Consider the following 57,671-nt stretch of genomic DNA (forward strand, 5'->3'; position numbering starts at 1 on the left):
CAGAGCTGACGGGTTTAGCTAAGTCACAGCTATACGTTGTACACGTATCTTGTGATGAAAGTGCAAGTAAAATCAAAACGGCTCGTGAGAAAGGATATGATGTATGGGGCGAAACATGTCCGCAATATTTAGTATTAGATCAAAGTAAGCTAGCTTTACCAGGTTTTGAAGGTGCTAAATATGTCTGGTCACCACCATTAAGAGAAAAGTGGAATCAAGATAAATTATGGAGTGCGTTGAGAAATGGTGATTTACACACGATTGGTTCCGATCAATGTTCATTTGATTTTGAAGGTCAAAAAACTCTTGGTAAAGATGATTTTTCTAAGATCCCTAATGGTGGACCAATGATAGAGGATCGTTTTAGTATTCTATTTTCAGAAGGTGTTAAAAAAGGTCGGATTACATTAAATCAATTTGTTGATATCATTGCCACCAGATCAGCTAAATTATTCGGTATGTATCCGAAAAAAGGAACAATTGCAGTCGGAGCGGATGCTGATCTGGTTTTATTTGATCCAAACCAAGAACGGACACTATCTGTAAACAGCCAACATATGGCTGTTGACTACAGTGCTTTTGAAGGGATGAAAGTTACAGGTGAACCTATCACAGTACTATCAAGAGGTAAGTTTGTTATCAAAGATAAACAATTTGTAGGAGAATTAGGATCTGGTGAATATATTAAGCGTGCGCGGTATGGTGAGAGATTAGTTAATCAAGGGGAAACGATTGCATTATAACGAAAATAGTCGGTAAGGAAGTGATCAATTGAATGCATTCAATCTTTATGTGGAAGAAAGAAAAGGAATCGATGCCCTCTTAAACAAAGGGTATATCATTATCGGACTAAAAGATAATTTAGACGGTGCGATCGTATTTTTTCGAAAAAATGACGTAGTAGAAAGTTTACAAGTGAACATCGCGGATACAAGGAAATATATCTCAAATGTTATATTTCAGCAGCATATAGATCGTAAAAATGCTTAGGATAAACCTAAGCATTTCATAATATTGGAGAGATTTATTAACAGGATACATGATGTATATGGAAAATAATGCTATCTTGAGATAAATAATGTCAAAGATCTGCAATAGATAATCTCCGTTTCATTAATTGAATCGTTGGATTTCAAGGAGGAGAGGGAAATGACTGCTGTAAATTTAACAGTTAGAGAGGTCTTGGACGAATCATGTTTTGAAAGTGCTGAGCTAATTGCTGGTGAAAGAGGATTAGATAGGGTCGTTCGATGGGTCCATATAATGGAGGTAACGAATGTTGATAATCTTTTAAATGGTTCAGAACTTATTCTATCTACAGGCGTAGGATGGCGAGATTCTAATGGATCATGTGTTGCTTATTTTAAACAGTTAATTGAAGCTGGAGTTGCTGCACTTTGTATCGAGTTAGTCAAGTATACCAATACAATACCTGCTGATATGATAAAAATGGCGAATGAACATGATATTCCATTAATTGTGTTTCATAAAGAAGTTCGGTTTGTCGATATCTCTCAAGTGATTAATAAACGATTAGTTAACAATCAGTATCGAATACTATCAGATTTAGAAGACTTCTCTAGTAAGCTTAATCAAGTAATGCTCTTACCCAACGCATTTCACCGAGTGTTAAAATTAATCCATCAGTATCTTCAAGTACAGGTAATATATATTCCACATAATTCAGAAGAAATCATATTTCTCCCACTTCAACAAAAAAAGGAACAAAAGAAATTGTTAGCATTAATTGAAGCTGACAAGGAAAAAAGAGTGATTAATCGAAACAAACAGTTTATATCTCCTGATCAATCCTATGTTGGTCAATCAATTCAAGCGATGGATGTAAAATTTGCCGAAATAATTTTCTTCCCAAAATATAAAAATATCTCAGAATATGAATTATTAGTGTTAGACCGCTGTGCAAATGCAATTTCGCAGGATTTAATTAGAGCGTTTTATATAGAGGAACAAAGAAAACAGAAAGAACAGCAATGGATATATGAATGGCTTAACGAAACTTATAAGGAAGAAGAAATTAACCAATACTTGAATTCCTTAGAAGCAACGATCAAACCAAATGGTGCTGTTGTTTGGATTTGTCGTTTACATGCCCTAATACATGATAACAATCAATCTTATCATATAGCCGTTTTTCGTAATGTCCTGCAAAAATATGGATTTTTCCTTGTTTCTTTATTCGATCAAAAGCAGTTTATTTTTATTTTAGTAAATGTTCGTAGTCAAACAGATTGGAAAAGCAGACTAAAAAAAGTAATCCAACAGCTGGGCAAAATGAATCTATATAATTTAACTGAAATTCCTTATGCTGTTTTTGGAATTGGGAAACTTACAGAAGATATCCATCTTATTAAAGAAAGTTATCATACCGCTTTAGAAGCGTTAAATATCCAGAATCAAGCAAAGATAAAAAATAGAATATTTTATGAAGATCTCCATATCTATCGACTAGTCTTCAGTCTTAATAATGTTATTTGTTTAGAAGATTATATTCATGAATATTTAGGTAAAGTCTTAGACTATGACGAGTCGCATAATAGTGACTTATTGTATACATTGCAAATTTATTTGGAATGTAATGGGTCCAAAAATGATGCTGCCAAACGCCTATATGTTGTGAGGCAAACGTTATATCATCGTTTAAGTAAATTAAAAGAATTACTTGGTGCTGATTTTATGGAACCAGAAAAACGTTCAATCATTGAATTTTTGATTCATGCTTATCGATATCAACGACCAATTAATGAAGATAACGTGACAGTGAGGAGAATGATGAAGAAAGGATAATGGAAGTGTAAAGCATGGAGTCCTTCATGATCAGTCGTTAATATGCCTGGAGAAGTTCCTAGAACCGGATCTGTTGGTCTGACAAATGTTACGTTGCCTTATGTCTTTAACACTTGTAAATAAAAGTATTGAAAAATTATTAGAACAACAACATCCGATCTTAGGAGAGGTGACTAATGAAGCAGTAGCTACTACGATGATTTTCCTGCTGTTAAACAGTCAGATTCATTAGTAGAAGTAGGTATATCGAAATAATAGCGACTCGATTTCATAGAGTCGCTATTATTATGCAAAAAAATACAGATAACAGCGTTACCTTTTACTTTTAAAGAGTGAAATGAATCCTTTTTATGTTTGACGGAGTGTCTAATGCTTAAAGGATTAGTGGTCTTTTATAATAAGGTCAATTCATTAAAAAGGATGATGAAATGACATGCCGAAGATTGGAATAACAAGTACAACTATTAAAAACTTTATTGATGGAGAATGGATAGAATCAAATACAACAAATTATCTAAAGGTTCTTAATCCTGCTACTGATGAGTATATCGCAAGTGTCCCCTTATCAACAGAACAAGATGTAGAGAAAGCTGTACAATCATCACGAAACGCTTTTGATACTTGGAAAAAAATGCCCGTATCGAAACGTGCACGCATCCTGTTTCGTTATCATCAGCTTTTGATCGAAAATCATGAAATATTAGCGGAAATGATCACCAAGGAAAATGGGAAAAGTTTCAAGGAAGCTTATGGAGAGGTGCTAAGAGGGATAGAGTGTGTTGAATTTGCTACTGGTGCACCTACTCTGATGATGGGTGAGAATTTGTCTACTATTGCAACAGATATTGAATCGCAATGTTTTCGTTATCCCATTGGTATAATAGCAGGCATTACTCCATTTAACTTTCCGATGATGGTGCCGTGTTGGATGTTTCCACTTGCTATTGCCTGTGGCAATACCTTTATCTTAAAGCCGTCTGAGAAAACACCCTTGCTTGCAAATAAATTAGCAGATTTAATACATGAAGCAGGTTTGCCCAAGGGTGTATTGAATATCGTTCACGGAGCCCATGATGTTGTAAACAGTGTTATAGAGCATAAAGACATAGCAGCTATCTCCTTTGTTGGTTCAGAACCTGTAGCAAAATATGTTTATCAAAAGGCTGCATCAGAAGGAAAACGAGTACAGGCACTAGCAGGTGCTAAAAACCATCATATTGTGATGCCAGATTGTAATCAACATAAAGCAATTGATAACATTATTAATTCTGCATTTGGTAGTGCCGGCCAACGCTGTATGGCATGTAGTACAGTTATAACAGTTGGGAATCAGTCAGAACGATTTATTGGTTTATTAAAAGAAGAGGTTGATCGAGTAAAAATAGGAAACGGTATGGATAAAGAAGTAATTGTAACACCTGTTATTAGTCAAGAAAGTAGAAAAAATACTATTGAGTATATAGAAAAAGGAATTGCGGAAGGTGCGATGCTGATCCGTGATGGTAGAAAGGATATCGATTCATTTACACATGGAAACTTTATAGGACCGACAATTTTTGATTTGGTTACATCTGAAATGTCGCTAGCGCAAGAAGAATTGTTTGCGCCAATCTTAAGTGTGATGAGGGCAAGCGATTTAAACGAAGCAATTGACATTATCAATCGATCAACATTTGGTAATTCTGCAACGCTTTATACGAATAACGCATCTGCAATTCGTACATTTAGAGAAGACGCGGAACCAGGAATGCTAGGAGTCAATATTGGTGTACCAGCACCCATGGCGTTTTTTCCTTTTTCAGGCTGGAAGCATTCCTTTTATGGAGATTTACATGTGAACGGGAAAGATGGAGTTGAATTTTATACAAGAAAGAAGATGATTACCTCAAGGTTTTATTAGAAGGGAGAGAACAAATTGCTTAAAAATAAAATGGAAAACCCTTTGGAGAAGGATCAGCACTATATTTGGCATTCGATGAAGAAATATGATCCTGATTCAACAATGATTGCAGAAAAGGCAAATGGTTCTTGGATTACGGATATAGATGGAAATCAATACTTGGATGCAATGAGTGGATTATGGTGTGTCAATGTTGGCTATGGTCGTGATGAGCTAGCGGAAGCTGCTTATCAACAAATGAAAGAGTTAGCTTATTATCCGCTCACCCAAAGTCACATGCCAGCAATACGACTAGCAGAAAGATTAAATGAATGGTTAGATGATGAGTATGTTTTTTTCTTTTCAAATAGCGGGTCAGAAGCAAATGAAGTAGCATTCAAAATTGTTCGGCAATACCATCGCCAAAATAATCAACCGGACAGATGGAAATTTATTTCTCGTTACCGTGCATACCATGGTAACTCGATGGGAGCATTAGCAGCAACTGGGCAGGCTCAACGAAAATATTTATATGAACCACTTGCACCAGGATTTCTACATGTTGCTCCACCTGATTGTTATCGTAGTTCTCATCCGGTTGATGGCACTTGTTGCAGTGAAAGTGCCAAAGATATCGAACGTATCATGGTGTGGGAGCAAGAGCAGACGATTGCTGGCGTAATCATGGAGCCGATTATAACAGGTGGAGGGGTATTGATTCCACATCAGCACTATTTAAAAGAAGTAAGTGAAATATGTAAAAAACGTGGGGCTTTACTCATTGTGGATGAAGTTATTAATGGTTTTGGTCGTACAGGAAAACCATTTGGATTTATGCATTATCATGTCAAACCAGACATCATTACCATGGCGAAAGGATTAACAAGTGCCTATCTGCCTTTATCGGCTACCGCTGTTCGCCGTGATATTTATCAATCCTTTCAAGGTTCGGACGCATATGATCATTTGCGACACATTAATACATTTGGAGGAAATCCAGCAGCATGTGCTGTTGCATTAAAAAATTTAGATATCATCGAAAAGGAACAATTAGTTGAACGTTCTCATCAGCTTGGAAAACGATTGTCTAGGGAAATGAAAGAAATAGCTGATCATCCTAATGTAGGTGATATACGTATCAAAGGGTTATTGATGGGAATCGAATTAGTGGAAGATAAGCATTCAAAAGAACCAATTAACCAGGAAAAAATTCAACGTGTTATTACTTACTGTAAAGAAAGAGGTGTCATTATCGGTAAGAATGGTGACACAGTTGCAGGCTATAATAATATTATGACGGTAAGCCCACCATTGAGTATGACAGATGATGAGTTTGGTTTGATGACTCGTGTCTTAAAAGAATCTATTGCATTCATTTAACTCCTTTGTTAACAAGGAGTTTTTTATTTGTTCATTCAATTAGATGATATGGAAGAAAAAAATGCTAGATTATTTAACGCTTTGTCTAATGTGTAAGCACTAATATATCAGTAAAATGTTAGGAAAGATAACATCAGTGGGCTTAAAGAAAATCTGTTAAAGAAATTATATTTATGGGGGGAGAGGAGATGACAATTGTTGCTCCGGAAATCCAATTAAATCAGATAAGTATGACATATCAAACGAATGATACAGAAGTATTAGCACTCAAGGATATTTCAATAAATATTAAGAAAGGGGAATTTGTATCTTTACTAGGTCCATCTGGATGTGGCAAAACAACTTTATTACGCATTATTGCTGATTTAATCCAACCTACTAAAGGGGAAATAACGGTTGGTGGTGGGTCGGTTAGACAAGCGAGGTTAGCTCAGAAATATGGAATTGTCTTTCAAAGTCCAGTGCTTTATGACTGGAGGAAAGTGAAGCAAAATATTTATCTTCCGTTAGAATTAATGGGAATGAACAAAGCAGAAAGACAAGAAAGAGTGGATCATTTACTTCAATTAGTTGGTTTAGAAAAATTCAAAGATAAGTACCCGTGGCAATTAAGTGGTGGGATGCAGCAACGCGTGGCGATTGCACGTGCTCTTGCGATAGAGCCTGAAATTTTATTGATGGATGAGCCATTCTCTGCATTAGATGAATTTACTAGAGAACGTTTAAATGAAGAACTTTTAACGATATGGGATAAAGTAGGGAGTACAGTAGTTTTTGTAACACATAGCATACCTGAAGCTATTTTTCTTTCTGATAGAGTTTTAGTATTATCCCCCCATCCTGGCAGGTTATCATCAGTTGTGGATATTCCATTACCAAGACCTCGAACACAAGAAATGAGAAACAGTAAAGAATTTTTTGATTTAATTGCTCACATCCGTAATAGCTTTGAGGGAGTGTAAGATATGCGGGTAGATTACATACTCCAACACCGATGGTTTCCCGTATTTGTTTGGATGATTGGCTTATTTATTCTATGGGAACTTGGTTCATGGGTACTGCTAAATGTGATAGAGGCACCGATGGCGCAATCTAAGCTTCCTTATGTACATGAAGTTGCAATTACGTTTGTTGATTACGGGAGTGTTCTTTATAAAGAAGGATTAGTCACCTTTTCGAATGCTGGATTCGGTTTCCTGTTAGGAGCAGTTCTCGGTATTATATTGGCTGTATTGATGAGTATTTCAAAATGGGTAGAACAAATGGCCTTACCGTATGCTGTCGCTTCGCAAATGGTTCCCATATTAGGGTTAGCACCTATCGTATACGGAATCATGCGTGACGAGCAATTAGCGAGGATTATTATAGCAGGCTATATCACGTTCTTTCCTGTAGCGATCAATATGTTAAGAGGGCTAAGAAGTGTGGATGTTTCTGCACTTGAATTAATGTATTCATTAGCTGCAAAACCGTGGAAAATTTATTGGAAATTACGTTTTCCAGCTGCGCTACCTAGCTTGTTTAGTGGTTTAAAGATAGCTGCACCATTAGCGGTAACAGGTGCAATTTTAGTTGAATTAATGGGTGCACAGAACGGTATTGGCGTTATTATGCTGAAGAATTTATATTATGGTCCTTCCCATACTTATATGTTCTGGTCAACAGTGATTGTGGGTGCGTTGTTAGGTCTCTTCAGCTTTTTGTTAATGAATATATTAGAGAGACTTGTCTCGCCATGGCAACCAGAATTTAGAGACGGAGGTGACCAATAGTGACTGAGAAAGCAGATAAAATGGTTGATTGGTCTGCAAAATCAAAAGATGGCCAGTCATCATTGCATACAAATCCTAAAAAGCTTATAGCAAAAAAAAGACGTAATTATCAGAAAGTATGGCTGCCCATTATAACGGGAGTAGTTATGATCTATTTATGGGAGTCACAAATTCTTCATATGATTTTTAATTTGCAATTATACCAACTACCAATTCCAACAGCAATTTATGAAGCTTTGATAGAAAATATATCTGTTCTGTTAGCTTATACTGGGTATACGATGACAGAGGCGATTACCGGGATGATGATCGGATCTACGCTTGGTTTTATTATTGCACTCATGGCGATCGCATGGCCAAAGTGGGGAAGAGGTGGACTTATTTTAATTGCTGCTCTAAATGCCGTTCCTATCGTGGCATTAGCACCTATTATGAATTTATGGTTTGGATCTGGCATAGGATCACGAATAGCCATTGTCACAGTTATTACAATGGCCGCTATGGCAATCAATGCACATAAAGGAATGAAAATGGTATCTCCATTGGCACTTGATTTAATGTATTCTTATGCTGCCAAAAAAACGGATGTAATTCGATATTTGCGAATCATGAACAGTTTACCTCTCATTTTTTCAGCATTAAAAATAAATACAACAACAAGCATAATAGGAGCCATTGTAGGTGAGTTTTTCTTTTCTTCTCAGGGACTTGGTTATTTATTATCGAATTCTATTAAAGTTGCCAATATGCCATTAGGATGGTCATGTATTGTCTTAGCAGCAGTCGCAGGCGTGAGTTTTTATGTCATTATCGAACTTATGGAAAGGCTTCTATTAAAATGGCATACATCCGTTAGAGTATGATGAGTGTGGAAATCTATTATTAAGCTATAGAATGATTGATCATATAAAGGGAAGTCCATTTCTTAATATTAAAATGATATGAAGGGGGATACTCAATGAGAAATGTCGAGAAAGGTAAAAAACGAATGGTAGTGATGCTATTACTGTTCCTTTCACTATGCCTTTTAGCAGCATGTGGGAATGAAGGTGCTTCAGGGAGCAGTGATGAGGAAGAAGACATGGAATTAACGCCAGTAAAACTGCAATTAAAATGGGTACCACAAGCCCAGTTTGCTGGATACTATATGGCACTTGAACAAGGGTTTTATGAAGAAGAAGGATTGGATGTCACCATTGTTCCAGGCGGACCAGATATTGTACCTGAGCAACAAGTAGCCAATGGTGCAGCTGACATTGGTATTAATTGGGTAGCAAGTTTATTACCGCATATAGAGCAAGGCTTACCTTTAGTACAAATTGCGCAAATTTATCAAAAAAGTGGTCTGGTCCTTGTATCTAAAAAGGAGGCAGAAATTGCTTCTCCTGAAGATTTGGTAGGAAGGAATGTTGGAAATTGGATGGGTGGAAATGAATTTGAAGTATTAGCATTATTTGATAAATATGGCTTAGATCAGAATGCTGATTTATCTTTTGTTAAGCAAGGACTTACGATGGATCAGTTTTTTTCTGATGAAATTGAGGTTGCGTCCGCTATGACCTATAATGAATATCAAGTTGTATTAGCAGAAGGATATGATGAAAATGATTTAAACGTAATTGATATGAATGATGAAGGGGTAGCGATGCTAGAAGATAACTTGTTTGCTAATACGGAATGGCTGGAAGAAAATAAAGAGACTGCAGCAAAATTTGTCCGTGCATCTTTAAAAGGGTGGGAAGCTGCAATTGAGGATCCTGAAGCTGCTGTAGACAGTGTTATGGTAGAAGCTGAAGAAAGTTCGTCAAGAGAACATCAATTAAAAATGATGGAGGAAGTTGGGAAATTAATTTTGCCAGAAGGTTTTGATCCTGCAAACATTGGTCAAACTGACGATGAGATGTTTAAACAAACGGCTGATATCGCCTATGAGTACGGTGTAATTGAAGAACCAGCTGATTTAGATACAGCTTACACCCATGAGATTATGGAAATGGCTACTGAATAAATGCATGCTACTTTGGTATGGAAATAGGGAAGAAAGGTTAGGAAAAAAAGTATAGGGGAAAGAAAAATCCGAACTAAGATCTCACTGATTCCACAGGAGTCTAACTATTTGGCTTACTGTAAGTCAGATCAAATTGTTTCGGATTTTCCGTTCATTTATTTTGTTTTGTTATGTCCAGCTTTTTCTGTGAAGCGTCCAACAGCGGACAAGATGTAAAATAGACAGCTCTAGTATAGAGAGGCAATCACTCCATTGATTGCTTTTTCTTGTTTATTAAGCATTTATCTGTGAATGGAATTATTTCCCTCTTTATGGCAAGGGAAGTACTAATGGTATATAATTTAATTAAAAATGTAATAGCTGGATGGCGTTGTCACGCATAAGTAATAGACAACGTTATGGACCCAGGTAAGTTTTATTATTATGGTAGTTTTACTTCATAAGCTAGAAATAAAACCATTTAAGTCTAGGAAGGAGTTTTTTAAAATATTAGATTAGTAATATCTTACAATGACGTTAGCTAGGAAGGAAGTTAAAGAAGTGGATATTCATTCAGAGGAAAGTAATAAAGCCATTTATTTTTGGCTATTGTTAGTACCCCTATTTTGGGGAGGAGCCTTTGGTGCAGCGCAACATGTTATTACCGAAATTTCACCACTTATAGCGGCAACTTTACGATTTGGTTTAGCAGGACTGATTTTACTTATTATCGTTTTAATAAGAGGTGAATGGAACTGGGCTGTATTACGAGGTCGATGGTTAGGGCTATTAATAATGGCGATTACCGGCATATTTAGTTATAATGCTTTTTTCTTTATCGCTTTAAAATATACCAATGCCATTAATGGGTCGTTAATAATGGCGACTTCTCCTGTGTTCATTACATTAGGAGCCATTCTTTTTTTGCACGAGACATGGAACAAACGTAGGGGAGTAGGATTATTTCTGTCGTTAACAGGTGTATTTCTTGTCATTATGCAAGGATCCTTTCAAACATTATTTTCTCTTTCCTTTAATAAAGGAGATTTATTATTTATTTTTGCTCTCATTAGCTGGGTCATTCATGGGTTAATAGGAAAGGTAGTGATGCAAGGAGTCTCTCCAATATTTACAACGACTGTTACCACGATCGTTGGTTCTATCTTTCTCGCAATAAGCTCTTTTTTTGATGGAGAATGGCAAGCTGTGTTATCGATGTCTGGTCAAGCATGGCTGGAGATGATCTATATGATTGTTTTTGCAACGGTAATTGGCTTTTTCCTTTGGAATGAAGGGATTCATCAAATTGGTGCCAGCAAATCTAGTATTTACATGAATCTTGTCCCGATTAATGCCGCTTGGATTGCTGTCGTTTTATATGGAGAGAGTTTAACATGGCAACAAGTTTTGGGAATGACAATGGTTATTACCGGAGTGTTTATTGCTACATATAATAAGAGACTAAGCGGATTAAAAATGCAAGCGTGATGACAAAAATATCCTATGATTATTCCTATTAAATAATCACCCAGGATTTACCTGAGTGATTATTTTACTTCATCAATGCTCTACACCGTAACAGCATTCATCAATCCAAGGTATAGACTTACAACTGAAAGTCCTCCCATGAGCAGAGCCAAGTAAGGAGAAAGCTTTTGAACGAAAGTGTAGAGAATGCAACCTAAAAACAATAGACCTGTTAGTAAAAACAATACACTAAGTCCGTTTAGCTCTAAGGTTAAATCTATCCCGATTGGAACAGAAGCGAATGTTTGAAATAAAACAGATGCTTCTCCTGTTGCCAGTGTCTGTTCAATATTATGTGGTGGTTCCTGTTCTGTCATAAATGCCGTAACGGCAATAACAGCTAAGATAATGACACTTTCTGCACGCCACCAGTTTCTCGGAGAATAATGTGCATCCTCCTTTACTCTTTTCCGAATCAGCACACCATTGATAAGACCGAAAAAGAGAATGGGGATAAACAACAAACTCTTCCATAATAAAGCCTGACCATATGGCAATGTCCAGGAATCAACGATACTTTCGTTTAAAAAATAGCTCATAAACATTCCCGATAAAGCTAAAATAGTTACACAGCCAATGGCAAAGGGGGTAAACCAATTAATGAACGCTTGCCATTTGTCGGCATTCTTTGAGAACCAACTGGTGATAAATAATACGCCAATCCATGCGGTAACAGCAGTATAATGAAACAGATGTGCTGCTGCTCCAGGGTAGCTTCCCATATTGGCTGAATGCCCAACAACTGCCTGTGTGAATAACATCCCGAAAGTTATGAAAAGCCCGAGCGTATATAAAATTGGCATGGTATTATGTCGACGTAACCCTAATAACAAAATGAAAAAGAGGATAGCTAACAAGCTTAACGCCAGCCAAGCATGACCAAGTGCCATATTGCTAATGACATAACCTATACTTGCAACTATAGACTCATCCCGGTAATGATTCAATGCCAAAGCTAGATCTAACAATGAAAAAAATGAAAGGAAAGGGATAAGTATAATGGCTATAGCCAATGTTTTCTTTGGTAGGACGATAGATGTTTTCTTATCCTCAGGAATAACTCCAAGGAGACATCCTCCCATAAGAATGGCAAAACAAATGTATAGTAAGCCATTACTTATCGATACTATCATTTTTTCTTCTTCCTAAGCATGAGGATAGCAAGAACAGCAACAATAACTAGAACAATGGCGATTATAACTATCAGTGTGGAATTTCCATCCGCTTCATCAGCATTATCATTCGTCACACTTTCTTCTGCCTGATCAGCTTCAGGTGCTGTTTCTTCTTCAGTTAATTCTTCTGATGCTTCTTGATCATCGGTTGCTTCTTCTGTTTCCTCGACTACCTCTTCTTCCTCAACACGTTCAAATTGGTAAGTCAATTCTTGCTCCATCACATGTCCGTCTTCACCAACAATACTGTAATACAGTGTGTAATTTCCATCTTCTATTTGATCTGGAAGTGTGACAACAAGCGTGTCTGCTGGTTCATGGGTAACTTCCTCTAGCGGTAATTCTTCCCCATTTTCATGTGTTAACGTGATTTCATTCAGCTCTTGAACTGTCGATTCGAAGGTTAACGTAATAGCTCCCGTATCTTCATTTAAGACCGAGTTTTCTTCTGGGTCTGATGTTTCTAAGTGTGTATGTGCACCAACTGCAATTGGGAAAGCGATTAGTAAAACAATAATAAGAAATAAGAATCGTTTAAACATTTCTCATCTTCCTTTCTAATTTTATCAATATATACCTCTTTTATAACAGATCTACACCTTTTTTACTATGGACAATTTTCAACAAATTCTTGATGAAAATATGAAGAATCCTGTTGATACGTCTCAGGAAAGTTCTGAAGGTGTTGTCTAACTGTTTGACCTATGTGCATAAATCCATTGTTGCCGAGAAAAGATAGGTTTGTCATAAGGTGCGCGACAAAGTTAGTTTTCAAGTATCTTGAAGCTAGGATAACTGTATCATATGATAAAAATTGATGGATAGAAAACTATATTTATATAGAGAGGGAGAAAGATAATGGCTCAGTCTAATATAAAGGTAAAAGTCCAGCAGTTTGGTAACTTCCTTAGCTCAATGGTACTGCCAAACATCGGTGCATTTATTGCATGGGGACTTATTACTGCATTGTTTATTGCAGATGGTTTTTTTCCAAATGAAAACCTTGCGAAATTAGTTGACCCAATGGTGTTTTATTTACTACCATTATTAATCGGTTACACTGGTGGTAAATTAGTTCATGACCAACGGGGTGGTGTCGTAGGTGCGATCGCCACAATGGGGGTTATTGTAGGTGCACCAGATACGCCGATGTTCTTAGGTGCCATGATTATGGGACCACTTGGTGGTTATGTAATTAAAAAGTTTGACCAAGCAATTGAAGGCAAAATTAGATCTGGCTTTGAAATGCTGGTAAACAACTTTTCTGCTGGAATTTTAGGTGGATTACTTGCGATTCTTTCATTCTTAGGTATTGGTCCAGCAGTCAATGGATTTACCCAGCTGCTTGTCGCAGGTGTAGATTGGTTAATTGGTGTAGGTCTATTACCATTAACAAGTATCTTTATCGAACCTGCCAAAATCTTATTCTTAAATAATGCAATCAATCATGGAATCCTTTCTCCAATTGGTTTAGAACAGGCTAGAAGTACAGGAGAATCTATTCTTTTCCTATTAGAAGCAAACCCTGGACCAGGTCTTGGTGTTCTATTAGCATTTATGCTGTTTGGAAAAGGTACTGCAAAGCAGTCAGCACCTGGTGCGGGTATCATTCATTTCTTCGGGGGGATTCATGAAATTTACTTCCCGTATGTCTTGATGCGTCCAATGCTGTTCTTCGCTGTTATTTTAGGTGGTATGAGTGGAATTTTAACATTGGTACTTTTAGGTGGAGGACTAGCGGCTCCTGCATCTCCAGGTAGTATATTAGCGATTGCTGCTGTTACACCTGGTAAAGCAAGTGTTTATATTGCGAACTTTGCTGCCGTTATTGTAGCTACGATTGTTTCGTTCGTTATTTCAGGATTTGTGTTAAAATCAGGTAAAGAACAAGATGAAGATATAGAAGAAGCAACACAAAAAATGCAAGAAATGAAAGGGAAGAAAAGTTCTGTAGCTGGAACACTTCAATCTCATTCAGGAACACTTCCAGACAAAGTGAATAAAATTGTTTTCGCTTGTGATGCTGGAATGGGGTCAAGTGCAATGGGCGCTTCACTCCTACGAAAAAAAGTGAAAGCTGCGGGTCTAGATGTTACTGTTACCAATTCAGCTATTAGTAACTTACCTAGTGATGTACAAATTGTTATTACTCAAGAAGAATTAACGCCTCGAGCAAAAACTAAATTACCTGATGCGTACCACATTTCAGTAGATAACTTCTTATCAAGTCCTGAATATGATAAGCTAATTGACAGTCTACAAAATGGTGTGTCAGAAGAATTGACGGAGATAGTAGAAGAGACAGAAGCAGATGTAACAGGTGCTGATCATGCGCATGATGATGACGATTTGTTACGAGAAGAAAACATCTTCCTTAATCAGGAGTTTGCTACAAAGGAAGAGGCAATACGTTTTGCTGGTGAAGTATTAGTTAAATCCGGTTACGTTGAGGATAGTTATGTTGATGCGATGATCGAGCGTGAGAAGGTGACTTCAACATACATGGGAAATAATGTGGCGATTCCACATGGTACAGAAGAAGCGAAAAAAGCAGTTAAGCGATCTGGCTTTACCGTTCTTCAAGTTCCAAATGGTGTTGATTTTGATGGCCAAGAAGCAAAATTAATCTTTGGTATCGCAGGTAAAGATGGTACACATTTAGAGATTCTTTCTGGTATTGCAGTTGTTTGTTCAGAAGAAGAAAATATTGAAAAGATGGTACAAGCAAAAACAGCAAAAGAATTGCTAGATATTATCAATAGTCAATAATTGAGAAAAGAGTAGAAAGATGGTTAGATACTGTCTTTCTATTCTGTTATATTCTCCCTGAAATCATTTTATAAGGAAACGAGTGGGTAGAATGTTTATTACGTCAAGGGAAAAATCGATCATTGATTTAGTGATGAAAACCTCTGGAAAACACACGCCTCATTCACTTGCTAATTATCTCAATGTAAGTGTGAGGACGATCCAGCGTGATTTGAAGGCTGTTGAGAACATATTGAAGCCTTTTGAATTGCATTTGAATCGTACAACCAATGATGGGTTAATAATTGATGGAAAAAATGAACATATATTTAAGCTGGTTCAGCAGCTCTCCCATGTACATCCTACTGATCAAACTCCAGAAGAAAAAAAGCTGCAGTTACTTATTACATTATTACATGAAGGAACATTTTTTAAGACACAGTTGTTGGCTAAGCAACTGGGAGTAAGTGTTACTACTCTTACTTCTTATTTAGATGATCTATCTGACTGGCTCGATAAATTTTCTGTCCATTTGACACGAAAAAGAGGAGTCGGTGTAAGTATAACAGGTGGAGAAGGAAATAAACGCAAAGCTTTGGCTACTTGTTTCTTATTTTATTTTCATGAAGAGCTTTTAGAAAGCTTATATCTATTACAAAAGAATAATAAAGTAGAAGGTCCTGTTTTAGGATACTTTCTGCCAGAGTATCTACTAAAAATTGATAATATAGTATATCACTTGTTTGATCGTGGTCAAACAAGATTAGCGGATAATGATTACTTAGGTTTAATTGTTCATATTGCGATTAGCCTACAACGGGTAGAAGATAACTTTTTATTAGAGCCAGACGATATAATTGCGAATGGTGAGTCGACAAGAGCATTTCAGCAGATGAGCCAGATTTGTGAGGGATTAAAAGAGGAACTATCGATTCCGTTAAGTAAACGTGATGTGCATTATTTAGCTGTTATATTAAAAGGATCCAAGTTGCAAGATACGGATAAAGTTGAATATGACAGTATTATGCTTGGACAGATTATTAAGAACATTATACAGGACGTTTCAAGCCAATTGCACGTTGATTTATCCAGAGATTTTTCGTTATTTCAAGGGTTGCTTGCTCACCTGGAGCCCTCCATCTTTCGCTTACAGCATCAGATGGGCTTGTTTAATCCATTAACAGATCAAATCAAGAAGAAATATCCTGTGTTGTTTATGGCTGTTCGAAATAGTTTGGAGAAGGAATTTCCAGATATTCGTTTCCCAGACGATGAAATTGCTTTTATTGTGCTTCACTTTGGATCGACATTATTAATGAATGAGGAGAAGACAACGATCCATGCTGTCATTGTATGTCCAACAGGGATAGGCACCTCTAAGATGTTAGCAAGTCGTATCCAGAAAGAATTTAAGGAAATTACTTCTGTGGAAATTAAATCGATAAAGGAAATGGAAAAGGCAAACTTGGACGTGTTTGATGTATTCATTTCCACTGTTAGATTACCATTTGATGATGTTAACTATATTTTAGTGTCGCCGTTATTGAGTGATGAGGACATTCAAATGATCGGAAGCTTTCTAAAGAGTAATATTCAGCAACTAACAGGTAAGAATGAATATATACGAGACACGGGAAAAGAAGCTAGACAAGAAGCATCAAGCCTCCAAGATGTGTTGCAGGAAATGAAAGATGTTCAAACGAGCATGGAAGCAATCCTTGATAATTTTCGTTTATATAGAAAATCGAACCATTCGTATAAGCAAGTGTTAAAAGAGATGACAGAAGAATTAGAGCGAGAAGCGTTAATTTCAGATGCTGCAAGTGTTTTGCAGAAGTTAGAAGATAGAGAAAAAATAGGTGGATTAGGGATTCCCAATACAAATATGGGTCTGTATCATTGCCGAGATACTGGTATCAAGGAGCTTATTTTTCAAATATGTCACTTAGAGAAGCCTTGTATCATTAAGGGGATGGATGGCAGGACTGTAGAACTGAAAAATCTACTTTTAATGCTATCACCTGAAAAGCTAAGTTTAAAAGAACAGGAAATACTTAGTCTTATAAGCACCAGTTTGATTGAAGATGACAAAGCAATGATGATTTATTCGTCTTTCAGTGAGTCGCTGATTAGAGACAAATTAGAGGATCTGTTTTCAGAATACCTTCAAAATAAATGGATAAAGGAATGATCGTAATGAAACAAACAGTTCATTTTGGAGCAGGAAACATTGGTAGAGGATTTATTGGTGCTTTATTTTCCGAGTCAGGGTATCAGGTAACATTTGTAGATATTGCTGATCAAATCATCAATCAATTAAATGAACAGAAGAGCTATCAAGTGAAGCTAGCAACAGATAAACAAGAGACAACCACTATTCATCATGTAGCAGGTTTAAACAATCTGACTCAGGAAAATGAGGTGATCGAAGCAATTACAAATGCAACCTATTTAACAACTGCTATCGGTCCTAACATTTTACCGAGAATTGCCCCGTTAATTGCACGAGGTATCTCTGAAAGAGTATACCAATCAGATCAACCGTTATATGTAATTGCTTGTGAGAACCAAATCGGTGCTACAGACATTTTGAAGCAACATATTTTAGACAGCCTTGATGAGGATACTAAGGAAAGATTAGCGGGAAGAGTGTACTTTTTCAATTCTGCTGTTGACCGTATTGTACCAATTCAAGAAGATACTAGCTCACTTGATGTATTGGTTGAGCCATATTATGAATGGGTCGTGGAAACAGAAGAGGAGATTCCAACAGTTAAAGGAATGACGATTGTTCGTGAGCTAGCTCCATTTATCGAGCGTAAACTATTTACAGTAAACACAGGGCATGCAGTCATTGCATATCTTGGATATTTAAATGGAAAATCTACCATCGACAAAACCTTAGCAGATGAAGTAATTGAAGAGCAAGTAGAAGCAACATTAAAAGAAACGGGTGATTACCTTATTAAACAATATGGTTTAAATAGAGAAGAACATTTGAACTACATCCAAAAAATTGTGAAACGATTCAAAAACCCGTACTTGAATGATGGCGTAACTAGAGTAGGTCGTGCACCAATAAGAAAACTAGGACCAGAAGACCGCTTGGTTCGTCCAGCAACTGAAGCACAAAAAGTAGGCTTACCCTTTACAAACTTAGCGAAGGCGATTGCTGCAGCGTTACTATTTGATCACCAGGAGGATGAAGAAGCGGTGAAACTTCAAACGATGATCGAAGAAAAAGGAATTGCGCAAGTGTTGCACGAAATAAGCAATCTTCCTGAGGACAGTAAAATTACTGGGGAAGTAATCAAGCAATATGAATGGTTAAAGTAAATAGTTAGTCCAATACGGTTCAGTTACATTTTAAAGTAGCTGGGCCGTTTTTTATAGATACGTTGCATGTTTTCGTTAAATTATTATATGCTGAATGTAAACTTTCATTTAAGGATGGGGTGAATGAATGTGAAGGACTATAATAAATTATCACCAGTCGAAGCAGCAGGTAAGTTTATCCGAAGTCGTTTTCCGGATTGTGAGGGTGCGCTTTTAGCAGGTAGTGTTGTTCGAGGCGAAGCAACCGTAACATCGGATTTAGATATCGTCATTTTTGATCGTAACATTCTCTCCTCTTACAGGGAATCACTTTCTGATTATGGGTGGAATATCGAAATTTTTGTTCATAATCTCACTTCCTATAAAGATTTTTTTGCAAGTGATTGTGAAAGAGCGAGGCCTTCAATGCCTAAAATGGTAGCGGAAGGCAAAGTTATTAAAGATAAAGGCATAATAAAAGCGATTAAAAAGGAAGCAAGAGAATTACTTGACCAGGGGCCAGAAGCATGGTCTACAGAAACGTTAAATACGAAAAGGTACTTTATTACTGATGCACTAGATGATTTAATTGGTTCTGATAACAGAGCAGAATCATTATTTATAGCGAATACACTTGCTGAACAAATAAGTGAATTTGTCTTAAGGACCAATAAGCGGTGGATTGGTGATTCCAAATGGATGATTCGTTCATTAAAGGATTATGATAAAGAGTTTACTAAAAAGTTTGTAGAAGCCTTCGATACTTTTTATAAATCGAATAAAAAAGACAAAATCATTATTCTTATTGATGATGTATTGAGCTCTCATGGCGGCCGTTTATTTGATGGCTTCTCTTTAGGAAAGTAGAATCTTCGTTACAAAGAATCATCTTGATAACTTCTCTTTGAATGTTGAAAAGGCTTTACGTACGATTAGCACCATGATAATATATAAATAACTTTAACGAAACGGAGGTGGTGGTAAGATGTTGAATCAAACTGTTTTAGTGTACGGTTATTGGACTGAATTCCTTTATTTTAACCGTGCAAAATTTGCGATTGCAATTGTTAACGGGATACGTATGCCCTTTTTTAACAATTCAATAGCAAACTAAAACAGTGAAAACATCTCTTACCCCACCAATAGGAACGGTTTGTAAGGAGAGCTTTTTCATGCTCTTCTTTTTTGTGTCGATAGAACGGGAGTTAGTCAAGTTCTATAACAAGTCTATTTTTGAGGCTATGGGAAGGTATGTCTTCTCATAGCCTTTTTATATTTTTAGGAGGATATCAATATGATTGTATGTAGTGCAAATAATATAGCGAAGATGTACGGTGGTAACACCATTTTCGAAGATATAACGTTTGAAGTAAAAGAAAAAGAACGTGTCGGTTTGGTTGGTCCAAATGGTAGTGGGAAAACGACGTTAATTCGTTTACTAGCTGGTGTGGAGACACCTGATTCTGGACAAATACATTGGAAGAAAGGGGCCAAAATAGGTTATCTAGAACAAATCCCCAACTATCATCATGCGGCAACTGTAAAAGATGTGTTAAGATCTGCCTTTTCTTCTTTGTTGAAGATGGAAGAAAAGATGAAAAAGATAGAGAACGAAATGAGTGTAGAGACCAACACGGACAAATTGGAAAAACTGATGATCGATTATGGCAACTTACAAGATCAGTTCACCATAAATGGTGGATATCAAATAGAATCCCAAATAGAGAAAATCGTACAGGGTTTAAATATTCCTACACTACTTGATCAAATTTTCTCCCAATTAAGTGGAGGAGAAAAAACAAAAGTTGGTTTAGCATTAATGTTGCTTCAACACCCTGACTTACTACTCTTGGATGAACCAACTAACCATTTGGATTTAATGGCAGTGGAATGGCTTGGCAATTTTCTACAAGAGTATAGCGGCACAGTTTTGATCATTTCACATGATCGTTATTTTCTTGATGAGGTTGTCAATAAGATTATGGATATGGAGGATGGAGAATTAACTACCTATCATACTAACTTTTCTGGATTTGTGAAGGAAAAGGAAGCGAGACTTTTACGAGAATTTCAAGCTTATGAAGAACAGCAGAAGAAAATAAAAAAAATGAAGGAAGCAATAAAACGGTTAAGAGAATGGGCAAATAGAGCGAATCCACCGAATGCAGATCTTCATAGACGAGCTAGAAATATGGAAAGAGCTTTAGAAAGGATGGAACAATTACGAAGACCGACATTAAATCGTAAGAAAATGAGCCTTAAAATGGATGGAGCGGACCGAAGCGGAAAGGATGTCATTATGCTTAAGAACGTTTCGAAAAGCTTCCATGATAAGCTACTATTTAAGGGTATAAACATGCATGTAACTTATCAGGAACGGGTTGCTGTTATCGGGGAAAACGGAACAGGAAAAACAACACTAATCAAATTAATTCTTCAACAGCTTGAACCTGATAAAGGAGAAGTGAAGTTAGGAAGCAATATGAAGGTAGGCTACCTGTCTCAACATATATTCTTTGATGTAAAAGATGTAACAGTTATTGAGACATTTCGAGATGAAGTGAAAGTATCTGAAGGAGAAGCCAGACATATTTTAGCAAAGTTTATGTTCTACGGATATGATGTGTTTAAAAAGGTTGAACAGCTCAGCGGTGGTGAACGAATGCGGTTAAGATTAGCACAAATGATGTACATGGACATTAATTTTCTTATTCTTGATGAACCGACAAACCATTTAGATATTGATTCAAGAGAAGTGCTGGAAGAAGCTCTTGAGGGATTTCAAGGAACGATTTTAGCTGTATCCCATGATCGTTATTTTCTGAACAAGTTATTTAGTAAAATTTATTGGATAGAGGCAAGGAAGTTATTTTGCTTTGAAGGTGATTATAATAGGGCAAAGAGGAAAATGACTGAATTAAAGGAAAAAGAAGCTCCGGAGCCTACAGGAAAAAAGAAGGAAACTTCTGCACAGGAAGAGTCATTATCCAAGGATGAGCATGAGGAAAATAAAAATCTGGAACAATATTTAGACTTATTAGAGGAGAGAATTTTAGAGATAGATAAAAAAATGTTGGAAATAGAAGATTTGGAGTTATTACAACAATTTTATCAAGAAAAAGAGGACTTAGAGCATGAATGGGAAGTACTTTGTGAGCAGCTGAAGGAAGGTTGATTGGTTAATCTGTTATATCTTCATCCTTAGAGATATAGATGTATGAGAAGGAGGGTTGCTGTAAGGCAATCCTCTATTTTTATCAAAAATGAGGGTAATTATATGCTAAGATAAAAGGGGGAGTTCATCACGGTTATGAACCTGTAAGTCACCCACTCTTTAAATAAAGAAGGAGGAGAATAAGATGGATTTATCTTATTTTTTTATGATGGTCATCACTATTCTGGCATTAATCTTCGCTCTATTTTTTCGAAAATACATAATAGCGATAAAAATAGGCTTTATAAGTTGGATTTTATTAAGTGTGTATTTTCCTATTGAGTACCTCGTCATTCAAGCAACGACAGCTCCCTATAATTTTCTTACACAACCTATGAGTGACTTAGGTGTAACTACTTGTGGTATAAACACACATATACTCGCACCGTATGAAGTCTGTTCTCCCTATCATTTACTGATGAATTGGACATTTACAGTCACCGGCATTGTTATTTTTGTTGGAGCGATCTGTTTACAACAATTTTGGCCTGATAGTAAGAAAACCAAAATAGCTACAGGATTACTTGTAATCTTTGGACTTAGCTACAGCATTTCTGGGATTTTTCCTGCTGATGTAAGCTTTCTTTGGCATACTCTAGGTGCGTTGCCAGGTATGGTTGTTCAAATTCCGGCACTGCTACTAATTGGTATTGCCATTCATAAAACAATGCCTATATTAGCAATTTGGACTTACATTTCTACATTATTAACCACGTGCTCACTGGTCTTTCTCTTTTATCAGCCGTCCTTTATTAATCTTCCAGGTGGACTTTTACAAAGAATACTATACGGTTCTATTTATTTATGGATGACAGTTACTGCGATTGTCCTGTGGCGAAAGAAAGAATAGTAAATCATGCTCATTTATATATAGGAGCAAGAAGTAGGTGGTTTAATTGATTATTTGGCTTAATGGAGCATTTGGGGCAGGAAAAACGCAAACATCATATGAATTACATAGAAGAATCCCTCATTCATTTGTGTATGATCCAGAAAACATCGGTTATTTTCTAAATAAGAATATACCTAAGAATATATGTAAAAAGGATTTTCAGGATTACAGTATTTGGCGCGAGCTAAATTATATTACTTTGAAATACTTAGATAGTGAGTATGACGGAGTGATTATTGCTCCAATGACTATTGTAAATCCGCAGTATTTTGAAGAAATCATAGGCAAACTAAGAAATGATGGTGTCACAGTACATGATTTTGTATTATGGGCATCGGAAGAAACGTTAAAGAAAAGATTAAGAAAAAGAGGTGAAAGAAAAGATTCATGGGCTGAACAACAGATAGGTAGATGTATGAAAGGTTTAGCCAACGATATTTTTCAACACCGGATTGACACTGATCATATGTCAATTGAAAGTGTAGTAGAAATTATTGCTTCCAAATCAAACATTGAATTACTCCCTGACAACAGAAACAAATGCAAGAAAAAGCTAGATAGAATAAAAACGCAATTAAAGCATATCCGTTTTATTAAGTAGTTGTATTAAAGAAGGGGTAATACGATGGATATAGAAAACCTAGTTTTAACTAAGACATGCACGGTAAGAAATATGCCACAGACGCAAGGATTTCCCAATATATTATAGAAGCTCTTGGTTCATCACAAACGGTGCATAACGTTGATGCTGGTAGTGGATCTTATAAGCTTAATAATCGTTATATTGTTGCGATGGAGCCATCCAGCATCTAATAAAGTGCCTGCAGTTATTGGAACGGCAGGTTCCTAAACTTTTGATGAAGATCATTCGATGCTTCCATGGCTACACATACGATATCAGGAAAAGGGGATGAAAAGTTTGGTTCTCATAGGAATATGCCATTTTTTCATGGGGCACTACGACTAATGGTTTCTAATAGCTAAGGAGGAGAATTATTGAGGCAAACGTTATTGATAATCGATGCTCAGCAAGACTTAATGGAAGGAAGTTCTGAAGAAAAAGGGGTGTTTGATAAAGAACGAATCATTGCAAATATTAATACAGTTATTCAAAAAGCGTTAGATGAGAGAATCCCAATTGTTTTTATAAGAGATTTAGATGTTGCCAGTGGTGAAGGTCCAGGGTTTCAGATACACAAAGATATAAACGTGCCAACCACGGCGTTGATATTTGACAAAGAAGCTACTAATTCATTTTATGGTACTCCTTTAAAAGAACATTTACATCATTCTAATGTAGAACATCTTGTGATAATGGGGTGTAAGACAGAGCATTGCATTGATACAGCTGTTAGAACGGCAACAATCAATCACTTTGATGTAACACTTGTGGGTAATGGTCATTCTACATCTAATTCCAAACACTTAACTGCACAGCAAATCATTCAGCATCATAATGAAATTCTTCACGGTCATTATAATGTAGACAATTTTTCTCTTGTCAGAAACGCTAATGAACAATTATTTCAACCAATTCATCACAGATATCGATAACCATGTAAAGCAAGCAAAAAAGCAGCTGCTTTCTATCCAAAGAAAAACAGCTGCTTTCATTAATCTTCCACTTCATAGTAGCCACGATCTTCACCAAAGTATTTATTATATCGTTTCTTGAATTTATTAAATAGATAGGTTCCGATCACCTTTACAATAGCATAACCCGGAATACCAAGTATGACACCTAGTATACCGAACAGGTTTCCCGCAATAAGTAGAACAAGAATAATGGTTAACGGGTGAATCTGCATGGTTTTCCCCATAACATTAGGTGAAACAAAATTTCCTTCTAGAAATTGTACTGCTATCCATACAATAGCCAGCTTTAGTAGCATAAATGGTGAATTGACGATAGCGATAATGATTGCAGGAATAATGGCTATCGTTGGACCTAAATAAGGGACAACACTTGTAACTGCTGCAACAATTGCCAAGGTAAATGCATATTCTAGTCCAATGATCAGATAACCGATAAATAGCAGGATACCGATAACGGTTGCCACAATAATTTGACCCTGAATGTAGGACCCGACTTGCGTATCCATATTTGATAGAATTTGTTTCATATCATCACGAAGCTTTGGCGGAAATAATTTAATGAAAAATTGGTAAAACTTTTTTCCATCCTTTAATAGAAAGAATAAAATGAATGGAAAAGTAATAATAGACACGACTGTACTTGTAATGGTACTTGCGATATTTTGAATGCCTTGAAATCCACTAGTAATATAACTTCCGAGTATCTCGGGGAGCTCTCCCAATCTGTCCATTAGCCATTGATAGCCTTCATCATAATAGGGGCCTAAGAAGGAATTTTGAACCCATGTTGATAGGCCATTTCCAAGTTGATTTAAGTATGATGGGAAATTCTCTGCTAAATCTTTCACCTGTGCTTCAATAGATGGTGCAGTTAACAAAATAATGCCGGTCAATGCCCCACTAATACCTAGAATCAGTAAGATGATGCCCCATATTCTCTTCACACGTAGGCGCTCTAGAAGATCTACGATTGGATTCAATAAATAGTATGCAATAAAGGCTAAAATCGCAGGCGGGGCTAATGTAGATAAAATAACCTTTAATGGATGAAAGATAAAAGAAATCTTTGAATAAATGAAAATAGTAATGCCAATTAAGATGAAAAAGGCTAATATATAAAAGATTTTTTTACCGCCAATAAACTTCAAAAATCGTTTGGATGAATCCATTATTTTTATCTCCCTTTTTTTATGTATTATACCCAATTATAGCTTTATCTTTACTTTCAATACCATTGTGATATGTAAATACTATCACCATTTTTGCCATATTACCAAAATATAGACAAATGTGTTGGTGAAAACGAAAAATATTGTTTAACTAGGGGCGATACTTCTTTAAGTAACGCTCTTATTCATTAATTTGTAACAGGAAATCTATGAAAAAATGAAACGAATGGGAATTATATTTCGTATAATAAATAACAGGGAAAAAGGTGTTAAATTCTTAGAGGCAGTTTATAAGTGGCAGAAAAGAGGTGGCCATCATTGGATGCAAGAATAAAACAATTAATCGATTTAGCTCAAACTAAATTTGGACTGGATAATTATTGGCTGAAACGACATAGTATTGACAGAAGTCTTAATATCTTCAACGAAACGGAGTATAAATTAAGTATGGAGTGGTTTCCTGAGCATATATCGGTAAATGAAGAGGATGATCTCAATCCCGAAGGTACAGCAGTTATGGAAGTCGACCTTCACAATCAACAATTTAATAGTATTGTTTTTGTTGGAGGGAAGACATACGCTGACAAGGGTGTAAGATTTGACGATTGCAATACGAATTCGATCATTGATTGGATTGAAAATGAAACTGGATTAAAATATGAAAGGCATTTTCAACTAAAAAAAGAAGCGGAAAATATACTTGAATTGGAAGAATGTATTAACGGTACTCCTGTTTCACCTGCTGGCTTCATTAGTGTTGAATGGGATCATAAAGGGCGTCTGACATTGTTTTCTGTTCACGGCTATTTTCCTCCTTTGACGATAGTGAGAGAAGAAAAATATGAACTCTCTCTTCAAGAGGTAGAAGAAATAGTAAAAGAACAGTTGAAGTTGGTATACTTCCCTTCCTTTGAAAAAGAGAAGTTAAATCCTGTGTATGCAGTCGAAGAAATCTATATTTCAAATGATAAGATGGGGACCATACCATTTTTCAGGCAGGATGACAGGGGACCTTTTCTAAAAGTGAATCAGGTGCTCGATTGGCAGAAACCACTTGATGAATCATTTGAAAGAGAAGAGTTTGATTTGGATGAAAATCCTACACTAGAACAAGCATTTTCACGTGAGCCATCGCCTGATTCTATTCCAATCAGCCCCGACGAAGAAAAAGAATGTGTACAAGCAGTTAAGACTTATCTACGAAAGGCTTATGCAGATGATGCAGGTAAATGGCTATTAAAAACACTTCATCGTGAGAAAGGATATATTGTTGCGACCTTGAAGCTAAAAGAAGCTACAAAGCTTGTTTTTCCACGGAAACTAGTTCTTTTCATAGATCCAAACCGTAAACAAGTAGTCAATTTTATAGATAACCGCGATATGCTAGAAATGTTTGATGCGTTTGAAAAACCTGAAGAAGTGCGGATATCGAAAGAAGAAGCATATCACAAATTAAAAGAAAAGTTTCGCTTAATGCCACGTTATGTGTATGATTTCGAGGAAATGCAATATATATTATGTGGAGGTTTAGATTGTGATGATGCAGTTCATGCCATAAGCGGTGAAGTAGTTTCCTTGAATGAATGATAAAATAATGGAAAGAGGGTTTACGTTGAAGAAATTTATGATGCTGTTTGCAGTGTGTTTTATTTTTGCTGTTTTTGTCCTGCAAATTTTATCAGGTATGTTGTTAACCATGTTTTTTTCTCCAAACATCATTTGGGAAGAAATCTCCTCTTTATTATCTTACATAGAAATTACGAGAAGTAATGTTACCTCTTCTCTTCTTACGTCTTTCATTGCATTTTGGATTGCATTTGGTGCGACAAAGTTGATTAGTAAAAATCCGACAAGTTGTAATGGAACTCCATGAATGAGACCTTGATCTAGTAAGGAAAAACTGGGCGTGAGAAGTACTTCGGCTTCCTCTTATGCATAATGTCTGAGCTAAAAGGACTTGGAAAGTTCCAAGCCCTTTATCATTATTCTTCATTTGTCGATTCACTTTTAACAATTGGAATCCAAATTTCACTTTCTTCGTCTTTGCTACTTAGGATTTCAGGTGCTCCACTATGTTCATAATTGGAAGAAGGGAACCATTCACTATATACACGTTCCCAGGCTGACTGGACATCCTCCCAATTTCCTTTTACTTTAAATATAGCCCACGTTTGTTTTGGTATCTTCAAATGGACATAGGAAGGGGAGGCATTCTCCGTAGTGGCAACCCCAAAATAATAATCAATTTCCTCATCATCTGAATAATTTGCAAGCACATGAAGTAGCCCGGTTGGTTCAAGATTAGAAAGTTTCTCTAACTCTTTTAATGTTACCTCTGTTGTTTTCTCCCAAAGTTTACTTACTTCTGGATCAACATCATTGTCCAGTACTTTCATTCTTTTTTTTATACCGACAATAGAAAAAGCATCTTTTTGAATAATTCGTACATTCATTTCATTCACTCCTCTAACAGTTAATTGGAAGGTTAACTTTGGATAAGCTTTTAATGAATGAGTTTGTTCCTTCATTTCTGAAGGCATTAGACCATGAACTTGCTGAAACGCCTTAGCAAAGGAATTGGATGTGGAGTATCCATATTTCAATGCGACCTCTATAATTTTTGTCTGTTCATCTTTTAATTCGAGTGCTGCTAATGTCATACGTCGTCGACGAATATATTCAGACAGTGGTACACCTGCTAAAAAAGAAAACATCCTTTTAAAATGGTACTCCGAGCATTGCGCAATCTGTGCAACCTTTTTAAAGTCAATTGTCCTTGTCAAATGCTCCTCCAAATAGTCAATCGCTTCATTCATTTGTTTTAAAGAATCCATTTACGAAACCTCCCATTAATGAAAGAGTAACATAGCAGAAAATCATGCTCCTCACAATCTGTGCACGATTTTGTGAGTTGTTTTAATGTCTATTTTATCAGGGTACTAAACGTCTGTAAGCCTCTATTAATCATAGTCTTACTTTATCAGAGGTGACAAGCTATAATAACGAAATGATCAATCGTGTCAAAGATAAATAGAAAGTAATGAAAAAAGTAAGCCGTTCGGTTAGTAAAGCCGTGTCCGAGGAAAGTATTTTGACGAAGCGATGATATAGCATTGATTTTACTTTATATTCCATTATTTTGCCCATTCCACTTTTGGGTGAATTTTTTAAAAAAGTACTAGCATACAACTTCCCCTTCTGTTAAAATATTTTCAATTTACTAATTGGGGGGATGTAACTTGTTTGTAAACAGACTTGATGAAGATTTAGCCTTGAAACTAATTGATTTGAGAGATGCAGAAAAAGTATTTGCATTAACTGAAAATTCAAGAGACTATTTACGGGAATGGCTACCTTGGGTTGATACAACCTTAAAGGTAGAAGATACAAAAGCTTTTATTCAATCAAGTATAAAAGGGTTCGCCGACAATAAGAGTTTAACGACAGTCATCTTATATAAAAATGAAATTGTCGGGGTTGCCGGTTATAATAGCATTGACTGGTCCAATAAGATTGCGTATATCGGCTATTGGCTTGGTGCCGAATACCAAGGAAAAGGAATTATGACAAGAGCAGCGAAAGGATTAACAGATTATGCTTTTCATGAATTAAAATTAAATAAAGTAGAAATTAGAGCTGCGGTTGACAACCAAAAAAGCAGAAGTGTCCCTAAAAGGCTGGGATTTGTGGAAGAAGGGCATATCAGAAGTAGTGAATGGTTATACGATCATTATGTTGATCATATTGTATACGGAGTTTTAGCTGAGGAATGGCTGAAATAGTATATAAAATATTGTCGAAATATATTGACAATTTTAACGAAAGCATGCTAAAGTGTAGTATATTACTTGGATTTAAAAAATAAAATATAATAATCTTGTCTTATCAAGAGAGGTGGAGGGACTGGCCCAAAGAAGCCTCGGCAACCATTAAGTTTTTTACTTAATATAGGTGCCAATTCCATCTAAGTAGATTTTACTTAGAAGAGATAAGAGATTCCTAATGTTCATTTACGTCTCTCTATCTCTATTTGTAGGTAGGGAGATTTTTTATTGTTATAAATGATTTTGTTGCTTGCATCTATTTCTTCTCCTTGAATAATTGTAGATGGAAGGAAGCGAGCAAGTTAAGCAGTGATTCGCTAAAAAATGAATAGGTGATAGCTTATCAAGAGAGGTGGAGGGACTGGCCCAATGAAACCCGGCAACCATTAAGCAATGCTTAAAAGGTGCTAATTCCAACAGGAGAAATCCTGAAAGATAAGAAGAGCAGTTAAGCCCTCTTTTTATCGAAGAGGGCTTTTTCATTTATCGAAAAATTTATTTGAAAAAGGAGTAATCTCGTATGTCGATTGTTATTTTAGACGGTATCCGTACACCTTTCGGGAAATGGAACGGTGCACTCTCAGAATTTACAGCTGTAAATTTAGCGAGTATGTCATTGAAATATTTAATCGAGAAATATCCTATGATTCCATACATAGATGGGGTATTGTTAGCACAAGTTATTCAGGCTGGCCAAGGACAAAATCCTGCAAGACAAGTTGCACACGAAGCAGGACTCGACTCCAACACACCAGCAATCACACTTAATAACGTCTGTCTTGGGGGAGTTGCCACTGTTATTGATGCGGTTCGTCGCATTAAATTAGAAGAAGGTAGTACGTATATTGTTGGTGGTTTTGATTCGATGTCAAATGCTCCCCATGTTATCCCTACTCGGTCGATCAAGGGAATGGGACACCAAACAATAACAGACACACTACTACATGATGGACTGTGGTGTTCTTTAAGCAATCAATCAATGGGAGTATTAACAGAACAATATAATCTTGTATACGACATTGGTCGTGAAGAACAAGATCAATTTGCCGCTCTATCTCAGCAAAGAGCAGCAAAGGCGTCTGAACAAGGTTTATTACAGGACGAAATCCTACCGATTGATGGAGTGTTGACAGAGGATGAAGGAATCCGGCCAGAGACAACAGTAGAAACATTAGCAAAATTAAAACCAGCTTTTACGAAAGGTGGAACCATTACAGCTGGCAATGCTTCACAAATGACAGATGGGGCTAGCCTTGGTGTTGTGACAACATTAGAGCAAGCCCAACAAATGGAGACAGAACCACTTGCTTATATCATTGATTGGGCTGAAACAGCTGGTCCAGATACTAGTTTACACACGAAACCAGCAGATGCCATCCAAAAGATATTAGCTAACCAGAATTTGACAGTAAATGATATTGATTTATTTGAAATAAATGAAGCATTTGCAAGCGTCGTAATTGCCAGCTGTCAGAACCTAGCTATTGATTATGACAAAGTAAATATAAATGGAGGAGCAATTGCAATAGGACACCCGCTTGGAGGCACTGGCTTCCGTTTAATCGTAACCTTGGCACATGCTTTGAAACGACAGGGTGGGGGGAAAGGAATCGCTGCTTTATGTGGTGGCGGTGGTCAAGGTATCGCTATACTTATTGAGGTAGTAGAGGAAGGTGGAAAACGATGCTAACGGAGACAATGGTGAAAAAAAGCGCTGTATTATGGGAACCTAAAGAGAAGGATATTGAGCAAACACATCTTAAAGCTTTTGCTAAATCTGTCAATCAACCACTGTTTCCTTATGAAAGGCTGCACCGCTGGTCGATTACAAATATTGGAGATTTTTGGTCTGGAGTATGGGATTATGCCGGGGTTATCGGAGAAAAAGGTAAAACAAGTTATGTCCCAGGAGACTCAATGGCTGATGCAGTCTTTTTCCCTGATGCTAGTTTGAATTTTGCTGAAAATCTATTAAGAGGTAGAGATGATCAAGTTGCTGCCTACCAAGCAGACGAGAACGGTGTAACATCACAAATTAACTTTAAGGATTTACGAGTACAAGTAGCAAAAGCACAGTATAGCTTACAACAGCTAGGCGTGAAAAAAGGTGATAGGGTAGCTGGTATTACTACTAATAATATTGAAGGACTCGTTGCACTACTTGCAGCAACCTCGCTTGGCGCAGTATGGACGTCTTGCTCTCCCGATTTTGGTGCGAAAGGAATTATTGATCGGATTGGTCAAGTACAGCCGAAAGTTCTGTTTGCAAATCTTACCTATCAATATAAACAAAAACCTTTTGACATTTCAGAAAAAGTACAAGAAACAGTTGAGCAGATTAAAAGTATCAAGCATGTAGTAACGATTGCGGGAGAACTAACGGATGCCATAACATGGCAATCTTTTATGGATAATGATGCAAAGACACCTCAATATCAACGAATCGGCTTTCGTGAACCTTTATATATTTTATATACATCAGGTACAACAGGATTACCAAAAGCAATTGTCCACTCTGTTGGTGGAACATTATTACAACATGTCAAAGAACATCAATTACATTGTAACGTTCACGCTGAAGATGTGTTGTTCTGGTATACCAACACAGCTTGGATGATGTATCCATGGCTAGTATCTGGACTTGCAAGTAATGCAGCTATTTTATTATATGATGGTTCACCAGTGTTACCCGACAATCCGACACATTTATGGGATATTGCCGAAGAAATTGGACTTACTCACTTTGGAACCAGTCCAAAATATTTAGATTCATTAGCGAAGGCTAATGTTGTCTTAAAGGAGCAATACTCATTAGCTTCCTTAAAAAGTATTCTTTCCTGTGGTGCACCACTGGTGGCGGAACAATATGACTGGGTATACGAAACGATTAAAGAAGATCTTTATCTAGCATCTATTTCAGGTGGTACAGAGATTATCGGATGCTTTGTGATGGGTTCACCTGTTCATCCTGTCATTCGTGGCGAAATCAGCTGTAAAGCATTAGGTATGGCTATGGAGGTTTTGGATGAACGTAATGCACCTGTCTATGGGCAAAAAGGGGATCTTGTATGTACACAAGCTTTTCCGAGTATGCCACTAACATTCTATGGTGAAGATGGAGACGAACGTTATCGTAACAATTATTTTGCTGATAGACCTGGTATTTGGACACATGGCGATTTTGCGGAGCAAACGATTGATCAATCCTTTATCATCTATGGTCGTGCGGATACAGTTCTTAACCCCGGTGGAGTGAGAATTGGGACAGCGGAGATTTATCGTGTTGTAGAGCAAATAGAAAAAGTAAAGGATTCGATTGTATTTGGTTTACCGTGTGAAAATGATGAAGAAGTTGTTTTATGTGTAGTAACAGAGCAATTAACAAAAGAACTGGCCAAATATATCCGCCAGCAAATACGGGAAAAAGCATCGCCTAGACATGTGCCAAGACGTATTTATCAAGTCAACGAGATTCCCTATACGATCAATGGCAAAAAAGTAGAAGGTGCAGCAAAAACGGAAGCAATTGGCAAAGTAGTAAAGAACAAAGCTTCCATTAGTAATCCGAAAAGTCTACTAGCATTCACAAATATCAAAGAAAAGGAGTGCTACTAATGGTAAAACGACCGAAAGGAGCGATAATTGGTATCGGTGAATTAAAGCCGGTACGTTATTCTGAGGGGAAAACGACTTTAGCTTTAATAGCGGAATCTGTACGCCTTGCATTAGCAGATGCCGGAATAACAAAAGAGGACATAGATGGACTGTTAGTAGGCCCACAAGTTGGCGAAACACCACAACACGTTCCAGCAACAGTGTCAGAATATTTAGGCATTTCACCTAAGATGTCCAATACGGTAGATCTTGGAGGTGCAACAGGAGCTGGGATGGTTTGGCGTGCCGCAGCTGCGATTGAGGCTGGGATGTGCGAAACAGTAGTATGTGTTCTCGCCAATAAAAACGAAAAAGGAAAGGCACTACGTTCCCCAAACCGAAATCCGATTCGTGAATTTGATGTTCCGTTTGGTGCCTCAGGTGCAAACACTTCTTATGCATTGCTAAAAAGAGAGCACATGGAAGTGTATGGCTCCAAACAAGAGGACTTTGCCAGAATTGCTTATTGGGCTAGAAAAAATGCATTGAAAAATCCGAAAGCCATTTTTTATAATCAACCGGTTGAGTTAGAGGATATCTTGCAATCACCCATGATTGCTGATCCACTCAGGCTTTTAGAAATCGTCATGCCATGTGCAGGTGGTGCGGCAGTAATCGTTACTTCCGAAGAAAAGGCAAAGCAAGCTAACAATAAAGCCGTCTATCTTAAAGGAGCAGGCGAAAAAATTACGCATCGTGCGGTCAGTCAAGCGCCAACTATTGATCAGTTACCTTTTTCCTATTCCATCCCACATGCCCTACAACAGGCAGAGATTGAAGGAGAAGATTTAGATTTACTGTCCCTGTATGACTGTTATACAAGTGTTGTAGCCGTGCAGCTTGAAAGTATTGGTATTTGTAAACCTGGTGAATTTGGTGATTTTGTCAATAGTCACACTTTTGGACATGATGGTGATTATCCGCTCAACACACATGGCGGACAGCTAGGCTTTGGACAAGCTGATTTAGCCGGCGGGATGTCACACGTAATTGAAGCAGTCGTCCAATTGCGTGGTGAAGGTGGAGAACGCCAAATTCCCAATCCGAAATACGCGCTCGTTACAGGAAATGGAGCGACGTTAAGTGAAACAACTGCTTTAGTACTAGGAGGAGAACAATGACGAACATATCATTTCCAGAGCCAACGATTACAGCTATTAGTAAGCCTTTTTGGGATAAAGTCAATGAACAACAATTCTATCTACAGCAATGTGATGATTGTTCTCAATGGATTTTCTATCCACGTGCTCACTGTCCACATTGCTTTGGATTGAATTTGACATGGAAGGAAGCTTCAGGGCAAGGGAAATTAAAAACATGGAGTATCATACATCGCGCTGGCCATCCTGCCTGGCAAGGGCGAACACCGTATGCTGTTGGGATTGTCGAATTAGCTGAAGGACCTTGCTTGCTAACACATTTGCTAATCGACGAACAAGAAATATGCTATCAGTTACCAGTAGAAATTTCTTTTCAGCAATTAAATGAAAGACTATTGCCATTTTTTCAGAAGAAAGGGGATTAAGCGATGATCTATACCTATCTTATTCTAGTTATCGTGTTTTGGATTATTGGTTTAATGATATGGAGTAAGTTTTATAAAAATAATTAAAGGTGGTTGTAAAGATGTTAGCGGAATCTAGTCTACTTCTATGGACTGTTATTATATTATTAATTGCTTATTTTGGCGTTGTAACGTGGATTGGTAAGAAGGGAAGTGCACATAGTAAATCAATGAATGGATTTGCTACTGCTAGGGGGAAAGTCAGTCCGTGGCTGGTAGGTGCCAGTTTTGCTGCTTCTTATTCTAGTGCAAATCTATTTATTGGTGTTCCTGGTTTAGCTTATCAGCATGGTACATCTGTTTTATGGTATACATTAGGTTGTTTCGGTGTATCGTGGATTGGGCTTTTAATTTTCGCCAAAACATTTTGGCGCTATGGGAAAAAATTCGGTAGAGTTTCCACGGTACCTGAGTGGCTAGGTCGTAGGTATAATTCTAAAACTTTACAAGTCATTGTATCACTATTAATTTTATTCAATGTCTATTATATTGTTGGTCAAAATGTCGGGCTTGCCACTATCTTTGAAACAGTTATCGGCATTCCGTATTTTTGGGGGATTATTATCGGGGTAGCGATAACGATACTATACATCGGACTTGGTGGAGCATTCGCTCAAATGATTACAGACGGTATTCAAGGAGTGTTTATGGCTTTTGCTTCTATTCTTATTTTTATCTCCTTTTTTTGGACAATTGGTGGCGGTCTAAATGTATTCGGGGAATTAACTAACCAACTAAATGCTGTAGATCCTAATCTGACAACTTTTGTTGGGGTAGATGGTCCATATAATAGTGTGCTTGCAATTATGGCGGTTCAATTTCTATTATTCAGCTTTATTTTAATGCCACACCTGTTAAATAAAATCTTATCTATTGAGACAGAAGAAGAGCTTGCGCCATTTACTTTATCTTCGGGAATTGTGTTATTTGTGATATCCACTTTGATGGTACTAGGAGGATTAGCAGCACGTGTACTTTTCCCAACATTAAATAGTCCGGATTCAGCGATTCCGATGTATGTGATTGAATCGTTCCCAAGTATTATTGCGGCGATCATGATCGTTGGGATTATTTCTGCGATCCTATCGAGCACAGACAGCTTGTATTTAGGAGTAACAACAAGTATCGGGAACGATTTCTATCGAGTGTTAGCTCCAATATTTAAGAAAAATCTCAGCAAGGAACGATTGGAATCTCAATCGGTTAAAGTGGCGAAAGGCTCGCTTATAGTAGTTGGGCTCTTGTCGTTATATATTTCTTTGGAAAGACCAGATTCCTTGTCTATCTTAATTCAATTTAGCTTTTCCGCGATTATTTCAGGAATTTTAGCACCAATCACATTAGGCTACTTCTGGAAAAAGGCTACCAACTATGGTGCAATTGTGGCAGTTATCACCGGTGCAGTGTTGTATGTTGTATTTACCCAATTTAATCTCATCGAAAATATTTATCTTGCAATGTTCTTTGCTTCACTAGCTTCGTTTGCGGTGATGGGAATCATTGGTTGGTTAACTGCTACAGAAAAACACGCAAAATTAGTACTTAAGAAAACCGGATAATAATTATATACAAAGGGCTGGGACATAACTGAATAGGTAGAACGAGATCCGAACAATCTGAATGAAGCGAAGTATTTTGCTGGAGCTGTATGTGTATTCAGACTTTAATGTTCGGATTTTTCCTATCTAATTACTCTTTTGTCCCAGTTTTTTTATATTAAATGCTTTTCTCCGTCAACATGTGAAATATGGTATTATGGAAGTGCATTCATTTCAATTCCTATCCATTTTAAGAAATCAGCTTTCCTGACGAGAATATGGAAGTGAACAAACAGGTGGCTGATCAGCATAGTTAATCAGTCACTTTTTATCACGGTGCTAAACGACTGTAAGACCTCCACAGAACTTAGTCTCACAAAAGCATCTTATTCTTCCAAAATCACCTGTTATTCCATTTTTTATGCAACTGATGAAATATTTTCCCAAGTATTAATTAATATATAGCATAATACAAAAAGGGGAGGAACAATGAAAATAAAAATCGATATTGACCCAAAGTATGAAGATGATTGTCATGTAACCATTCATGCGAAGGAATGGACCAAGGAAGTTGAGGAACTTGTCCAGTTACTGCAGAAGAAGCAGCCTAAGCGTTTGGTAGCAGTTCAAGGAGATCGATCGATTTTAATAGATCCAGAGGAGATTGATTTTGTTTTTGCTAGAGATCGAAAAGTATTCGCATCTGTTAATGGGAACTGTATGGAATTAAAAAGGAAATTATATGAAGTAGAAAAAATGCTGAGTGTTGCTGGATTTATCCGTTTTTCGAAATCGGTTGTTGGGAATATCAATCAAATCGATCGCTTTGAACTATCCTTTAGCGGAAATTTGTGTGTGTATTTTAAATCAGGAAGCAAGGAATATGTGAGCAGAAGAAAGTATGTCCATGATTTAAAAGCACTGATCATGGAAGGAGGCAGGTCTCATGATCTTTAATGCCTTTAAAAGAATATTATACGGTGTTGCAGCTGGAAGCTTGATAACCTTCATGGTGTTATCCTTTCTAATCATTCAAGATATTCATTCGACGATACAAGAAATTTGGAAGCATTGGCTTGCAAGTATGCTGATCGGTATTTATTACAGCTTTGCCTCTATCATATTCGAATCCGAAAGATGGAGCCTGTTGAAACAGACGGTAATTCATTTGACTTTAACTATCCTCATTTTTTTCCCAATATCATTTGTGGTAGGTTGGATTCCTTTTAATCCATTATCGATAGTGATTGGTTTAGGTATATTTTTAGCATTTTATTTCATTACATGGACTAGTATGTATTTCTATTATAAAAGCATGGAAAGGTCCATGAATGAGCTGATAGACAGAGAGCAAAAATAAAATCATTTTTCATTAGGAGGTATTGGATGATTGATGTCCACGGAGTAAGCAAAGAATATGGCTCTACTAAGGCATTAAACAATTTGAATTTTCAAATTGATGAAGGCAACTGTTTTGGGCTAGTTGGTCCGAATGGTGCAGGTAAATCTACTTTTATGAAAATATTGGTTGGGGTTTTGCAACAGTTTGACGGTGATATCCAGGTTTTTAATCATTCGATAAAAGAGGATCGGAACGTGGTAAAAAAATTTATTGGATATGTACCACAGGATATATGTTTAGAAGAAACCTTAACGGCCAAAGATAATTTGATTTTTTTTGGGAAGATGTATGGTTTATCCGGCCAATATTTACGAAAGCGAATTGATAGAGTATTAGAACAGATAGGCTTAAGTGAAAAAGCCACTCATAAAGTAATGGAATTTTCAGGAGGAATGAAGCGACGTTTAAATATCGGATGTGCGATACTTCATGAACCCTCTATAGTTGTATTGGATGAGCCAACTGTAGGAATCGATCCACAATCAAGGCATTCTATTTTCTCGCTTATTCAGGAATTAAAGGATTTAGGAAGTACGATTATCTATTCCAGTCACTATATGGAAGAAATAGAGCAGATCTGTGATAGCGTAGGATTTATTGACAAAGGCATGCTTGTAGAGCACGGTACAATGAAACAAGTGCTAGCTAAACATCGTAATGCTTCTATTTTTGTAGCGGCCGAAGAAATCAGCAAAGAGGATTTGTCAGCTCATGGAATGATAGTTAAGAAGAAAACAGGTTTTATTGTAAATAGTGATGATCCTCTTTATACAATGAGCAAAATGATTGAGCAATTTCGAAACAAGGGTATTAGACCGGATCGAATGGAGTTAAGTCAATCAAAGTTAGAAGATATTTTCTTTGAGTTAACAGGAACTCAGTTACGGGATAATGATTAGGAGTTGATTTTATGTTGGCGATTACTACGGTGGAATTAAAAAAGCAGATTCAGGATAAAGGTATTTGGTTTTGGACTTTTATATTACCGATAGTCTTCATAATTGGATTTATCACTATATTTTCAGGAAGTAATGATGTAGAGCCAGAACAATTAGTAGGGCAAATTGTTCCTGGTTATATTGTGATGTTTTCATTTTTTATAATGATTTCAATGGTAATAACGTTTATAAAAGATCGAGATAGTGGAATGGTAGCACGGATTGCGAGTACACCGTTACAGTTAAACCAGTATCTTATTGGTAAATGGGTGCCATTTATGATCATTGTAATTATTCAGATTATCGTATTATTAACATTTGGAGTCGTCGTATATGATTTACCACTTGGAGAACCATTTTCTATAGTTGTTTTATCTCTAACTTTGGCTTTTATTTCCACGAGCTGGGGGTTAGCTATGGCACTATTAGTCAAAACAGAAAACATGGGGATAGCTTTGACACAAGTCATTGCATTAGGTGGTGCATTACTTGGAGGTTTATGGATGCCAATCGAAATCATGCCAGAATCCATTCAAACGATTGCAAAGTTCCTACCACAATACTGGGCTCTGGAAGGGTTTAAAGTTATTTTGCTGGAAAACGGACAAATCTTGGATATATGGTTATCCTTAATTATTTTGCTGGCCTTTGGTGTTGCTGCTTGTTTGCTCGCAATATTTGCTTATCCTCGGTTTTTAAGGCAATCTAAAAGCTAGGATAACACATCAATAGTTGTCTATGATGGTGCTAAGCGTCTGTATGCCCCAAACTTCATGTACACAAGGATAAGTTTAGCGATACAGACGTTAACCCCTGATAAGTTTCGTAATGATCAGTGGGGCATCTAGGGCAATCCCCACTAATCCTAGTCTCACTTTATTAGCGTAACTATCTACCTTTAACCATGTTTTCCAGTAGCCGTTTCCCTTCATCCGTTAAATAAACTGTTTTATCTGTTAATAATTTTTTGGCCAAGTTAGAAGTCATAGGCTTTGAACGTTTAGTTGACAAGTGTATTCCTCCTCCCTATACATTAGCAATATATGTACAAGGCGGGAAGCTGAATGAGTAATGTATACCCGGTCGGAGGTGGATTTTTTACATATGTTATCGATGACTGAATAAGATGAAAAGGGAAACACTATAAACAGCTAAACGTACAAAGGAGCGAAAATGGTGGATTTCTATTTTTATCTATTCTTTACATTTGCTTACCTTCTATTATTTGTAATGGCCATTTTGAAAAAAAGAAACCAACATGTAATAGGTCTTACTAGCTTTCTGTACTTAGTGTTAGTCGGTTTGATCTATGATAATGCTATTATCGCTTTTGGAAAATATATTGGAACTAGTTCCCTCTTGGAACATCTCCACCTGCTCCGTTATTGGATACATGCGATAATAACACCAACACTTATTCTATTCTGTTTAGGTGTTTTGCAGAAATCAGGTAAAAGAAAGTATCATACCACTACAGCACTTTTGCTTACGTTTACTAGCACATGTGTGTTAGTACTTATCGAACTTGTTACGGTAGTAGCGGGAATAGAGTTAAAGCCTGTTTCAGAATATGGGATTCGCCATTATATACCGATAAAGGAGTCAGGTGGTTCGCTAATGATTGTCACTGTTAGTGTAATCCTTCTTATTACAGGGTTTCTCCTTTATCGTTATATAAGGTGGAAATGGATGCTAGTAGGTGCTATCATAATGGGAATAGGTAGTGCTCTTCCAATAGAGCTCGAAAGTACAGCTTTTACGAACGCAATGGAGTTGCTGCTGATGAGCAGTCTTGTGGCAACAGAGATTACTTTTTCTAGTAAAACAAAAGAGAACTCCTTATCCACTACCAGTGAATAAGGAGTTTATCGCTTGTTAGTCATTACTTATCGAATCCTCACTTTATCATTACTCTACATAAACTTGTAAAACAACACGGTTATTACCGAGCGACCATACGGAACGTTTTATTTTCAAGCTTTTCTCAAAGCGCTCAATCCAAACCTGATTGGCTTGAAATAAAGCAGTTAATTGGGTATTATTCAAGACGGCCTCTTCTACCTCTTCATTCTTTTGGTTGATGAACATAACTTGGATGGCATCACCATTTTGATAAGTAGTGCGCATGATTAAGTCCCCTCCTTTTTTGCATCCTCTACGTTTATTGGTAAGGAAATGTTTCGTCTTTTAACTTTTCGTTGAAAAAAATTGATATACTAATTATATTACGGATTAAAAGGTGAGAAATAATGAAAATGAGAAAACTAGCTTCAGATGAAAACGTACCAATGGATTTATTATTATTGGCAGATCCATCTCCTTTCATTATTGAAAGCTATTTAGATAGGGGAGAATGCTATGTTGTTGAGGTGGGAAAGGAAATAATCGGTGTATTTGTTCTGCTTGCAACTAGGCCACATACAGTTGAACTTGTAAACATTGCAGTCGCGGAAACACACCAAGGAAAAGGAATAGGGAAAGCATTAGTGTTAGGTGCTATTCAAATAGCGCAAAAGAAAGGGTTTAAAACAATAGAAGTTGGCACAGGTAATTCCAGTATCGGTCAGTTGGCATTATACCAAAAGTGTGGCTTTCAAATAATTGGGATAGATAAGGATTTTTTTGCCAAGCATTATCAGGAAGAAATTATTGAAAATGGCATTCACTGTCGGGACATGATCCGATTATCACAGGATATAAATCAGCAGGAATAATGGCTGATGCAAGACTGTTAGATATTGTATAAAAATGAAAATATTAAAAAAGTGGCCATCAAATGATGAAAAGTGGCCAGAAAACCCAAAAAAGTGGCCATAAAAGTCTCGAAAGTGGCCATTAAATCTCAAAAAGTGGCCAGCAAACATACAAAAGTGGCCAGCAAACAAAAGGAGCTTGGGTGATAGCTCCCATCTCATGATGTTTCCCCATAATCCAGCCCTTGTTGATAAGCTTTTTTTAGCCATTGTTCCATATATTCAGGCTTATCTTTAATTGTCTCATACAATAATTCAAACTTGGAAGACCCAATCCCACAATAATCCGCTAACCCTACATTAAAATAGTGCGTGATCATCTGATCATATTTCCTTTTAGTAAACCTTTCTACAGGTGCACCTGCCAAGCTTAACCATAGTACATGTTGATGTGGTAATTTTCCAGGTCCATAAGCAAAACTGTAATTCCATACTCTGTCAATGTATCCTTTTAATAATGCAGGCATGCTCCACCACCAAAGAGGAAAAACGAAGGCTAATCCATCGTATTGCTTTAATCTATCCATCTCCTGATGTACTCTCAGAGAAAATTGTTGTTGATTCGCTCCCCAGTCTGGTTCATCCACTTCTTTTAAAATCGGATCAAAATCACTTCGATATAAATCGAGAACGTCTACTTCATGTCCAGCATCCTGCATTCCTTCCATCATGCGATTAGCAACTGTGAAGGTTAATGAGTCTTGACGGGGATGTGTAACGATTGTTAAAACTTTCATAATGATCTCTCCTTCTTGAACTTTTCTTTATTTCATTATATAGTTATTTTAATGTTCAGTAAAATTGATAATTCAAATAAATTAGTTCAGTAAAAACGATATAAAAGGAGTGGTGAAATGGAGCTTAGACATCTCCTTACCTTTAAAACAATCGTTGATGTCGGTGGTTTTAAAAAGGCTTCGGACCAATTAGGCTATGCACAATCCTCTGTTACAGCACACATCAAGGAATTAGAAGAAGAGCTAGAAAAGCCACTTTTTGACCGGTTGGGCAGAAAGACAATATTAACACAAGCAGGTCGCGAATTTTTTCCATATGCAATAGAGATTATTGATCTCTATGCCAAATCGAAAGCGGTTGTCAGTGAAGGAGAAGAGCCATCAGGTCCATTATCCATTGGTGCTAGTGAATCCTTAATGGTCCATTGGCTTCCGAAGTTATTAATGGAATTCACGGAGAAGAATCCAAAAGTTGAATTAATCTTAAAATCATTAAAGTATGAAAATATCAGCTCGCAGTTAAAAAGCGGTGATATTGATATTGCCATGCTTGTGGAGCTTCCAGAATGGCAAGTAAGGGAATTGCACATTGATCAAATCAGTGAAGAGAGACTTTGCTTGGTTAAAGGTAAAAATAATAGAGGAAGGCAAGAACGGATGTTGGTAACAGAATCCCATTGTAGTTGGCGTCCTGTAATAGAAGATTATATTAAAAAAACGGATACTTCTATTTCAAGGATCGAATTACCTAGTTTGGAGGCGATCAAAAAATCGGTAATGTGTGGGCTCGGTGTTTCGGTGCTACCATATTTTGTGGTGAAAGAAGAACTTGATAATGGTCAGCTAGAGGAGATGAACCAGAGTAGCATTCAATTAGCCGTTTACACAGCAATTCATAAAGATAAATGGCAATCGAAAAACATGAAAGCTTTCCTTCATCAATTCAATAGCTAGGAAGCAGCAAGTTCTTCTCTTGTCCAATTGCAATGGCATGAATAAGAAAAGTGAATGCAACTCATATTAATACAAGAGCTACTTGTGTTATGCTAGGTGTAACATTTTCCGGTAATCACCGGTATGTAATGAAGTGAGCGATCTGAGACAACTATGTCTCATGAAAGGAGTTAGTATGGCAGTAACAACTAATGAGGGTTGGAATTTAGATAATAGTTATCAACGTTTACCAGGCTTTTTTTATTCTCGTATCCAGCCGACACCTGTAGACGATCCCGAAGTCGTAATGTTTAATCATGCTTTAGCATCAGAGCTTGGATTGGATGCTTCTATTTTAAAGGACAGTGCAGATCTTTTTTCTGGGAATCGCCTACCAGAGGGAGCACTCCCGATTGCTCAAGCCTATGCAGGACACCAATTTGGGCATTTTACCATGCTTGGGGATGGCCGGGCGATTTTACTTGGCGAGCATATTACCCCTGATGACCAAAGGCTTGATATCCAATTAAAAGGAGCGGGAAAAACACCATATTCGCGAGGTGGTGACGGGCGAGCAGCTTTAGGACCAATGCTTCGTGAATATTTGATAAGTGAGGCAATGCATGGATTAAAGATCCCAACAAACAGAAGCTTAGCAGTTGTAACAACTGGTGAATCGGTCGAGCGTGAAGTGGCGTTTCCCGGAGCGATTTTAACAAGAGTAGCAAATAGCCATCTTCGTGTTGGTACATTTCAATATGCGCGACAATGGGGAGACAAAGCGGATTTGCAAAAATTAGCAGACTATGCAATAGATCGTCATTATCCTGAGCTGAAAAACGATGATCATAAGTATGTATCTCTTCTAAAAGCAGTGATCAAGAAGCAAGCGCAATTAATAGCACAATGGCAATTAGTCGGTTTTATTCATGGGGTTATGAACACCGACAATATGACGATTAGTGGAGAAACAATCGATTATGGACCATGTGCATTTATGGATACGTATGATAAAAGAACGGTATTTAGTTCGATTGATGTTCGTGGCCGTTATGCTTATGGAAATCAGCCTGATATCGGCGGTTGGGACTTATCCCGTTTTGCCGAAGCGATCCTTCTATTAATGGATGATGAGGAAAATAAAGCACTCGAAAGAGCCCAGGAAGCTATTAAAGAATACTTGGATCTATATGAGGAAAATTGGCTTACAGGAATGAGAAAGAAATTAGGTTTATTTGATGAGAAAGAGGAAGATAAAGAGCTGATTCACCGCTTATTAGATCTGATGGAGCAGCATCAAGCAGACTATACTGACACATTTCGTTCCTTAACATTAGATCAATTGGATCAAAAAGTAAGGCTTTTTCAAGCAAATGCATTTATGAAGTGGTACGAGAAATGGCAGGCACGCTTAGCAGATCAGCCTGAAACGACTGATCAGGCACACGAATTAATGAAAGCAAATAACCCATCCATTATACCAAGAAATTATCTGGTTGAAGAAGCGTTGGAAAAAGCAGTAACGGACGATGACTATAGCTTGATAAAAAAGTTATTAAATGCTTTAGCAAATCCTTACGCTTATTCGGAAGAGCAAGAGGAATTTGCGGTTTTACCACCTAAACCAGACGAACCATACCAGACATTTTGTGGAACTTAAACGCCTTTCGTATAGCACTCCAAAAAGTAAAAATTATCTTTTTGGGGTGTTTCTTTATAGAAATGATTCTCACTAGCAAACTCCCCACTAGTTGGAAGAATTACTTGAGATTGATTAATGAATAGGTTTTTGAAATAATAGTTTATAAGATTAAAAGAATATAAATATTTAGTTTTGGGAGGATATTTAAATGAGTATTACATTGAAAAATCCTATTTTTTGGTCAGATGTACCTGATGTTGATGTGATTAGAGTAGGAGACGCTTTTTATATGGTAAGTACGAGTATGCACTCGATGCCAGGATGCCCAATTATGAAATCGCATAACTTAAGAGATTGGGAGATTATTTCTTATGTGTATGAGACGTTAGAAAATAATTCAGCACATCAACTATTAGACAGCAAAGGTATATATGGGCAGGGACAGTGGGCTACGAGCTTGCGTTATTACAACCATACTTATTATCTTTGTTTTTCAAGTAATGATATGCAACAGTTCTACGTTTATCAAACCAAAGATATTGAAAATGGTCCATGGACACGATCGGTAATCGAAGGTATTTACCATGATCCAGCATTGTTATTTGATCAAGGACGAGTTTTTGTGATTTATGGATGCGGTGACATTCGCATAACTGAATTAACAGACGATGTAACAGCGGTCAAATCTGGCGGAATAGATCAATTATTACTCGAAACACCTAAGGAAAATATTGGTTTGCGATGTGAAGGTTGTCATGCCTATAAGCTAAATGGTGTCTATTATTTACTTTTTATTGAGTGGCCTACTAACGGAAACAAGCGGAGAAGGCAGGTTTGTTATCGATCAACGGAATTATTGGGAGAGTATGAGCGAAAGGTTATTTTGGACGACGACATGGGTTATCACAATAAAGGGATTGCGCAAGGAGCTATTTTTGATACACAAGATAACGAATGGTACGCAATGCTGTTTCAGGACCATGATGCAGTGGGAAGAATTCCGTATATTATCCCAGTAGAATGGAAAGATGGCTGGCCGATGCTTGGTGTTAATGGTAAAGTACCGGAACAATTCGAAATGAACCTTCCTGATAATGAAGCGAAACCATTAGTAATCAGTGATGATTTTGAATATGGGAAAAATGAATTAGCATTAAATTGGCAATGGAATCATAACCCACATCATTCGTTGTGGTCGGTTACAGAAAGACCAGGTTATTTACGACTTACAACCGGTCATCTTGTTACCAATGTCTTAACAGCACCCAATACATTGACACAACGAACAGAAGGGCCTGTATGTAGTGGGATGATACACCTTGATGGAGCCAATATGAAGCAGGGAGATTTTGCAGGGCTTATCGCGCTCCAAAGCAATTTCGGCACGGTTGGTCTAACACGGCGAGAAAATGGTGAGTACAAGATAGTAATGACGATAAATAATGGCTACGGACAGGAAAAAATAGTGGAGGAAAAAATTTATTCTAATGACCAAGCTTACGTAAAGATTGTCTTTAATTTTGATGATAGTGTCGATCAGGCAACCTTCCATTATTCGGTTGACGGGCACGATTGGCATTCAATCGGTGAGGTGCTGCAAATGAAATATACGTTAGATCATTTTATGGGTTACCGTATCGGGATATTTTATTACGCTACTAAAGAAACAGGTGGCTATGTAGATATCGATTATTTTGCATATGATAGAGGAAGACGTCTGATCATGGAAGAACGTTATTCGTAAATATTCCGATAATATATTGGTTTACCAAATAGCAATTTGAGTTATGTTTCGATAATTCGCTTCATAAAATGGTATAATGAACATAACTAACTATTTGAGGAATGGACGTATATGATGGATCAATATCAAACTGCTGAGAAGAAAGCACATACTTATTTTCAAGCATTAGTGAAACAACTAGAGGAACCACGATTTACTGATAAATTAAAAGAAGAGTTACAAGCATACCAACAAAAGAAGAAGAAATCACTTTTGAATTATGACAATATAGCATTTAAACAAAGTAATCTCTTTCTTCAACAGCTTGCGCAAAAAGGAATGTTGAATGACTATGTACAACGGAGTATAGCTTATATATATTTGCGTGATTTGGGCAGAGATATCACTTCTCCCAAGATGCAACAAAGAATCAAATCCGTTACAGAGGATGTCACCGCCTATTTACAACATCATACTAATGAAGAATTATTCAGCTTGGAGAAACTCTATCGCCTTGCGGAAAAGGAATCGTTGGAAGCAACCTTCTTTTGGTTAATGAAGAAGTTACGTTACGTTTCCTCTCTCATTCCAGAAGGGTTAGATAAAGTACATGCACAGCGGAAATTAATCAAAATAATTGCCGGAGTATTAATGCATGAAATAGAAGAGCTACAGGGAGAAACAACAAGAGAAGTAAGGGTAAAACAATTGGATAAAGCGATTCGGATTGGCTATTGCTATGGACTCACCTATCCATTTATTGATGACTTATTAGATGCTAACATTTTGTCCAATTATGAAAAAAATCAGTTTGCGGCGCTTATTCGTCATACTTTGCGGACCGGGGAGGTTACTCCTTTTACTGCATGGGATGGAGATAACCGAGAGATAGTGGAACCGATCTACCGCGAATTAACGGACGCTTTTATCTATTTGGAGAAAAATCAACAAACGGATAATTTGGATAAATTTTATCAAAATGCCTATTTGTTCTTTCATGCACAGGAAATAGATCGAGATAAGAGTTTAGCACATGCTGAATATACGAACGAAGAGTTATATATCCCAATTATATTAAAATCTTCCTCATCCAGAATGATTGTTCGTTCATTTCAAACATTCTCAGCGAACGATAAGGTTGAGGAGCATATGTTTTATTACGGGATTTACAATCAACTAGCAGATGACTTGGCAGATATCGATCAAGATCTATTATCCAATAGTGTTACACCATATACTTATTATCTTCGCTATCATGATCAGCGTCCGGAGTTGATTAACCCTTTTGCTATGTATTGGTCGGTCATCTCTTATTTAATTCATCATGTGTATAAAGATGATGAGAAAACCCGTGAAATTATTTTAGATCGGGTTATCAATGGTCTGAAACGATTAAGAAAGCGCCTAGGCAAGCATCAGTATGAGGAATTACTACAGACATTTTCACTTGGTCATACTTTTACTGCATTTTTACAAAAAATCGTAGAGCGAACACATAATGTTGCTTTCTTTGACAAGCTGCTCCGTGACAAAATGGTTGAAACCATAAAGCAACAGGAAAAAGAGAAAGTGACATTCCGCAAAATGTTAGACGATGCACGAGTAGCGATTAATCAATTCTTAGCTATCAAAACGACAGATCACGATTTAATTATAAATGCGGCGAACTATATGTTAGAAGGAGATGCCAAACGTATACGGCCAATAATGACTTGGGTGATGGCCACCGAAGGATTTGGCTTGTCTGGTAAGGATGTTATCCCATTATTGAAAGCAATTGAATATATGCATACTGCATCATTAATTTTTGATGATCTGCCTTCACAGGATAATGCTCCAATACGTAGAGGAAAGCTGACATTGCATGAAAAATATAGTAGTGCAGTGGCAGAATTAACTGCTCTATGGATGACGCAAAAAGCAGTGCAGGAACAGACAAAATTGCGAGCATATGATGCAGATAAGATTTTGGATCTGATCAACTATTCGACTCAACTGACCCAAGAGATGTGCAGAGGACAAATTTTGGATCTTGATGCAAAGGGAAAACAATTGTCTGTGGAGGAATTAACTAGACTTTGCTTATATAAGACAGGAATGGGCTTCGAAGCATCCTTAATGATGCCTGCAATTGTTGCAGGTGCTAGCCAGGAGATAACAGAGTCAATCAGGCAATTCGCTCATCATGCAGGAATCGCTTTTCAAATTAAAGACGACTTGTTAGATCTCGAGGGAGAGTCAAACGTTCTAGGCAAGGAAGCTGGAATGGACAAGAGAAATAACAGTTCTACGTTTGTAACGATTCTAGGTGAGGAGCAGGCACAAAAAGAAATGTGGAAACACTATTTTGCTGCAATAGATGCCTTAGAAAATTTCCCTGACGACATCTCTTTTTTTAAGCAACTCATGCAATATATCGTGCAACGAGACAAATAAAAACCTGTTCCCCACTTAAGGGGAACAGGTTCTCTATTTTTCTTGACGTTTTATTTTTAAGAATTTGTTCGTTTCTGCGACAACAATGCCAGATAAGGCTAACAAACCAATCAAGTTTGGAAAGGCCATTAAACCGTTCATCACGTCGGAGAAGTTGAATACGACATCCAGTGATACAACTGCACCGATAAAGATGAAGGCGATAAAAATATAACGATAAACTTTGACCCCTTTAGCACCCATCAAGTAATGGACAGATTTTTCCCCGTAGTAAGACCAACCAAGAATGGTGGAGAAAGTAAAGAACAGTATACCGAATGTTACGATATAAGAGCCTGTTGTACCTAGGAATTGAGCAAAGGAAGCACTAGTTAATGCAGAGCCATCCAGTCCGCCATCCCATTGACCTGCCATTACAATCGTAATACCAGTAATCGAACAAACAATAATGGTATCGAAGAAAACTTGCGTCATGGAAACTAATGCTTGTCTGGCAGGATAATCAGTTCGAGCAGCTGCAGCAGCAATTGGTGCAGAACCTAAACCGGCCTCGTTAGAGAATACACCACGTGCTACACCATAACGGATTACGGTACCAAGTATACCACCACCAACTGCGCTACCAGTAAAAGCATCTTCAAAAATAAAAGAGATGGCGCCAGGAACTAAATCAAAATTTAAAACAATTAAAATAAGTCCACCTAAGATATAAAAGGCACCCATAACAGGAACAAAGAAAGCCGTTACTTTACCAATACTTTTAATACCGCCAATGATAACTAATGAAGCTAGAACAGTAAAAATAATACCAGTAACAAATGGACTAATAGAAAAAGATTCCTCTAAAGAGGACGCTGCAGTATTTGATTGTACCATGTTCCCAATACCGAACGCAGCAATAGCAGCAAAAATCGCAAATAATACCCCTAATGCTCTACCAAGCTTCTTGTTTTTTAATCCACGTTCTAAATAGTACATAGGACCGCCGGACATTTCGCCATTTTCATTTTCAACACGGAATCTAACGGCTAATAATGCTTCGGCATATTTAGTAGCCATCCCAACTAATGCGGTAATCCACATCCAGAATACTGCACCGGGACCTCCTGCTACTACTGCTGTTGCTACACCAGCGATATTACCAGTACCAATTGTGGCAGCCATCGCCGTTGTTAATGCTTGATAATGACTGATATCCCCTTTTGAAGTCTTATCTTGGTTTTTACTGAAGGATAATTTTAATGCATACGGTAGTAGTTTAAATTGGATGAATAAGAGCCGGAAAGTTAAAAATAAACCAGTACCGACTAATAAGATAAGTAGAGGTGGCCCCCATACCCAACCGCCTATCTCACCAAGTATTTCTGCCCCTTTTTCATTAAATCTAGTTAACCAATCCATCCTGTTTCCCTCCCATTATTTGTTGTGAAGCTTATTATAAAATTATTCCAGTAATCACAAGAGAATGTCAATAGTAGAGATAAAGTTTTTAACAATGAAAAAAGTATACAAACGTCTCCAACTTATGAAACGTTTGTATACTTAATCAACCATCATACTCTAGTAATATTTTGAACTAAAGTAAAAAATAAAAAGAATTAACCCGCCGAAGCCGAACACATATGTTAACAAAATAGGATTGAAAAGTAGTGGGTGTTTCGATGTTGCTTTTGTGTCTTTATCATGTTCGCCCTCTTGCTGATTCACCATTCTGCCTACTTTCAATGTATAAAGAAAGGAAATAAGCGCTATGATGAAACTGATAATCCCTAAGCCTATAATCATATAAACATCACCTGTCTTTTTTCTTAACTTGATCAATTTGTAACAGGATTATACATAGATGAATCATTTTTATTTCTTGTAAAATATGTTATAGTAAAAATAATTAGCAGTAGGTACTAACACCATATATCAAGTATCAATAGGAGGGCATTATGGAAGATTTATTAAAATTAAGCGGTAAAAATGTCGTTGTAATGGGTGTGGCAAACGAGAGAAGTCTTGCATGGGGTGTAGCAAAATCGCTTCATCAGGCAGGGGCAAACCTTATTTTTACGTATCGAAAGGATCGTTCTTTAGCAAAATTAACGAAATTATTGGAAAAAACTGATCTAGATGCAAAGTTGGTACTTCCATGCGATGTTAATAATGATGATAGCATAAAAGAAGCGTTTCATAAAATTGGTGGTGAGGTAGGAACCATCCATGGTGTAGTGCATTCGATCGCATTTGCACATGGCGAGGACTTGAAAAACCGTTTCGTTGAAACAACACGAGATGGTTATGCATTTGCGCAGGATACAAGTGCGTATTCATTAATTGCCGTTGCACGTGAGGCGAAGCCATTCATGACAGAAGGCGGATCGATTATGGCGATGAGTTACTTAGGTGCTGAACGAGTGGTCCCGGGCTACAATGTTATGGGGGTTGCGAAAGCAGCTTTAGAATCTGCTGTTAAATACCTGGCAATGGATTTAGGAGAGCATAATATACGGGTAAATGCAATTTCTGCTGGTGCGATCAAAACCTTAGCAGCAAAAGGTGTTCCATCGTTTAATGAAATTTTACACAAAATCGAAGCAGAGTCACCGTTGAAACGAAATGTTACACAAGAAGAAGTAGGGGATATGTCATTAGCGATGCTAAGCCATTTATCCAGAGGTGTAACAGGAGAAATTGTGTATGTTGACTCTGGCTATAATATCTTAGGATAAGGAAAAAGACAAACAGACCACCCTGGGTTTGTTTGTCTTTCTTTATCTATATTAATCTGTTAAGCGGTCTTGGAAGCCTCTTGCTTTTCTTCTTCTAATTGTTTGCTTGAGCTAAACAACCGATAGATCGCCGGGATTAATAATAGAGTGATGAACGTAGCGAAAAGTAATCCCGAAATAATGACGGTAGCCATCGGTGCTTGATAGTTACTCGACATTCCTGTTGTAATGGCTAGTGGTAACATACCGGCAGCAGTTGTAAAGCTGGTCATAAAAATAGGTCGCATTCGATTTCTTCCAGCCTCCACCAGTGCTTCTGTAACAATATATCCTTCTTTTCTTAGTTGTTTCGTACGATCGATAAACAAGATAGCATTATTTAGTACGATACCGATCAGCATAATGATCCCCATTGCAGATAATGCACTTAATTCACGTTGTGTAAAGAACAAACCTAAGATCACCCCTACAATTGTCATCGGGATAATAGACATGACAATAATAGGATGGAATAAGTGATTAAATTGCACCGCCATTACTAAGTACACAAGAAAAATAGCGATACCAATAATTGTTAAAATCTCCATCATTAATTCTTGCTGTTGTTCTAAATCTCCCGCAATATCAATTTGATAGCCTTCTGGCGTATTAAAATCGGCAATTAGTTGTTGTACATCTCGGTTAACAGAACCTAAATCAGTTCCTTCTATTTCACCTGATACCACTACATACCTTGATCCATCAACATGAGCAATTTGATTAGGAATTTCAGTCGTATGCAGTCGGATAAATTCAGATAATTTTTTATTACCTTCTTGTGTTGGGATGTTCATATCTAATAAGGCACTTTTATTAGCAATTTTATCATCCCACTCTATTTGAAGAGGAATTTCCTTGTCATCGACAACTACTTCATCAATAGACATATCCAAAAATGCTTGTTCTATATAATTCTTAATAGAGAGAGAACTAATTCCACTTTCTTTGATGGCATCGTCTTTCAATTCTATCACTTCTTCAAGCGAAGTGCGTTCTCCTGAGTGACTAACACCGACAATTCCGGGTATTGCTTCTAGTTCGGTGGCGAAGTCAGCTGCAATAGATGATAGTTCTTCTAATTTATCTCCTTTCACCATTACTTGGACAGGCAGACCGCCACCACCTGATAAAGCGCTTTGCACAGAATTAATCGGTTGAGTGTCCTGCAATTCGCGTAATGATTTCAGAATTTCTTCATTTACTTCTTTTTGCTCTCTAGTAATATCATCTCCTTTTGTCAGGTTAATGATATTGTATAATACACCTCCGTCATCCATTACATAACTAGCTTCCACATCCTGAATGTCATTTAGTTCCCGGTTAACTTCATTGATGACATCATTTTTTTCAGTGATCGATACACCAGGTTCTAATTCAATCATTAATTCAGCATAACGGTTATACACGTCTGGCATAATAGTCATTGGTATCTTTGAAACTAAAAACAATGAACCTGCCAACATGAAAATAAATAGGCTGATGATGGCGAAACTGTTGCGTCTCTTCTTGACAATCCATCGGGCTAATTTTGTGTAGCTGCTAATAATCCATCCATCTTTTGTTTCAGCATGACCTCTTTGAATTTTCAAGAAGCGATCAGCAAATGTTGGAATTACGGTAAATGAGATAAAGGCAGAGCTGACTAATGTGATAGCAACAATCATCGATAAAATAATCATAAATCTTCCAATATCACCGCTAATTAATCCAATTGGTACAAAAACAACAATGGTTGTTAACATAGAGGCAATAACAGCGGTAGCTACTTCTTTTGTTCCTTCGAGTACCGCTTCTAATTGACCCAAGCCTTGTTCTTTCTTTCGATAGATCGATTCTAAAATAACGATCGAAGAATCAACCATCATCCCAATTCCTAGACCTAATCCAATTAGCGTTAACATATTAAAGCTATAATCAAATAACGACATAGCAATAAAGGTAAGTAAAATAGAGGTTGGTATCGCAAACCCGATAACTAAGGTTGCTCTTATATTACGAAGAAAGAGAAACAGAATAAATATCGATAAGATTGCTCCGATAAGAATGTTGACTGCAACTCCGTTAAGTGCTTCTTCTACATAATCGGCTTCAGCTACTACTTCATTTAACTCAAAACCGTGGATAAGCCCTTCATTGCGTATCTTTTTTATTTCATCACGAACGGCACTAGCCATATCAATTTGGGTAACATCAGCTACTCGACCGATTTGAACAAAAATAAAATCTTGTGATCCGTTTTTCCAAACATTCGAATTGCTCTCTTGTTGCTGGAGGGAAATTTCCGCAATATCCTTTAATGTAATTGTAGTGTGGTGAGTTTGGATTGGAATATCCTTAAGGCTTGATGTCGAATCTAATGCAGACACCCATCTTAGGGACGGACTTTCTTCATCATCCTCTAATTGGCCGAGGGCAGCTTCGTTGTTTACCTCCTGTATGGTTGTAATAACTTGCTGGATGTCGAGCCCTTGTTCGATTATTTCATCTCGGTCAAAAGAGATAATGATCTCTTGTTTATAGCCCCCTTCTAAAGCAACATTACGTACTTCTGAGAGGTTTTCCAATCTAGGTTCTAATATATTTTCAGCGAATTCGGTTACTTCAGCCATGTCTTCGCCAGATACATCGAGATAAAATTCATAATCTCCCTCTGTACTATATTGAGCAGCGTGGTAATCTTGAATATGACCATTGGTAGAAACTGCGGTGTTGATAGTTTTTTCAATTTCTTGAAAAACCTCGTTTCCACGGTCTGTTTCCATCGTAATATTCATATTACTTCGTCCGATATAAGAGGTAGAGGTAACATTGTCTACACCATCAATTCCTGCAATTTCTTTTTCTATTGGGTTGGTAATGGTTTGCTCGACATCGAAAGCAGACATATCTCCTGCCATAATATCAACATATGCTGCATCCAAATGGACCGATGGCATTAGCTCCCTATCCAGCTTTAGTATGGATTGAACCCCTAAAACTAAAATAAGTACAACAATTAAACTAACAAGGATCTTTCTTTTTACAATAAACGCTAACCATTTCAAGATATCTCCTCCTGGATAATACGGTATTTTTGTACTAGTTCTCTGTAAGTCCACTGCAAGAATTTTATGTAGGATGCTATGTAAGGTGGGACTTGTTCTTTCTCTCTGGCAATATTATTTTAAACCTTCATTATCCAATTAGATATCGCTCTTTGGGCGTAACTTATATAAGTCTAGAGTTTTAGTATATTTATCATAGTGTTAACCGTCCGTAATACCACCACTTCAAGTCTTGCGTGATAACAGGAAGCAAAGTGTGATAAATGGACGCTAACGTTTCACTTATCCATCAGTATGGAGCTAGAAACCTCAACTATGTGCTATACTAATGTTGTTACATATCTTCTAGCACAACCTTAAAAGAAAACTATTTTGGTGGTATCAAGAATGAAACGATTATTATTAGTGATGTTATTGTGTTTAACCGGATGTTATCCAGCAGGTGATCAAGCTGGATTACCAATGAAAAAAGCTTCTCAGGCACAAACGGTAGAAAAAGAATTAATCTACCCTGATCAGCCATTGGATCGGTTTTGGAACATTACAGAAATAGATTTGCAGGCTAGCTCTGTTATTTTAATAAATGCCGAGACCGGTCATGTTATATACGAGAAAAAAAGTGATATACCATTACCTACAGCAAGCATGTCAAAAATGATGAGCGAACTACTTGTTCTGGAAGCAATAGATAGTGGGGAAATTGATTGGGATAGTGAAGTAGCCATCAGTGATTATGCATATAATATTTCTCATCATCCTGGATATGCCTCAGTCGATTTAACGAAAGAACAACGTTATACAGTGAAAGAATTGTTTGAAGCGATGGCTATTCATTCTGCAAATGGAGCAACGATAGCATTAGCGGAAGCTGTTAGTGGTAGCGAAAAACATTTTGTCCAACAAATGAACCAGCGGGCACAAGAATTACAGTTGGAAAATACGGAATTCGTCAATAGTACTGGATTAGATAATTTGCATCTTGGGGACTATTATTCTGTTGGAAGTGTAGAGGATACGAATACAATGTCTGCACATGATTTAGCGATGCTTGCTCAATATTTAATCGATCGCTATCCTGAGTTATTGACCATCATTGAGCGCCCAGAATATAGGATGAATGATCGTTCCTATCGAAATACAAATTGGATGCTTGAAGGGGAATTAGCTTTTGCTGGAGTAGACGGCTTAAAAACAGGGTATACCGATCTTGCTGGCTATTGCTTTACCGGAACGATTGAGAGGGAAGGTGTAAGGCTTATCTCAGTGGTGATGGGAACATCATCAGAGATTGCACGCTTTACCGAAACAACCGCATTATATGAAAAGGCCTTTGAATGGATGGAAACACACTAAAAAATAGTAGCTCTATATGAAAAAAACCAGGTATTAATTTGCCTGGTTTTTTGTATCTATTCTTCTTTTCTACAAATAATAACATTAAATGATAACAAAAAAATGAGGTAGAGAAAATGCGGAAACTTAGAAACAATATTAAAACTAAAGGAACTCAACAACCTAAACAAGTGCCAAGCAGGGTAGATATTTTGTTGGAAAATAATAGATCTGTATTAAAAGATATATTCAAAAGCAGCGTTGATATCAAATTCCGAGATCTGCAGCTACAGGACAAAAAGAACACTCGTGCATTTATTTGTTATACAGAAGGGCTAGTTAGTGGTGAATATATTCATAACAATGTTATAGAACCATTATTAGGAATGAAGATTAATGAGATAGAATCAGTCGGTAATTCATTTATTTCCTATGTAAATTTAGGGATTATTAAGGCATCATCTGTTAATAAAACATCTCAACTAGACGAAGCTATCGAAGAAATACTTCGTGGACAAACGGCAATATTTATTGATGGCTTTGAAAGTGTATTAGTAGTTTCAACAGAAGATTATCAGACTAGAGGAGTAGAAGAGCCAGACACAGAATCCACAGTAAGAGGGTCAAGAGAAGGGTTTAATGAAGTTATTGTCACTAATACATCTATGCTTCGTCGAAAAATTAATAATCCACATTTAGTCTTTGAAGAATTCATTATTGGTGGAAATACCAAGACAAAAGTGCGAATTGGCTACATTGATGGCGTAGCAACAGAAGAGTTAGTGGAAGATGTGAGAAAGCGTCTTAAATCGATTAAGACTGATGTAGTATTGGAGTCGGGTTATTTAGAGCAATATATCGAGGATCATCCTAAATCAATCTTTCAAACGGTCGGAAATAGTGAAAAATCAGACAAAGTCGCAGCTAAAATATTGGAAGGGCGTGTAGCAATATTGTGTGATGGGACGCCCTTTGTCCTAACAGTGCCTTATTTATTTATTGAAACATTGCAAGTTCCAGAAGATTATTACTCAAGTGTTTACTATGCTACATTAATTCGTTTAATTCGTCTGCTTGCTTTATTTCTAACTGTTTATACTCCAGCAGTTTTTGTGGCTGCATCTACTTTTCATCACGAGATGGTCCCTTCGTTATTATTAACTACGATGGCAGCTGCTGAGGAAAGAGTGCCTTTTCCAATTTTATTAGAGGCCATAATTATGATAGTTATTTTTGAACTACTTCGAGAGGCTGGAGTACGCATGCCTCGACCAATTGGTTCAGCTGTTAGTATTGTTGGTGCATTAGTAATTGGGGAAGCTGCGGTCCAGGCAGGGATTGTAGGTGCCCCAATGGTTATTGTGGTAGCATTGACAGCTATTACCGGCTTCGTTGTCACAGCGATTAATGATACCCTTATTTTAATTCGGTTTTTTCTACTGCTTTTATCAGGAACCTTTGGATTTTATGGATTATTAATAGGGACCTTATTCCTAGTTGCCCATGTATGTTCTTTGAGATCATTTGGTGTTCCTTATCTGACACCACTAGCACCTGCAATGTTGAAAGAATGGAGAGATTCTTTCTTTCGAGCATCATTGAAAAAATTACAAAGTAAGCCAGAGTCTCTTATGAAAAAGAAAATTTAAATACACCGTAGGAGTGAAAGTAATGAAAAAGCTAATCCCTTTGGTGATAGTAGTCTTGTTGACAGGTTGCTGGGATGTGAAAGAGTTAACAGAAATCGGGATAGTAACAGCAATGGCAATTGATAAAGATGAGGATTCGGGAGAATATATGCTTACAGCACAATACTTAAGACCATCAGCAGAAAGTACTTTTGCACCTTCGCAGGGTGAGCCTTATTTAATCATCTCTGTCACAGGAAGGTCAATATCTGAAATGCTTAGGAAAACAAGTCATAAACTTGATAGAG

General features: G+C 37.1%; 52 protein-coding genes and 2 riboswitches (2 of these 54 cut by a window edge). Of the genes, 42 read left to right on the forward strand and 10 right to left on the reverse strand.

All coding sequences use genetic code 11. The features are described from left to right. The 11 genes from hydA to ACTNEP_RS11925 form a co-directional block, all read left to right on the forward strand. Nucleotides 1–743, forward strand: the 3' portion of a protein-coding gene (gene hydA / locus ACTNEP_RS11875; protein ID WP_441162228.1) for a dihydropyrimidinase. 676 nt of this gene lie to the left of the window's left edge; only the last 743 of its 1,419 coding nucleotides appear in the window; its start codon lies beyond the left edge, outside the window; the stop codon is at nucleotides 741–743. Nucleotides 744–771: 28 nt separating this feature from the next. Beyond that, a complete protein-coding gene (locus tag ACTNEP_RS11880; RefSeq protein ID WP_441162229.1) occupies nucleotides 772–990 on the forward strand; it encodes a hypothetical protein in 219 nt (72 codons plus the stop codon). Between the two features lie 159 nt (nucleotides 991–1,149). Beyond that, complete coding sequence (locus tag ACTNEP_RS11885) at nucleotides 1,150–2,805, forward strand: PucR family transcriptional regulator (protein WP_441162230.1); 1,656 nt, start codon at nucleotides 1,150–1,152, stop codon at nucleotides 2,803–2,805. Nucleotides 2,806–2,890: 85 nt separating this feature from the next. Further along, on the forward strand, nucleotides 2,891–3,037 hold the full coding sequence (locus ACTNEP_RS11890; protein WP_441162231.1) for a hypothetical protein: 147 nt from the start codon (nucleotides 2,891–2,893) through the stop codon (nucleotides 3,035–3,037). A gap of 210 nt (nucleotides 3,038–3,247) precedes the next feature. Further along, a complete protein-coding gene (locus ACTNEP_RS11895; protein WP_441162356.1) occupies nucleotides 3,248–4,705 on the forward strand; it encodes a CoA-acylating methylmalonate-semialdehyde dehydrogenase in 1,458 nt (485 codons plus the stop codon). A gap of 30 nt (nucleotides 4,706–4,735) precedes the next feature. Then, the gene (locus tag ACTNEP_RS11900) at nucleotides 4,736–6,064 is read left to right on the forward strand and encodes an aspartate aminotransferase family protein (protein WP_441162357.1); all 1,329 of its coding nucleotides are present in this window, start codon (nucleotides 4,736–4,738) and stop codon (nucleotides 6,062–6,064) included. 188 nt (nucleotides 6,065–6,252) lie between these two features. Continuing rightward, a complete protein-coding gene (locus ACTNEP_RS11905; protein ID WP_441162232.1) occupies nucleotides 6,253–7,026 on the forward strand; it encodes an ABC transporter ATP-binding protein in 774 nt (257 codons plus the stop codon). Between the two features lie 3 nt (nucleotides 7,027–7,029). Then, on the forward strand, nucleotides 7,030–7,836 hold the full coding sequence (locus ACTNEP_RS11910) for an ABC transporter permease (RefSeq protein WP_441162233.1): 807 nt from the start codon (nucleotides 7,030–7,032) through the stop codon (nucleotides 7,834–7,836). Beyond that, nucleotides 7,836–8,699, forward strand: a complete 864-nt coding sequence (locus ACTNEP_RS11915) for an ABC transporter permease (RefSeq protein ID WP_441162234.1) — start codon at nucleotides 7,836–7,838, stop codon at nucleotides 8,697–8,699. Before ACTNEP_RS11910 ends, ACTNEP_RS11915 begins: the two co-directional genes overlap by 1 nt. A 95-nt stretch (nucleotides 8,700–8,794) precedes the next feature. After that, complete coding sequence (locus ACTNEP_RS11920) at nucleotides 8,795–9,844, forward strand: ABC transporter substrate-binding protein (protein WP_441162235.1); 1,050 nt, start codon at nucleotides 8,795–8,797, stop codon at nucleotides 9,842–9,844. Between the two features lie 540 nt (nucleotides 9,845–10,384). Next, nucleotides 10,385–11,311, forward strand: a complete 927-nt coding sequence (locus ACTNEP_RS11925; RefSeq protein ID WP_441162236.1) for a DMT family transporter — start codon at nucleotides 10,385–10,387, stop codon at nucleotides 11,309–11,311. Between the two features lie 80 nt (nucleotides 11,312–11,391). Here the strand turns inward: ACTNEP_RS11925 and ACTNEP_RS11930 are convergent, their stop codons facing one another. Together ACTNEP_RS11930 and ACTNEP_RS11935 are read right to left on the reverse strand one after the other, a co-directional pair. Continuing rightward, a complete protein-coding gene (locus tag ACTNEP_RS11930; RefSeq protein ID WP_441162237.1) occupies nucleotides 11,392–12,483 on the reverse strand; it encodes a copper resistance D family protein in 1,092 nt (363 codons plus the stop codon). Beyond that, the gene (locus tag ACTNEP_RS11935) at nucleotides 12,480–13,067 is read right to left on the reverse strand and encodes a copper resistance CopC family protein (protein WP_441162238.1); all 588 of its coding nucleotides are present in this window, start codon (nucleotides 13,065–13,067) and stop codon (nucleotides 12,480–12,482) included. The genes ACTNEP_RS11930 and ACTNEP_RS11935 overlap by 4 nt, the downstream gene beginning before the upstream one ends. Before the next feature lie 316 nt (nucleotides 13,068–13,383). Between ACTNEP_RS11935 and ACTNEP_RS11940 the strand changes: the two genes are divergently transcribed. The 9 genes from ACTNEP_RS11940 to ACTNEP_RS11980 all read left to right on the forward strand — a co-directional run bounded on the left by ACTNEP_RS11940 (nucleotide 13,384) and on the right by ACTNEP_RS11980 (nucleotide 24,248). Then, on the forward strand, nucleotides 13,384–15,294 hold the full coding sequence (locus ACTNEP_RS11940) for a PTS mannitol transporter subunit IICBA (protein ID WP_441162239.1): 1,911 nt from the start codon (nucleotides 13,384–13,386) through the stop codon (nucleotides 15,292–15,294). A 91-nt stretch (nucleotides 15,295–15,385) separates the two neighbouring features. Then, entirely contained in the window at nucleotides 15,386–17,464 is a 2,079-nt protein-coding gene (locus ACTNEP_RS11945; protein ID WP_441162240.1) for a BglG family transcription antiterminator, read from the forward strand. A 5-nt stretch (nucleotides 17,465–17,469) separates the two neighbouring features. After that, entirely contained in the window at nucleotides 17,470–18,609 is a 1,140-nt protein-coding gene (locus tag ACTNEP_RS11950; protein WP_441162241.1) for a mannitol-1-phosphate 5-dehydrogenase, read from the forward strand. 123 nt (nucleotides 18,610–18,732) lie between these two features. Then, a complete protein-coding gene (locus ACTNEP_RS11955; RefSeq protein WP_441162242.1) occupies nucleotides 18,733–19,455 on the forward strand; it encodes a nucleotidyltransferase domain-containing protein in 723 nt (240 codons plus the stop codon). Nucleotides 19,456–19,573: 118 nt separating this feature from the next. Next, nucleotides 19,574–19,702, forward strand: a complete 129-nt coding sequence (locus ACTNEP_RS11960; protein WP_441162243.1) for an RAxF-45 family protein — start codon at nucleotides 19,574–19,576, stop codon at nucleotides 19,700–19,702. Nucleotides 19,703–19,882: 180 nt separating this feature from the next. Continuing rightward, complete coding sequence (gene abc-f / locus ACTNEP_RS11965) at nucleotides 19,883–21,763, forward strand: ribosomal protection-like ABC-F family protein (protein WP_441162244.1); 1,881 nt, start codon at nucleotides 19,883–19,885, stop codon at nucleotides 21,761–21,763. 184 nt (nucleotides 21,764–21,947) lie between these two features. Further along, nucleotides 21,948–22,652, forward strand: coding sequence for a DUF998 domain-containing protein (locus ACTNEP_RS11970; RefSeq protein WP_441162245.1), 705 nt, complete (start codon nucleotides 21,948–21,950; stop codon nucleotides 22,650–22,652). 46 nt (nucleotides 22,653–22,698) lie between these two features. Then, nucleotides 22,699–23,295: an AAA family ATPase gene (locus ACTNEP_RS11975; RefSeq protein ID WP_441162246.1), complete on the forward strand. Its 597-nt coding sequence runs from the start codon at nucleotides 22,699–22,701 to the stop codon at nucleotides 23,293–23,295. Between the two features lie 395 nt (nucleotides 23,296–23,690). After that, the gene (locus ACTNEP_RS11980; protein WP_441162247.1) at nucleotides 23,691–24,248 is read left to right on the forward strand and encodes an isochorismatase family protein; all 558 of its coding nucleotides are present in this window, start codon (nucleotides 23,691–23,693) and stop codon (nucleotides 24,246–24,248) included. A gap of 59 nt (nucleotides 24,249–24,307) precedes the next feature. Here the strand turns inward: ACTNEP_RS11980 and ACTNEP_RS11985 are convergent, their stop codons facing one another. Continuing rightward, a complete protein-coding gene (locus ACTNEP_RS11985) occupies nucleotides 24,308–25,459 on the reverse strand; it encodes an AI-2E family transporter (RefSeq protein WP_441162248.1) in 1,152 nt (383 codons plus the stop codon). 294 nt (nucleotides 25,460–25,753) lie between these two features. On the opposite strand from ACTNEP_RS11985, the gene ACTNEP_RS11990 reads away from it, so the two are divergent. Then, the gene (locus ACTNEP_RS11990; protein ID WP_441162249.1) at nucleotides 25,754–27,046 is read left to right on the forward strand and encodes a hypothetical protein; all 1,293 of its coding nucleotides are present in this window, start codon (nucleotides 25,754–25,756) and stop codon (nucleotides 27,044–27,046) included. 25 nt (nucleotides 27,047–27,071) lie between these two features. Beyond that, nucleotides 27,072–27,332, forward strand: coding sequence for a hypothetical protein (locus ACTNEP_RS11995; RefSeq protein WP_441162250.1), 261 nt, complete (start codon nucleotides 27,072–27,074; stop codon nucleotides 27,330–27,332). A 109-nt stretch (nucleotides 27,333–27,441) separates the two neighbouring features. Here ACTNEP_RS11995 and ACTNEP_RS12000 read toward each other — a convergent pair whose 3' ends face one another. Continuing rightward, a complete protein-coding gene (locus tag ACTNEP_RS12000) occupies nucleotides 27,442–28,293 on the reverse strand; it encodes an AraC family transcriptional regulator (protein ID WP_441162251.1) in 852 nt (283 codons plus the stop codon). A 405-nt stretch (nucleotides 28,294–28,698) separates the two neighbouring features. Between ACTNEP_RS12000 and ACTNEP_RS12005 the strand changes: the two genes are divergently transcribed. The 10 genes from ACTNEP_RS12005 to ACTNEP_RS12050 all read left to right on the forward strand — a co-directional run bounded on the left by ACTNEP_RS12005 (nucleotide 28,699) and on the right by ACTNEP_RS12050 (nucleotide 39,095). Continuing rightward, nucleotides 28,699–29,241: a GNAT family N-acetyltransferase gene (locus tag ACTNEP_RS12005; protein ID WP_441162252.1), complete on the forward strand. Its 543-nt coding sequence runs from the start codon at nucleotides 28,699–28,701 to the stop codon at nucleotides 29,239–29,241. Nucleotides 29,242–29,338: 97 nt separating this feature from the next. Then, nucleotides 29,339–29,454, forward strand: a riboswitch (SAM riboswitch). 166 nt (nucleotides 29,455–29,620) lie between these two features. After that, nucleotides 29,621–29,725: riboswitch (SAM riboswitch) on the forward strand. A gap of 78 nt (nucleotides 29,726–29,803) precedes the next feature. Beyond that, complete coding sequence (locus tag ACTNEP_RS12010) at nucleotides 29,804–30,973, forward strand: acetyl-CoA C-acyltransferase (protein WP_441162253.1); 1,170 nt, start codon at nucleotides 29,804–29,806, stop codon at nucleotides 30,971–30,973. After that, nucleotides 30,967–32,898, forward strand: a complete 1,932-nt coding sequence (locus tag ACTNEP_RS12015; protein WP_441162254.1) for an acetoacetate--CoA ligase — start codon at nucleotides 30,967–30,969, stop codon at nucleotides 32,896–32,898. The genes ACTNEP_RS12010 and ACTNEP_RS12015 overlap by 7 nt, the downstream gene beginning before the upstream one ends. Beyond that, the gene (locus tag ACTNEP_RS12020) at nucleotides 32,898–34,058 is read left to right on the forward strand and encodes a thiolase family protein (protein WP_441162255.1); all 1,161 of its coding nucleotides are present in this window, start codon (nucleotides 32,898–32,900) and stop codon (nucleotides 34,056–34,058) included. Before ACTNEP_RS12015 ends, ACTNEP_RS12020 begins: the two co-directional genes overlap by 1 nt. After that, a complete protein-coding gene (locus ACTNEP_RS12025; protein ID WP_441162256.1) occupies nucleotides 34,055–34,462 on the forward strand; it encodes a Zn-ribbon domain-containing OB-fold protein in 408 nt (135 codons plus the stop codon). The genes ACTNEP_RS12020 and ACTNEP_RS12025 overlap by 4 nt, the downstream gene beginning before the upstream one ends. Nucleotides 34,463–34,563: 101 nt before the next feature. After that, nucleotides 34,564–36,060: a sodium:solute symporter family transporter gene (locus ACTNEP_RS12030; protein WP_441162257.1), complete on the forward strand. Its 1,497-nt coding sequence runs from the start codon at nucleotides 34,564–34,566 to the stop codon at nucleotides 36,058–36,060. 468 nt (nucleotides 36,061–36,528) lie between these two features. Next, a complete protein-coding gene (locus ACTNEP_RS12035; RefSeq protein WP_441162258.1) occupies nucleotides 36,529–36,996 on the forward strand; it encodes a LytTR family DNA-binding domain-containing protein in 468 nt (155 codons plus the stop codon). Beyond that, a complete protein-coding gene (locus tag ACTNEP_RS12040) occupies nucleotides 36,986–37,399 on the forward strand; it encodes a DUF3021 domain-containing protein (RefSeq protein ID WP_441162259.1) in 414 nt (137 codons plus the stop codon). Before ACTNEP_RS12035 ends, ACTNEP_RS12040 begins: the two co-directional genes overlap by 11 nt. Before the next feature lie 26 nt (nucleotides 37,400–37,425). Beyond that, nucleotides 37,426–38,340: an ABC transporter ATP-binding protein gene (locus ACTNEP_RS12045; RefSeq protein WP_441162260.1), complete on the forward strand. Its 915-nt coding sequence runs from the start codon at nucleotides 37,426–37,428 to the stop codon at nucleotides 38,338–38,340. Between the two features lie 11 nt (nucleotides 38,341–38,351). After that, on the forward strand, nucleotides 38,352–39,095 hold the full coding sequence (locus ACTNEP_RS12050) for an ABC transporter permease (RefSeq protein WP_441162261.1): 744 nt from the start codon (nucleotides 38,352–38,354) through the stop codon (nucleotides 39,093–39,095). A gap of 172 nt (nucleotides 39,096–39,267) precedes the next feature. Here ACTNEP_RS12050 and ACTNEP_RS12055 read toward each other — a convergent pair whose 3' ends face one another. Next, nucleotides 39,268–39,390 carry a hypothetical protein gene (locus ACTNEP_RS12055; protein ID WP_441162262.1) on the reverse strand — a complete coding sequence of 41 codons (123 nt, stop codon included), beginning with the start codon at nucleotides 39,388–39,390 and terminating at the stop codon, nucleotides 39,268–39,270. A 165-nt stretch (nucleotides 39,391–39,555) separates the two neighbouring features. Here ACTNEP_RS12055 and ACTNEP_RS12060 point away from each other — a divergent pair, with 165 nt between their 5' ends. After that, nucleotides 39,556–40,239 (forward strand): hypothetical protein, encoded by a 684-nt coding sequence (locus tag ACTNEP_RS12060; protein WP_441162263.1) that lies wholly within the window; start codon nucleotides 39,556–39,558, stop codon nucleotides 40,237–40,239. Nucleotides 40,240–40,287: 48 nt separating this feature from the next. On the opposite strand, the gene ACTNEP_RS12065 is transcribed toward ACTNEP_RS12060, so the two are convergent. Continuing rightward, the gene (locus ACTNEP_RS12065; RefSeq protein ID WP_441162264.1) at nucleotides 40,288–40,506 is read right to left on the reverse strand and encodes a hypothetical protein; all 219 of its coding nucleotides are present in this window, start codon (nucleotides 40,504–40,506) and stop codon (nucleotides 40,288–40,290) included. A 122-nt stretch (nucleotides 40,507–40,628) separates the two neighbouring features. Here ACTNEP_RS12065 and ACTNEP_RS12070 point away from each other — a divergent pair, with 122 nt between their 5' ends. Continuing rightward, nucleotides 40,629–41,093 carry an N-acetyltransferase family protein gene (locus ACTNEP_RS12070; RefSeq protein WP_441162265.1) on the forward strand — a complete coding sequence of 155 codons (465 nt, stop codon included), beginning with the start codon at nucleotides 40,629–40,631 and terminating at the stop codon, nucleotides 41,091–41,093. A gap of 197 nt (nucleotides 41,094–41,290) precedes the next feature. On the opposite strand, the gene ACTNEP_RS12075 is transcribed toward ACTNEP_RS12070, so the two are convergent. After that, a complete protein-coding gene (locus ACTNEP_RS12075; protein ID WP_441162266.1) occupies nucleotides 41,291–41,869 on the reverse strand; it encodes an NAD(P)H oxidoreductase in 579 nt (192 codons plus the stop codon). 117 nt (nucleotides 41,870–41,986) lie between these two features. Here ACTNEP_RS12075 and ACTNEP_RS12080 point away from each other — a divergent pair, with 117 nt between their 5' ends. The 4 genes from ACTNEP_RS12080 (at nucleotide 41,987) to ACTNEP_RS12095 (ending at nucleotide 48,603) form a co-directional block, all read left to right on the forward strand. Next, the gene (locus tag ACTNEP_RS12080) at nucleotides 41,987–42,823 is read left to right on the forward strand and encodes a LysR family transcriptional regulator (RefSeq protein ID WP_441162267.1); all 837 of its coding nucleotides are present in this window, start codon (nucleotides 41,987–41,989) and stop codon (nucleotides 42,821–42,823) included. 175 nt (nucleotides 42,824–42,998) lie between these two features. Beyond that, nucleotides 42,999–44,462 carry a protein adenylyltransferase SelO gene (locus ACTNEP_RS12085; RefSeq protein ID WP_441162268.1) on the forward strand — a complete coding sequence of 488 codons (1,464 nt, stop codon included), beginning with the start codon at nucleotides 42,999–43,001 and terminating at the stop codon, nucleotides 44,460–44,462. Nucleotides 44,463–44,652: 190 nt separating this feature from the next. Further along, nucleotides 44,653–46,188 carry a glycoside hydrolase family 43 protein gene (locus tag ACTNEP_RS12090; protein WP_441162269.1) on the forward strand — a complete coding sequence of 512 codons (1,536 nt, stop codon included), beginning with the start codon at nucleotides 44,653–44,655 and terminating at the stop codon, nucleotides 46,186–46,188. A 114-nt stretch (nucleotides 46,189–46,302) separates the two neighbouring features. Continuing rightward, nucleotides 46,303–48,603: a polyprenyl synthetase family protein gene (locus ACTNEP_RS12095; RefSeq protein ID WP_441162270.1), complete on the forward strand. Its 2,301-nt coding sequence runs from the start codon at nucleotides 46,303–46,305 to the stop codon at nucleotides 48,601–48,603. Nucleotides 48,604–48,636: 33 nt separating this feature from the next. Here the strand turns inward: ACTNEP_RS12095 and ACTNEP_RS12100 are convergent, their stop codons facing one another. Continuing rightward, on the reverse strand, nucleotides 48,637–50,004 hold the full coding sequence (locus ACTNEP_RS12100; protein WP_441162271.1) for an alanine/glycine:cation symporter family protein: 1,368 nt from the start codon (nucleotides 50,002–50,004) through the stop codon (nucleotides 48,637–48,639). A gap of 159 nt (nucleotides 50,005–50,163) precedes the next feature. After that, nucleotides 50,164–50,388, reverse strand: a complete 225-nt coding sequence (locus ACTNEP_RS12105) for a hypothetical protein (RefSeq protein ID WP_441162272.1) — start codon at nucleotides 50,386–50,388, stop codon at nucleotides 50,164–50,166. Nucleotides 50,389–50,540: 152 nt separating this feature from the next. On the opposite strand from ACTNEP_RS12105, the gene fabI reads away from it, so the two are divergent. Beyond that, a complete protein-coding gene (gene fabI / locus ACTNEP_RS12110) occupies nucleotides 50,541–51,320 on the forward strand; it encodes an enoyl-ACP reductase FabI (RefSeq protein ID WP_441162273.1) in 780 nt (259 codons plus the stop codon). A 59-nt stretch (nucleotides 51,321–51,379) separates the two neighbouring features. On the opposite strand, the gene ACTNEP_RS12115 is transcribed toward fabI, so the two are convergent. Then, complete coding sequence (locus ACTNEP_RS12115; RefSeq protein WP_441162274.1) at nucleotides 51,380–54,403, reverse strand: efflux RND transporter permease subunit; 3,024 nt, start codon at nucleotides 54,401–54,403, stop codon at nucleotides 51,380–51,382. Between the two features lie 387 nt (nucleotides 54,404–54,790). On the opposite strand from ACTNEP_RS12115, the gene ACTNEP_RS12120 reads away from it, so the two are divergent. The 3 genes from ACTNEP_RS12120 to ACTNEP_RS12130 all read left to right on the forward strand — a co-directional run. Beyond that, nucleotides 54,791–55,756 carry a D-alanyl-D-alanine carboxypeptidase family protein gene (locus ACTNEP_RS12120; RefSeq protein ID WP_441162275.1) on the forward strand — a complete coding sequence of 322 codons (966 nt, stop codon included), beginning with the start codon at nucleotides 54,791–54,793 and terminating at the stop codon, nucleotides 55,754–55,756. A gap of 116 nt (nucleotides 55,757–55,872) precedes the next feature. Then, nucleotides 55,873–57,384: a spore germination protein gene (locus tag ACTNEP_RS12125; RefSeq protein ID WP_441162276.1), complete on the forward strand. Its 1,512-nt coding sequence runs from the start codon at nucleotides 55,873–55,875 to the stop codon at nucleotides 57,382–57,384. A gap of 22 nt (nucleotides 57,385–57,406) precedes the next feature. Next, nucleotides 57,407–57,671, forward strand: partial view of a Ger(x)C family spore germination protein gene (locus ACTNEP_RS12130; protein WP_441162277.1) — the beginning only. The gene runs 899 nt beyond the window's last position; the window shows 265 of its 1,164 coding nt (coding positions 1–265); the start codon lies at nucleotides 57,407–57,409; its stop codon lies off the right edge, out of view.

The organism is Gracilibacillus sp. HCP3S3_G5_2 (assembly GCF_052063305.1).
GTDB lineage: Bacteria > Bacillota > Bacilli > Bacillales > Amphibacillaceae > Gracilibacillus.

Bases quoted from the DNA above. Each gene is read 5' to 3' on its own strand.
- ACTNEP_RS11885 (WP_441162230.1), top strand. From the start codon at position 1,150: ATGACTGCTGTAAATTTAACAGTTAGAGAGGTCTTGGACGAATCATGT.
- ACTNEP_RS12010 (WP_441162253.1), top strand. From the start codon at position 29,804: ATGTCGATTGTTATTTTAGACGGTATCCGTACACCTTTCGGGAAATGG.
- ACTNEP_RS12030 (WP_441162257.1), top strand. From the start codon at position 34,564: ATGTTAGCGGAATCTAGTCTACTTCTATGGACTGTTATTATATTATTA.
- ACTNEP_RS12085 (WP_441162268.1), top strand. From the start codon at position 42,999: ATGGCAGTAACAACTAATGAGGGTTGGAATTTAGATAATAGTTATCAA.
- ACTNEP_RS11890 (WP_441162231.1), top strand. From the start codon at position 2,891: ATGTTACGTTGCCTTATGTCTTTAACACTTGTAAATAAAAGTATTGAA.
- ACTNEP_RS12120 (WP_441162275.1), top strand. From the start codon at position 54,791: ATGAAACGATTATTATTAGTGATGTTATTGTGTTTAACCGGATGTTAT.
- ACTNEP_RS12095 (WP_441162270.1), top strand. From the start codon at position 46,303: ATGGATCAATATCAAACTGCTGAGAAGAAAGCACATACTTATTTTCAA.
- ACTNEP_RS11920 (WP_441162235.1), top strand. From the start codon at position 8,795: ATGAGAAATGTCGAGAAAGGTAAAAAACGAATGGTAGTGATGCTATTA.
- ACTNEP_RS11900 (WP_441162357.1), top strand. From the start codon at position 4,736: ATGGAAAACCCTTTGGAGAAGGATCAGCACTATATTTGGCATTCGATG.
- ACTNEP_RS12125 (WP_441162276.1), top strand. From the start codon at position 55,873: ATGCGGAAACTTAGAAACAATATTAAAACTAAAGGAACTCAACAACCT.
- ACTNEP_RS12025 (WP_441162256.1), top strand. From the start codon at position 34,055: ATGACGAACATATCATTTCCAGAGCCAACGATTACAGCTATTAGTAAG.
- ACTNEP_RS12075 (WP_441162266.1), bottom strand. From the start codon at position 41,869: ATGAAAGTTTTAACAATCGTTACACATCCCCGTCAAGACTCATTAACC.
- ACTNEP_RS11945 (WP_441162240.1), top strand. From the start codon at position 15,386: ATGTTTATTACGTCAAGGGAAAAATCGATCATTGATTTAGTGATGAAA.
- ACTNEP_RS11955 (WP_441162242.1), top strand. From the start codon at position 18,733: ATGAATGTGAAGGACTATAATAAATTATCACCAGTCGAAGCAGCAGGT.
- ACTNEP_RS11910 (WP_441162233.1), top strand. From the start codon at position 7,030: ATGCGGGTAGATTACATACTCCAACACCGATGGTTTCCCGTATTTGTT.
- ACTNEP_RS11930 (WP_441162237.1), bottom strand. From the start codon at position 12,483: ATGATAGTATCGATAAGTAATGGCTTACTATACATTTGTTTTGCCATT.
- ACTNEP_RS11935 (WP_441162238.1), bottom strand. From the start codon at position 13,067: ATGTTTAAACGATTCTTATTTCTTATTATTGTTTTACTAATCGCTTTC.
- ACTNEP_RS12100 (WP_441162271.1), bottom strand. From the start codon at position 50,004: ATGGATTGGTTAACTAGATTTAATGAAAAAGGGGCAGAAATACTTGGT.
- ACTNEP_RS12015 (WP_441162254.1), top strand. From the start codon at position 30,967: ATGCTAACGGAGACAATGGTGAAAAAAAGCGCTGTATTATGGGAACCT.
- ACTNEP_RS12065 (WP_441162264.1), bottom strand. From the start codon at position 40,506: ATGCGCACTACTTATCAAAATGGTGATGCCATCCAAGTTATGTTCATC.
- ACTNEP_RS11950 (WP_441162241.1), top strand. From the start codon at position 17,470: ATGAAACAAACAGTTCATTTTGGAGCAGGAAACATTGGTAGAGGATTT.
- ACTNEP_RS12090 (WP_441162269.1), top strand. From the start codon at position 44,653: ATGAGTATTACATTGAAAAATCCTATTTTTTGGTCAGATGTACCTGAT.
- ACTNEP_RS12080 (WP_441162267.1), top strand. From the start codon at position 41,987: ATGGAGCTTAGACATCTCCTTACCTTTAAAACAATCGTTGATGTCGGT.
- ACTNEP_RS12070 (WP_441162265.1), top strand. From the start codon at position 40,629: ATGAAAATGAGAAAACTAGCTTCAGATGAAAACGTACCAATGGATTTA.
- ACTNEP_RS12040 (WP_441162259.1), top strand. From the start codon at position 36,986: ATGATCTTTAATGCCTTTAAAAGAATATTATACGGTGTTGCAGCTGGA.
- ACTNEP_RS11985 (WP_441162248.1), bottom strand. From the start codon at position 25,459: ATGGATTCATCCAAACGATTTTTGAAGTTTATTGGCGGTAAAAAAATC.
- ACTNEP_RS11960 (WP_441162243.1), top strand. From the start codon at position 19,574: ATGTTGAATCAAACTGTTTTAGTGTACGGTTATTGGACTGAATTCCTT.
- ACTNEP_RS12045 (WP_441162260.1), top strand. From the start codon at position 37,426: ATGATTGATGTCCACGGAGTAAGCAAAGAATATGGCTCTACTAAGGCA.
- ACTNEP_RS12050 (WP_441162261.1), top strand. From the start codon at position 38,352: ATGTTGGCGATTACTACGGTGGAATTAAAAAAGCAGATTCAGGATAAA.
- abc-f (WP_441162244.1), top strand. From the start codon at position 19,883: ATGATTGTATGTAGTGCAAATAATATAGCGAAGATGTACGGTGGTAAC.
- ACTNEP_RS11970 (WP_441162245.1), top strand. From the start codon at position 21,948: ATGGATTTATCTTATTTTTTTATGATGGTCATCACTATTCTGGCATTA.
- ACTNEP_RS12035 (WP_441162258.1), top strand. From the start codon at position 36,529: ATGAAAATAAAAATCGATATTGACCCAAAGTATGAAGATGATTGTCAT.
- ACTNEP_RS11940 (WP_441162239.1), top strand. From the start codon at position 13,384: ATGGCTCAGTCTAATATAAAGGTAAAAGTCCAGCAGTTTGGTAACTTC.
- ACTNEP_RS12000 (WP_441162251.1), bottom strand. From the start codon at position 28,293: ATGGATTCTTTAAAACAAATGAATGAAGCGATTGACTATTTGGAGGAG.
- ACTNEP_RS12020 (WP_441162255.1), top strand. From the start codon at position 32,898: ATGGTAAAACGACCGAAAGGAGCGATAATTGGTATCGGTGAATTAAAG.
- ACTNEP_RS11905 (WP_441162232.1), top strand. From the start codon at position 6,253: ATGACAATTGTTGCTCCGGAAATCCAATTAAATCAGATAAGTATGACA.
- ACTNEP_RS12105 (WP_441162272.1), bottom strand. From the start codon at position 50,388: ATGATTATAGGCTTAGGGATTATCAGTTTCATCATAGCGCTTATTTCC.
- fabI (WP_441162273.1), top strand. From the start codon at position 50,541: ATGGAAGATTTATTAAAATTAAGCGGTAAAAATGTCGTTGTAATGGGT.